This is a genomic window from Pseudomonas sp. ADAK21 (genome assembly GCF_012935735.1).
In the GTDB taxonomy this organism is placed as follows: domain Bacteria; phylum Pseudomonadota; class Gammaproteobacteria; order Pseudomonadales; family Pseudomonadaceae; genus Aquipseudomonas; species Aquipseudomonas proteolytica.
The window spans coordinates 1,196,960-1,254,630 of record NZ_CP052857.1 but is presented as its reverse complement, the minus strand read 5'-3'; the positions used below and the strand labels follow the sequence as shown (position 1 = coordinate 1,254,630).

Sequence of the window (57,671 nt, the reverse complement as noted above, 5' to 3'; positions counted from 1 at the left end):
CGCGGTATTCCCGCCTTGCTTGCATATCAACCAAGTGGTTGATGGCTTGAAAGGCAAGTCGATCCAGGTCGGCGCGCAGAATTCCGCAGTAGAAGCCATGCAGGGTGCGTTGACTGGTGAGATTGCACCGAGTCAGCTGGTTGATGCAGGTTGTTCCTATGTGCTCGTTGGGCACTCCGAGCGCCGTCAGATGATGGGCGAGCGTGATGGGACACTCAACCGCAAGTTCGCAGCGGCACAGGCTTGTGGCCTGATTCCCGTGTTGTGCATAGGGGAGACCCTTGAGCAGCGTGAATCCGGCAAGACTCTTGAAGTTGTCTCGCGTCAGTTGGGCAGCATCATCGAGGAGCTGGGTGTTGGTGCATTTGCAAAGGCAGTGATTGCTTACGAGCCGGTCTGGGCCATTGGCACCGGGCTGACTGCTACACCGCAACAGGCGCAGGATGTGCACGCAGCCATCCGCGCGCAGTTGGCGGCAGAGAATTCTGAGGTCGCGCAAGGTGTGCGGCTTCTATACGGCGGCAGCGTGAAGGCGGCCAATGCGGTCGAACTGTTCGGCATGCCGGATATCGATGGGGGGCTCATTGGTGGAGCTTCCCTGAATGCAGATGAGTTCGGTGCGATTTGTCGCGCCGCGGGAAACTGAGAAAATGCTGGAAACAGTCGTAGTCGTTTTTCATCTGTTGGGTGCACTGGGCGTTGTTGCCTTGGTATTGCTGCAACAGGGTAAAGGTGCGGACGCTGGTGCGTCTTTCGGGGCAGGTGCTTCAAATACTGTGTTCGGAAGCCAAGGTTCCTCTACCTTTCTTAGTAAGTTTACTGCTATACTTGCCGCCGGTTTCTTCATAACCAGCCTGGGGTTAGGTTACTTTGCTAAAGAGAAAGCTCATGTGCTGACTCAAGCAGGTTTGCCAGATCCAGCAGTGTTGGAAGTTCCAAAAGCAAAACCGGCTTCTGATGATGTCCCGGTGCTTCAAGAGCAAAAGTCGGCTACTCCAGCGACTGACGTGCCTCCAGCTCAAGAGCAGAAGTAAGAAGGTTGTAAACGCTGTATTGCCGAGGTGGTGGAATTGGTAGACACGCAACCTTGAGGTGGTTGTGCCCATAGGGTGTAGGGGTTCGAGTCCCCTTCTCGGTACCAATTATCAGGAGAGCCCGCTGTTGCGGGCTTTCTTGTAGGTGGAAGGTTACATTGACCCTGTAAGGGATCGGTCGTATACTTCCGCCCCAGCTTTGTCGCGGGGTGGAGCAGTCTGGTAGCTCGTCGGGCTCATAACCCGAAGGTCGTCGGTTCAAATCCGGCCCCCGCAACCAGTTTTAGCGGAGCCCCTTTTAAGGGGCTTTTTGTTAGCTGGACACTTTCAACGCCGCTGTTCGACGGCGTTTCAAGGATGGGCGTTTCGCCCATTTTTTTATTTTGCACAGCATGCACATACATGCACGAGGGGGTTCAGGTGTCGAGCAAGCTAGAAGAGTTGCAGGCCTTGCTGGCCCCGGTGGTCGTGGCCCTAGGCTATGAATGCTGGGGTATTGAGTTTTCGGCTCAAGGTCGCCACTCAATGTTGCGCGTTTATATCGATAAAGAGGGCGGCGTGCTGGTGGACGATTGTGCCATCGTCAGCCGTCAGATCAGTGGTGTCCTGGATGTTGAAGATCCGATCGCCGTTGAATACACCCTCGAAGTTTCCTCGCCAGGCATGGAACGCCCACTGTTCACTATTGAGCAGTTTGCTAAATATGCCGGTGAACAAGTGAAGATCAAGCTGCGATCTCCTTTCGAAGGGCGACGCAACTTTCAGGGCCTTCTGCGCGGTGTAGAAGAACAGGATGTAGTGGTGCAGGTAGAAGACCACGAGTTCCTGTTGCCGATCGATATGATCGACAAGGCCAACATTATTCCCAGTTTTGACTGAGACGTGCCAGAAACTGCGGATCCCGCGGATCCAATGGCTTGCGAAAGGCGAGGCGTACGATGAGCAAAGAAGTACTGCTGGTTGTTGAGTCGGTATCCAATGAAAAGGGCGTACCGGCAAACGTGATTTTTGAAGCGCTGGAGCTGGCCCTGGCCACTGCTACCAAAAAGCGTTTTGAAGACGAAGTTGATCTGCGTGTGGAAATCAATCGCCACACCGGAGCCTATGAGACTTTCCGTCGCTGGACGGTCGTCGAAGAAGCCGATCTTGATGATCCGGCCATCGAAACCTGGCCGAGCAAGGTTGCGTTAACGCATCCTGGTGCCCAGGTTGGTGACGTCGTCGAGGAAAAGATCGAGTCCATCGAGTTCGGCCGCATCGCTGCACAGACTGCCAAGCAGGTCATCGTGCAAAAGGTTCGCGAAGCCGAGCGCGCCCAAGTTGTTGATGCCTATCGCGAGCGCCTGGGGGAAATCATCTCCGGCACCGTGAAGAAAGTAACTCGCGACAACGTGATCGTCGACCTGGGTAACAACGCAGAAGCGTTGTTGGCCCGTGAAGACATCATTTCCCGCGAAACCTTCCGTGTTGGCGTGCGTTTGCGCGCGCTACTCAAGGAAATCCGCACTGAGAACCGCGGCCCTCAACTGATCCTGTCGCGTACTGCGCCGGAAATGTTGATCGAGCTGTTCCGTATCGAAGTGCCGGAAATTGCCGAAGGCCTGATCGAAGTCATGGCTGCGTCCCGCGACCCGGGTTCGCGTGCCAAGATCGCGGTCCGCTCCAAGGACAAACGCATCGACCCGCAAGGCGCTTGCATTGGTATGCGCGGTTCGCGCGTCCAGGCAGTGTCGGGCGAATTGGGCGGTGAGCGCGTGGATATCGTGCTGTGGGACGATAACCCAGCGCAGTTCGTGATCAACGCCATGTCCCCGGCCGAAGTTGCGGCAATTATTGTTGACGAAGATGCCCATGCAATGGACATCGCCGTTGGCGCAGACAATCTGGCCCAGGCCATCGGTCGCGGTGGTCAGAACGTGCGTCTGGCCAGCCAGTTGACTGGTTGGACCCTGAACGTCATGACCGAATCGGACATCCAGGCTAAGCAGCAAGCAGAAACCGGCGATATCCTGCGCAACTTCATCGACGAGCTGGAAGTCGACGAAGATCTGGCACAGGTGCTGGTAGATGAAGGCTTCACCAGCCTGGAAGAGATTGCCTACGTACCGGTGGAGGAAATGCTCAACATCGACGGCTTTGACGAAGACACCGTCAACGAGCTTCGCGCTCGGGCCAAGGATCGCTTGTTGACTAAAGCCATCGCTACTGAGGAAAAGCTGGCAGACGCCCATCCGGCCGAAGACCTGCTCTCGCTTGAGGGTATGGACAAGGATTTGGCGATGGAACTGGCGGTGCGCGGCGTAATTACCCGCGAAGACCTGGCCGAGCAGTCTATTGACGACCTGCTCGACATCGACGGCATTGACGATGATCGTGCCGGCAAGTTGATCATGGCCGCCCGAGCCCATTGGTTCGAGTAATTAGGCGCGGCCTGAGGAGAGAAGTGCATGACGCAAGTCACGGTGAAACAACTGGCCGATGAGGTCAAAACACCGGTAGAGCGCCTGTTGCAGCAGATGCGTGAGGCAGGTCTGCCGCACACCGCCGCCGAGGAACATGTGAGCGACAGTGAGAAGCAATCGTTGCTGACTCACTTGAAAAGCAGCCACAAGGCGAAAGTGGAAGAACCGCGCAAGATTACATTGCAGCGCAAAACAACCAGCACCCTGCGGGTGGCTGGTAGCAAGAGCATCAGCGTTGAAGTACGTAAGAAGAAAGTCTTCGTACAGCGCAGCCCGGAAGAAATCGAAGCCGAGCGCAAACGCGAGATGGACGAACGTCGCGCAGTAGAAAATGCTGCACGTCAGAAGGCTGAAGAAGAAGCCAAGCGTCGCGCCGAAGAAGAAGCGCGTCGCCAGCCTGCTGCTGCGCAATCCGCTACTGATGCAGTCGCCGCTCCTGCAGCGCCTGTTGAAGCTGTGCGTGAGGCTGCTCCGGTTGCCGCTGCGCCAGCACCTGCTGCTGACGCTCGCAAGCGCGACGAACCTCGTCGTCCGGACAAGCCACGTGCCGACGATAACAATCGTCGCAGTGGTGGTGGCGATGGCGAGCGTAAAAACGCTCCGCATCGTGCCTCGGTCAAAGAGAAAGCGCCTGCTCCACGCGTTGCGCCACGTACTACCGACGAAGAAAGCGATGGCTTCCGTCGTGGTGGTCGCGGCAAGGCCAAGCTGAAGAAACGCAACGCCCACGGTTTCCAGAGCCCAACCGGCCCTGTCGTGCGTGATGTGCAGATCGGCGAGACCATCACTGTTGGCGATTTGGCCAATCAGATGTCGGTCAAGGCTGCTGAAATCATCAAGTTCATGTTCAAACTGGGTACTCCAGCGACCATCAACCAGGTGCTTGACCAGGAAACTGCTCAACTGGTAGCCGAAGAACTGGGCCACAAAGTGACCCTGGTCAGCGACACCGCCCTGGAAGACTCCCTGGCCGAGTCCCTTAAGTTTGAAGGCGAGACCTTCTCCCGTGCGCCAGTCGTGACCGTAATGGGCCACGTTGACCATGGTAAGACCTCGCTGCTCGACTACATCCGTCGTGCCAAGGTAGCTGCCGGCGAAGCCGGTGGTATCACCCAGCACATCGGTGCATACCACGTTGAAACCGAGCGCGGTATGGTCACCTTCCTTGACACCCCAGGTCACGCCGCGTTTACCGCAATGCGTGCCCGTGGTGCCAAGGCGACCGACATCGTGATCCTGGTAGTTGCAGCGGACGACGGCGTAATGCCGCAGACCATTGAAGCTGTCCAGCACGCCAAGGCCGCTGGTGTTCCACTGGTTGTTGCCGTGAACAAAATCGACAAGCCGGGCGCTGATCTTGATCGCATCCGTAGCGAACTGTCGGTTCACGGTGTGACTTCCGAAGAGTGGGGCGGTGATACGCCGTTCGTTTCGGTTTCGGCGAAGGTCGGTACTGGCGTAGACGAACTGCTCGAAGCTGTTCTGCTGCAAGCCGAAGTCCTGGAACTCAAGGCAACCCCATCGGCCCCGGGTCGTGGTGTTGTGGTTGAATCGCGTCTCGACAAAGGTCGTGGCCCGGTTGCTACCGTTCTGGTTCAAGACGGTACCCTGCGCCAAGGCGACATGGTGCTGGTCGGTTCGAACTATGGCCGTGTACGTGCCATGCTCGACGAGAACGGCAAGCCAATCAAGGAAGCGGGTCCATCCATCCCTGTCGAGATCCTCGGCCTGGACGGTACCCCGGACGCTGGCGACGAGATGAGCGTACTGTCGGACGAGAAGAAAGCCCGTGAAGTGGCTCTGTTCCGTCAAGGCAAGTTCCGCGAAGTCAAACTGGCCCGTGCTCACGCCGGCAAGCTGGAAAACATCTTCGAGAACATGGGCCAGGCAGAGAAGAAGACGCTCAACATCGTCCTCAAATCTGACGTCCGTGGTTCCCTCGAAGCGTTGAACGGCGCCTTGAACGGCCTGGGTAACGACGAAGTGCAAGTGCGTGTTGTCGGTGGCGGTGTCGGTGGTATCACCGAGTCCGACGCCAACCTGGCACTGGCTTCCAACGCTGTACTGTTCGGCTTCAACGTGCGTGCCGATGCTGGCGCACGGAAGATCGTCGAGCAGGAAGGCCTGGACATGCGTTACTACAACGTCATCTACGACATCATCGAAGACGTCAAGAAGGCCCTCACCGGCATGCTTGGCAGTGACGTCCGGGAAAATATCCTGGGTATCGCCGAAGTTCGTGACGTGTTCCGTTCGCCGAAGTTCGGCGCGATTGCCGGTTGCATGGTTATCGAAGGTACTGTGTACCGCAACCGTCCAATCCGTGTACTGCGTGAAGACATCGTTATCTTCGAAGGCGAGCTGGAATCCCTGCGCCGCTTCAAAGATGACGCTTCCGAAGTACGTGCCGGCATGGAATGTGGTATCGGCGTCAAGAGCTACAACGACGTCAAGCCTGGCGACAAGATCGAAGTTTACGAGAAGGTCCAGGTTGCTCGCAGCCTCTAACTCGCGCACTTCAGGAGCCACGCCGCGTGTGGGCATGCAAATGCCCCGCGCAGTGTCCGGACTCTAAACGCAACGCCCGGTCTGGCTTTTGTCAGGCCGGGCGTTTGCCGCTTTCAGACCCCACGGGTTTCACCGTGTGGCAGTAACAGGTAACAAGACATGGCAAAAGAATACAGCCGTACCCAACGTATCGGCGATCAGATGCAGCGCGAGCTGGCCCAACTGATCCGTCGCGAAGTCAAAGACCCGCGCGTTGGCCTGGTCACCATCACCGCTGTTGAAGTGAGCCGTGACGTTGGTCACGCGAAGATCTTCATCACCGTGATGGGCCAGGACAACAGTGAAGAGATCGCGCAAAGCATCAAGGTGCTCAACTCCGCCGCAGGTTTTTTGCGGATGCAGTTGGCCCGCGAGATGAAGCTGCGCAGCGTGCCGCAGTTGCACTTCCACTACGACGAAAGCGTCGTGCGTGGTGCGCATCTGTCGGCCCTGATCGAGCGTGCAGTGGCTGAAGACAATCAGCATCCGTCCACACCTGAAGACGCCAAGGAGTAAGCGGTGGCTCAGGTCAAACGTATCCGTCGTAACGTCAGCGGTATCATCCTGCTCGACAAGCCCATTGGCTTTACCTCCAATGCCGCTTTGCAGAAGGTCCGCTGGCTGCTCAATGCCGAGAAGGCGGGGCACACCGGTAGCCTTGATCCCCTGGCGACTGGCGTATTGCCATTGTGTTTCGGCGAGGCTACCAAGTTCTCCCAGTACCTGCTCGATTCGGACAAGGGTTACGAAACCCTGATGCAACTGGGCAAGACCACCACCACGGCCGATGCCGAAGGTGATGTTCTGCAGGTTCGCGACGTGACCGTTGGTCGTGCAGATATTGAGGCTGCCTTACCCGCTTTTCGTGGGCAAATCAGTCAGATACCGCCCATGTACTCGGCTCTCAAGCGTGATGGCCAGCCTCTTTACAAGCTGGCACGTGCGGGCGAAGTAGTGGAGCGTGAACCGCGTTCTGTTACTATTGCGCGCTTGGAATTGCTCGCCTGTGAAGGCGACACCGCCCGTTTGGCCGTGGACTGCAGCAAAGGCACCTATATCCGTACCCTGGTGGAAGATATTGGTGAACAACTCGGTTGCGGCGCGTACGTTGCAGAACTGCGACGCACACAGGCAGGCCCTTTCACCCTGGCCCAGACGGTCACGCTGGAAGAGTTGGAAGCCGTGCATGCCGAAGGCGGCAACGAAGCAGTTGATCGCTTCCTGATGCCATCGGACAGCGGTTTGCTGGATTGGCCATTGCTGCATTTCTCGGAGCACAGCGCGTTCTACTGGCTTAACGGCCAACCGGTACGCGCTCCGGATGCGCCGAAGTTCGGCATGGTGCGGGTACAAGATCACAACGGTCGCTTTATCGGTATCGGTGAAGTGAGCGAAGACGGGCGCATCGCGCCGCGTCGACTGATTCGGTCAGAATGACCGGACGAGGGTGGCTGTTAACAGGCACGGTCACTACTCATTTTTAGATACAGGGATTTGTCCCTGGCCTGTTGAAACTGCCCTTTGGGTGGTTTCCTGAAAAAAGGATTGCCTCATGGCTCTCGACGTTCAAGAAAAAGCACAAATCGTAGCTGACTATCAGCAAGCTGTTGGTGACACTGGTTCGCCAGAAGTGCAAGTTGCACTGCTGACCCACAACATCAACAAGCTGCAAGGTCACTTCAAGGCCAACGGTAAAGATCACCACTCCCGTCGTGGTCTGATCCGCATGGTAAACCAGCGCCGTAAGCTGCTGGACTACCTGAAAGGCAAGGATCTGGGTCGTTATCAGACTCTGATCGGTCGCCTGGGTCTGCGTCGCTAATCAGCGATTGCGCTAGAGGTTGGTTGTTTGCCGTGTGTCAGTGGGATTCCCGCTGGCCCATGGCAGGCTCCCAGCCTCAAGTTTTATCTGGATACACGTTTTACCCTGGACAAGGGTTGGGCCGATTCCCGACATTGCCCAAGAATTTCGCAAGAAGACAAGTTCCCCAAGAGCCACAAAGAAGGTAGGACACCGTGAACCCGGTAATCAAAAAATTCCAGTTCGGTCAGTCGACCGTTACCCTCGAGACAGGCCGTATCGCCCGTCAGGCCTCCGGCGCAGTGCTGGTCACCGTTGACGACGACGTCACCGTATTGGTGACCGTTGTTGGCGCCAAGACCGCTGACCCGAGCAAAGGCTTCTTCCCTCTGTCCGTTCACTACCAGGAAAAGACTTACGCTGCCGGTAAGATCCCTGGCGGTTTCTTCAAGCGCGAAGGCCGTCCTTCCGAGAAAGAAACCCTGACTTCCCGACTGATCGACCGTCCGATCCGTCCGCTGTTCCCAGAAGGCTTCATGAACGAAGTGCAGGTTGTCTGCACCGTCGTTTCCACCAGCAAGAAGACCGATCCGGACGTCGCTGCGATGATCGGTACTTCGGCGGCCCTGGCCATCTCCGGCATTCCGTTCGATGGCCCGATCGGCGCCGCTCGCGTTGCTTTCCACGAAAGCACCGGCTACCTGCTGAACCCGACTTACGAGCAGCAGAAAGCCTCGAGCCTGGACATGGTCGTTGCCGGTACTTCGGAAGCCGTGTTGATGGTTGAATCGGAAGCCAAAGAGCTGACCGAAGACCAGATGCTGGGCGCCGTACTGTTTGCTCACGACGAGTTCCAGGTGGTGATCAACGCCGTTAAAGAACTGGCTGCCGAAGCTGCCAAGCCAACCTGGACCTGGGCTCCTCAGCCAGAAGCCACCGCACTGCTGGGCGCTATCCGCTCCGAGTTCGGCGCTGCTATCTCCGACGCCTACACCATCACTGTCAAGGCCGACCGTTACGCACGCCTGGGTGAGCTGAAGGACCAAGTCGTTGCCAAGCTGTCCGGCGAAGAAGGCCAGCCTTCTTCCAGCGAAGTCAAAGCAGCCTTCGGTGAAATCGAATACCGCACCGTTCGCGAAAACATCGTTAACGGCAAGCCACGTATCGACGGCCGTGACACCCGCACCGTGCGCCCGCTGAACATCGAAGTTGGCGTTCTGCCGAAGACTCACGGTTCGGCCCTGTTCACCCGTGGTGAAACCCAGGCCCTGGTTGTTGCGACCCTGGGTACTGCCCGTGACGCACAGCTGCTGGACACCCTGGAAGGCGAGAAAAAAGACCCGTTCATGCTGCACTACAACTTCCCTCCGTTCTCGGTGGGCGAGTGTGGTCGCATGGGCGGTGCTGGTCGTCGCGAAATCGGCCACGGCCGCCTGGCCCGTCGTTCGATTTCGGCCATGCTGCCGGCCGCCGACGTGTTCCCGTACACCATCCGTGTGGTATCGGAAATCACCGAGTCGAACGGTTCCAGCTCCATGGCTTCCGTTTGCGGTGCTTCCCTGGCACTGATGGACGCCGGTGTGCCGATGAAGGCGCCGGTTGCCGGTATCGCCATGGGCCTGGTTAAAGAAGGCGAGAAGTTCGCCATCCTGACCGACATCCTGGGTGACGAAGACCACCTGGGCGACATGGACTTCAAAGTAGCCGGTACCGCCAAAGGTGTTACCGCGCTGCAGATGGACATCAAGATCAAGGGCATCACCGAAGAGATCATGGAGATCGCCCTGGGCCAAGCCCTGGAAGCGCGCCTGAACATCCTCGGTCAGATGAACCAGATCATTGGTCAGTCCCGCACCGAGCTGTCGGAAAATGCTCCGACCATGATCGCGATGAAAATCGACACCGACAAAATCCGTGACGTTATCGGTAAAGGCGGCGCGACCATCCGTGCGATCTGTGAAGAAACCAAGGCCTCGATCGATATCGAAGACGACGGTTCGATCAAGATCTTCGGCGAAACCAAGGAAGCGGCTGAAGCAGCACGTCAGCGCGTACTGGGTATCACCGCTGAAGCCGAGATCGGCAAGATCTACGTCGGTAAGGTTGAGCGCATCGTCGACTTCGGCGCATTCGTCAACATCCTGCCTGGCAAGGATGGCCTGGTTCACATCTCCATGCTGAGCGACGCTCGCGTTGAGAAAGTGACCGACATTCTGAAAGAAGGCCAGGAAGTGGAAGTGCTGGTACTGGACGTGGACAACCGCGGCCGTATCAAGCTTTCCATCAAGGACGTAGCAGCAGCCAAGGCTTCGGGCGTTTAATCACTCCCAGGCTTCACGCTGAAAAAGAGGACTCTTCGGAGTCCTTTTTTTATGGCTTTGGGAAAGTGACGGTAAATCAGCCGTTTAGCCTAGGGCAAAAGCCGCAACTTGCATGCAGGCATGAAGGCCTTCATGCAAGTTGCACGATTTCGAAAAAGTCCTATTTTGTTAACTTGTTGTTTTATATGGATTTATTTTAGTGTTTGGACTTGGCACACTGCCTGCAATATTCCTGTTAACGCTGCAGCATCAAGGTTCACACACTGCAGACTTTTAATAAAACAGGAGTTACTCGTATGAAGAAGTTCGCTCTCGCTACTGCTACCGCTCTGACCCTGGCCATGGGTGCTAACGTGGCCTTTGCCCAGACTTCCCAAGCTCCAATGACCCTGGCGGCCGGTGAAGCCACCAAGGCAAAAGAAAGCGTTTCGGATACTTGGATCACCACTAAAGTTAAGTCTGATCTGCTGACCGAAAAAGGCATTCCTGGTTCGGACATCAAGGTTGAAACCAACAAAGGTGTGGTTTCCCTGTCGTCGACTGTAGCCATTTCGGATTCGCAGAAAGCAACCGCTGTAGCGATCACCAAGAAAATCAAAGGTGTAACCGCGGTTTCTGCTGACGGCCTGCTGGCTGGCGGCGCTACCAAGGCAGACAACATCGACAAAACCAAAAGCGCAGCTGCAGGCGCCAAAGAGTCCACTTCCGATACCTGGATCACTACCAAAGTGAAAGCTGACCTGGTAACCGAGAAAGGCATTCCTGGTACCGATATCAAAGTCGAAACCAACAAGGGCGTAGTTTCCCTGTCCTCTTCGGTCGCTGTGACTGAAGCGCAGAAAACTACTGCGGTGAATATCACCAAGAAAATCAAAGGCGTTAAAGCTGTATCGGCCGACGGCCTGAAAGCAGAGTAACGCTTAACAACTCGACTGAACCCAGGCGGTCTAGAGCGAGGCAGATATCCGCTCAATGCACCTTACAGGTTCATGCGACCGACCACAGGGATGTGGTCACTACGGGCCCCGGCACTTGTGTCGGGGCCCGTTTTATTGTGGGTTGGAATTTATCTTTGCAGATTATGCAGAGCAAATGTAGGAGCTGGCTTGCCTGCGATGGCGGTGTATCAGCGGCAAATAGGCTGGCTGACCCACCGCCATCGCAGGCAAGCCAGCTCCCACACTTCAGATTTCTGGTGCCGGTAGTTACTCGGCATCCAGGTGCATTGGCGTGACAACCCGGCCATCTTTCTCGGCCTGCCCCAGGTTGGCATCGATGAAGTACACCCGGTCATCTTCCAACTGGCCCTTGTCGACCAGATAGTCCTTGATCGTACTGGCACGGTCCTGGCCCAGTTGGCGTAGAAGCACGTCGCTGCCGCTCCAGAATTTGATCACGCCGTCGCGCAGTTTCGCCGAGCGTTCATCGCTGCCCAGGTCTTTCCACTCAGCCGGTGGCTGTTGCTTCAAGCGGGTGCGATAGATGCCTTCGAGCAGCGGGGCTTTTTCCTTTTCAGGTACTACAAGCAACGACGCCTGGGCCGGGACTTTATCGCCGCGACGCTGGAGAATCTTGTAGTAGTTGTACTGATACTCGCGCTCAAGCCGCTCGGCCGCCAGGAACGGACCGTCGCTGCTGGCTGCCGCGGTGCCTTCGATCTCCAGGCGCAGCGCAGGGCGCTCCTTGAGGGCCTTGGCGAGGCTGTCCAGGGCCGACTCGGCGTCCTTGCTCAGTGCGCTGGAACCTGCGGCGAACGACACGTTGCCCAGATCCTGCGCGCCACCACCGGTTACCAGCCCGCCAATGAACTTGAACGGCGCCGTCGCCGCCCGTACCACCAGGTTGCGCAGGGTTTGCCAGACAATCGGCATCACGCTGAATTGCGGGTTGTTCAAGTCGCCAGTCACCGGCAATTCGATGGAGATCTTGCCGTCCGTGTCCTTGAGCAGGGCGATCGCCAGGCGAATCGGCAGGTCCACCGCATCTGCGCTATCGACTTTCTCGCCCAGTTGCAGTTGCTCCACTACCACCTTGTTCTCGGCCTTCAACTGGCCTTTGGTGATCACGTAGTGCAGATCGAGGTTGAGCCGGCCCTTACGGATACGGAACCCGGCAAATTTGCCGGAATACGGGGTCAGGGTAGTCAGCTCGACGCGTTTGAAGCTGGTGGCGATATCCAGGGCGGCCATCGGGTCAAACGGGTTCACGCTGCCCTTGATGGTCACTGGCGCATAGCGGTCGACCTTACCCTTGATATCGACGCTGGCAGGCTTGGCCTGGCGGCTGTCGATGGTACCGATCTGGCCATTGAGCTGCTGGATCGCTGTGGCGAAGTTCGGCGTGAGGCTGAAGTCGGCAAAGTTGGCCGAACCATCGTTGATCGCGATCTGGCCGATGCGGATACCCAAAGGCTTTTCGTTGCTCGCGCTGGATTTGGCGGTAGATTTGGCACCGCTGTCAGCCGGTTGCGGGATCAGCAGATCATCGACGTTGGTGGTGCGGTCGTCGTTGATCATAAAGCGTGCATAGGGTTGCAGCAGGTTGATCTTGTCGATCGACAGGCTGTTGCCGTGCTGGTAGTTCAAGCCTTCGACCACCAGGCGCTGCCACTTGAGGAAGTCGCGGGTCTTGAGGGTATCGAGGGTGTGCAACTGATCCACTTGCGCCCGGCCGGTGATCTGCAGTGCGAGGGGCTCGGTACTCTTGAGGTTCACGTCCAGGTTGCTGCCGAGCATGCCGCTACGCAGTTCCAGGCGGATAAACGGACTGATATAGGATTGGGCAACCCGCAGGTCGATGTCCTTGGTGTCGACTTTCAGCTTGGCGCTGACCGGGTTCAGGTTGACCTGGCCGCTCGCCTGGAGCTTGCCCTGCTTGCCCAGGCCGCTGTCGATCTTCAAGGTGAAGGGGCTTTGATTGAGGCTGTCGAAGTCTTGTACATCGACATTCAGCGGGCCCAGTTCCAGTGCCACAGCAGGTTTTACCTGGCGATCAGCCAAGTGCACCTGGTAGTTGCGCAGTTGCACGTCCTTGAGCAGTACTTGCCAAGGCTTGCTCGGTGCTGTGGGTGCGGGTTCCGGCGAATCGGCTGTAGCGGGCGCCGTGGCTGGCTCGGGCTTGGTGGCCGGCTTGCTCGGCTGGCTGGCGAACAGTTTCTGCCAGTCCAGTTGGCCGTCGGCTTCGCGGGCGGCCCAGGTTTCGAGCTTGTTACTGCGGATCTTGCCAACGATCACTTGCTGCTTGGCCAGGTCGATCGAGGTTTCGCTGACATCCAGGCGTTCCAGGCGCGCCAGGGGCCGCCCATCCGGGGCCTTGATCGCGAACGGCGCGATGCTCGCGGAGACGTTGGTCAGGTTCAGCTCGGTTTCTTTGGCCAGGTTCAGCTTGTAGTCGGTGCTGAAGTTGAGGATGCCGTCTTCCAGGACCAGCGGCAGGGCGTCCCGTACGTAGGGCCACCAGACCTTCATTTTGCCATCGGTGACCTTGAGCTTACCTTCGGAGGTGATCGGTACCAGGCTGAAATTGCCGGTCCAGTCGATCTGACCGCCTTCGGGGCCGGCGGCGACCAGGGTCATGTCGGCATTGTCTTCGGGCAGGGTGCTGAGGTTTTTCAGCTCAAAGTCGAGTTTGTCGTAGAGGAACTCGATAGGCTCGCTGGGGCGCACGTCTTCAAAGTGCACGTAGCCGTCGGCCAGCTTGATGCGTTCGATACGCAGCGGGAACGGTTTGCTGTCGGGGTCATCGGGGGTTGGTTCGCTCGGCGGTACTTTGAACAGTTGCGCCAGGTTGAGCGTGCCGGCTTTGTCGAAGAGGATTTCGGTCCTGGGCTTGTCCAACTGCACATCGGCCAGGTGCAGGGCGCGTGTCCAGAGGCTGTCGATCTGCAGGTTGGCGTAGAGACGCTCAAAGCCCACTTGTTCCTTGCCGGGCTCGCCGATCTTCAGGCCCCAGAGGGTCAGCTCCAGGCTGAACGGGTTGAGTTCGATACGCTCGATACGGGCCGGTACGGTGGCGTAGTTGGCCAACTGTTGGTTGGCTACGCGAAGCGCAATACCGGGCAGAATCAGGAAGCCCAGCAAGCTGTAGAGTGCAAGGGCGGTCAGCAAGGCGCCTGCGGCGCGAATCAATCCTTTGGACATGGGTGACGCCATCTATATCAATCAGGAGTGCCTTGGAGTATGGCACGGGTTTGCGGTTCCGAAGAACCGCGCCTTTATTACGCCAGGCCAAGCCTTTCAGGACAATCCTACAGTTGCAGGATCAAGGTCTTCAGTGGGGGCTGTTGGTCTTGTGAGGGAAAGTCAGCGCCGGGTGTCATCACTTTCCAGTCGCGTACAGGTCGGCCGGCCTTTTCAGCGCAGCGCAAGACCTGTTCGCGCCAGTCGTCCATGCTGACTTTTGCCAGGTTGTTGCAGCAGATCAGCACGCCATCTTGTGCGGTGGCCAGCAATGCCGGCTTGAGCAGGCTCTGGTAGTCACGCAGCAAGTCCACGGTCCCAAAGGCGCTCTTGGCCCAGGCCGGCGGGTCGAGCAGCACTAGGTCATATTGACGTGGTTCCAGGCGCGGGTAGCTCGGCAGTTTTTGCCCGCGACGCTGGGTGATCGGCAGCCCGGCCAGTTGGCGGATGGCCGGAAAGTAATCGGACTGTACAAACGTCATGGGCGGCAATTGTGGGTTCAGGTCGCCGTTTTCGCGGCCGACTGCCAGGTTGCCCTCGGCAAAATCCAGGTTGCACACCTCACTGGCCCCACCAGCCGCTGCGCTGAGGCCGACGCCGCAGGTGTACGCAAACAGGTTGAGTACGCTTTTGCCGGCACTGTGGGCCTTGACCCAGCCGCGGGTGTTGCGCAGGTCCAGGAACAGCAGCGGGTCCTGCCCGGAGTGGCGGCCGCGCACCCGATAGTTCAGGCCCCATTCATGGCCGACCAGGTCTTCCAGGGCGGCGGGCTCGGCGCGGTATACGGTGTCTTCGCGGTCGATACGCGAGTTGCCTCGGGAGCGGTCGTTATAGACCAGCAACAATTCAAGCCCCAGGTACTGGTTGATCATCAGGTGCAATTGCAGCAGTGCATCGCTGTCCAGCGCCTGGTGAAAGCTCTGCACCATCAATTGCGGGCCGTAGCGGTCGATGGTCAAGCCGCCGGCGCCTTCCTGGCTGCCATGGAATAACCGATAGCAATCGGTGCCTTGGGCATGCAGCTCGGCGAGCAGGTCTTGGCGGTGATCGAGGGCGGCGCGCAGCGCCTGATTCAGGGACGACATGGAGCGCGCCTTGCTGGGGAATTTAAGCGCGCAAGTTTAACAGCTCCTGTGGGTCGCGGCTTTTACAGGAGCGGGCTTGCCCGCGAAAAACTCGACATCCCCGCGTTTCTTCAGGCGTGTTGCGTCAGCGTTGACGATTTTCGCTGGCAAACCCGCTCCTACAAAGCTGCGTTACAGCAGGCCCATGCGCCTGTGGGCGCGCTGCACCGAGCCGTTGCGCATCGCCCAGCGCAGCAGTGGCGCGCTGCGCCTGACCCCAGTGCGGATCAGTTGGCGTTGCAGTGGGCTTTGTTGTTGGCCAAGCATGTCGTTGGCCCAGTCCGGAAGCAGATCAATACCCGCTTGCATCATCAGCGCGCCGAACGGCTTGGCCAGGGTGCTGGGTGCCGGGGCGTTGAGCAGCAGGCGCAGCACTTCACGGCTGCGTTCGTCACACAGCAGTTGTGGGCGAATCCGCTGCAGATAATCCGAAATTTCCTGCCGTGAGCGCGGCACATGCCGAGCTCCCAGCTGTTCGGCGATCAGGGCTATTTCGCTGTAGTAGCGGTCTTGATCCCTGGGCGATAAATCCGGGTTTTTGTAGCGCAGGTGCGCCGCGAGAAAGCTGCTGACTTCGGCGACGTGGACCCAGGTGAGCAATTCGGGATCGCTAGCCGCATAAGGACGCCCGTCAGGCGCATGCCCGACCACTTGCAGGTGGATGGTGCGCACCTTTTCGATCAGCCATGACGCGTCGCGGCGCGAGCCAAAGGTGGTACCGGAAATAAACTGCGAAGTGCGGCGCAAACGCCCGAGCATGTCCTGGCGAAAATTCGAATGGTCCCACACGCCGGCCAACGCCAGGGGATGCAGCGCCTGCAACATCAAGGCGCTGATGCCACCGATCAGCATGCTGCTGAAGTCACCATGGACCTTCCAGCTTACCGAGTCCGGCCCGAACAGCCCTGGGTCGCCTTTGGGGCTCTCCAGGTCCAGATTGCCGAGGGACAGGCCCGTCAGGCTCATCAACTGGGATTCGATACGGTTGCGCAGAAATTCCATGGTGGCTTGGGGGGTCCTATCGGTTCAGGCGTTTGTCGATCAGGCCGTCGACCACGCTCGGATCGGCCAGGGTCGAGGTATCGCCCAGGCTGTCCAGCTCATTGCAAGCGATCTTGCGCAGGATACGTCGCATGATCTTGCCTGAACGTGTTTTGGGCAAGGCCGGCGCCCATTGGATCAGCTCGGGCTTGGCGAAACTACCGATTTCCTTGCTGACCAGTTCCAAGAGGTGCTTTTTCAGCTCGTCGCTGGGCTCGACGCCATTCATCGGCGTGACAAACGCATAGATGCCCTGGCCCTTGAGGTCATGGGGATAGCCGACGACGGCGGCCTCGGCCACCTTGTCATGCAGCACCAGCGCGCTTTCCACCTCGGCGGTGCCGATGCGATGGCCGGACACGTTGATCACATCATCGATACGCCCGGTGATCCAGTAGTCGCCATCCTCGTCGCGCCGCGCGCCGTCGCCGGTAAAGTAGTAGCCGGGGTAGGGCTTGAAGTAGGTATCGATCATCCGCTGTGGGTCGCCATACACGCTGCGGATCTGCCCCGGCCAGCTGGACTTGATCGCCAGGACGCCACTGCCGGCGCCGTTGATTTCCTTACCCTGTTCGTCGAGCAATACCGGCTGCACCCCAAACATCGGTTGGGTGGCGCAGCCAGGCTTGATGCGCTGGGCGCTGACCAGCGGGCTGAGCATGATGCCGCCGGTTTCGGTCTGCCACCAGGTATCGACAATCGGGCAGCGCTGTTCGCCGACGGCATTGAAATACCACTCCCAGGCTTCCGGGTTGATCGGCTCGCCGACACTGCCGAGCAACCTCAGGCTGGCCCGGGATGTGTTCTCCAGCGGACCATGGCCCTCACGCATCAGGGCCCGCAAGGCGGTGGGCGCGGTGTAGAAGATATTCACCTGATGCTTGTCGATCACCTGCCAGAAGCGCGAGCTGTCCGGATAACTCGGCACGCCCTCGAACATCAGGGAGGTGGCGCCATTGGCCAGTGGCCCGTACACGATATAGCTATGGCCAGTGACCCAGCCGACGTCGGCGGTGCACCAGAACACCTCGCCCTCGCGGTAGTCGAGCACGTACTTGAAGGTCATTGCCGCTTGCAGCAGGTAGCCACCGGTGGTGTGCAACACGCCTTTGGGCTTGCCGGTGCTGCCGGAGGTATAGAGGATAAACAGCGGGTCTTCGGCATCCATCGCCTCGGGCGGGCATTCGCCGCTGACCGCGTCAACAGCCTGTTGATACTTGAGGTCGCGCCCCTCGGTCCAGGCCACCGCAGCGCCCGTGCGTTCCACCACCAGTACCGTCGTGACATTTGGGCAACTGGCCAAGGCCTTGTCGACATTCTGTTTCAGTGCCACGGGCCTGCCGCCGCGCACGCCTTCATCGGCAGTGATCACCGTGCGGCAGTCGGCATCCAGAATGCGGTCGCGCAAGGCATCCGGTGAGAACCCGCCAAACACCACCGAGTGCACCGCGCCAATCCGCGTACAGGCCAGCATCGCGTAGGCGGCCTCGGGAATCATCGGCATGTAGATACACACCCGATCGCCTTTCTTCACCCCACGGCTTTTCAGCACATTGGCCAGGCGGCTGACGTTTTGATGAAGTTGGCGGTAGGTGATTTTGGAAGATTTTGCAGGATCGTCGCCTTCCCAGATAAAGGCCGGCTGATCGGCACGTTGCGCCAGGTGCCGGTCAATGCAGTTGTAGCTGACGTTCAGCTGGCCGCCGGCAAACCACTGGGCGGCGCCGGTGTGGATATCGCAGTGCTGGACGGTCTGCCAGGGCGTGATCCAGTCAAGCAAGGCTTTGGCCTGTTCGGCCCAGAAGATATCGGGGTGATCGATGGATTGACGATAGAGGCGCTGATAGTCCTCTTGGCCCAGTTGTGCGGCACGGCGCACGGCATCGGCATGGGGAAACTGGCTGATATCGAACATAAGGGATCCCTCTTCTTGTTATAGATACAAGAGCTCAAGGCTGACCCTTGTGCAGGAGCTGGCAAGCCAGTTCCTACACAAGGGCGCTTGTGCAGGTTCAATCCCTGATTGTAGTGCCGATCACTTCAACCGCGGTGACGACCACGGAAGTAGTTGATCAGGCCCTGGGTCGAGGCATCTTCGGCCGAGGTTTCCTCAGCGCCTGTCAGGCGGTTGTAGACGCCTTTGCCCAGCTCCTTGCCCAGCTCAACGCCCCATTGGTCAAAAGCGTTGATGCCCCAGATAACGCTCTGCACGAACACCTTGTGCTCATACATCGCCACCAGTGCGCCGAGGCGGCGCGGGCTGATCCGTTCGACCACCAGGGTGTTGCTCGGGCGGTTGCCAGGGATGACTTTGTGTGGCGCCAGCTTCTGTACTTCTTCCTCGGCCATGCCTTTGTCACGCAGCTCGGCTTCGGCTTCGCTGCGGGTCTTGCCGAGCATCAGCGCCTGGCTCTGGGACAGGCAGTTGGCATACAGCCACTGGTGATGGTCGGAGACCGGGTTGAAGCTGACGATCGGCACAATGAAGTCGGCCGGGATCAGTTGGGTGCCCTGGTGCAGCAACTGGTGGTAAGCGTGCTGGCCGTTGCAGCCCACGCCGCCCCAGATCACCGGGCCCGTGTCGACCGCAACCGGCTTGCCGTCCTGGCGCACGCTTTTGCCGTTGGATTCCATGTCCAGTTGTTGCAGGTGCTTGGTGATGTTGCGCAGGTAGTGGTCGTACGGCAGGATCGCATGGCTCTGAGCGCCCCAGAAGTTGCCGTACCACACACCCAGCAGGCCCAGCAGCACAGGCATATTCTGCTCGAATGGGGTGTTCTGGAAGTGCTGGTCCATGGAGTAGGCGCCAGACAGCAGTTCCTTGAAGTTGGACATGCCAATCGCCAGGGCGATAGGCAAGCCGATGGCCGACCACAACGAGTAACGGCCGCCGACCCAGTCCCACATCGGGAAGATATTCTCTTCACGGATACCGAAGGCCACGGCCGCCGCGTTGTTGCTCGACACGGCGATGAAGTGGCGATACAGCTCGGCTTCCGAGCCACCCTGGGCCAGGTACCAGGCGCGGGCGGCCTGGGCGTTTTTCAGGGTTTCGAGGGTGTTGAAGGATTTCGACGAGACAATAAACAGCGTGGTCTCGGCGCGCAGCTTCTGGGTGAGTTCGTGGAACTCACTGCCATCGATATTCGCCAGGTAATGGCAGCGCACACCTTTGTGGGCGTAGGACAACAGCGCTTCAGAGACCAGCTCCGGGCCGAGGAACGAGCCACCGATGCCGATGTTGACCACGTCGGTGATCGGCTTTTCGGTGTAGCCGCGCCACAGGCCATCATGGATGCGGCCCACCAGATCGGTGATCTGGTTCAGCACCTTGTGCACGTCGGGCATGATGTTGGTGCCGTTGACCGACAGCTTGTCGCCCACCGGGCGGCGCAGTGCAGTGTGCAGCGCCGGACGACCTTCCGAAGAGTTGACCGGCTCGCCGTCGAACAGCGCCTTGATCGCGCCTTTGAGATCGACTTCGTTGGCCAAGCCCACCAGCAGGTCGCGTGTTTCAGGGGTAATCAGGTTTTTCGAGTAATCGAGGAACAGCCCGCAGCTGCTCAAAGTGAACTGGGTAAAGCGCTGGGGATCGGCATTGAACGCTTCGCGCATGCTGAAATCCTGCATGGCCTGGCGATGTTGATTGAGCGCTTGCCAAGCGGGCAGAGCGGTAACGTCATGGGGAGTGCGGTAGTACGCCATCGCTGCGGGTTTCCTTTTTATTGCTGGGACTGCCTTTAGGACACTTCTAAACCCGGAACGTCCAGTCTTGTATCAAGGATTGGGTTCCAGACAGCGCTAACTATAACGCCGGGCGATTACATTAAACCTAGCGTGTCGATATGTCTTGGCTTTGTCTGTGCAGAGGCCGGTACTTTTTTATACCGGGGCCTGAGGGGCGCTACAAAACCACTGTGGGAGCCGCTTTGTGTGGGAGCGGGCTTGCCCGCGATTGCAGACTGTCAGTCGATGCATTTGTCGCTGACCCACCGCCTTCGCGGGCAAGCCCGATCCCACACAAGCCTTTCCTACAGTGGAGTATCGCCAGGATCAGGCGGGTAGCGTGAGGTGCAGGTTGTCGATCAGCCGGGTCGCGCCCAGGTAAGCGGCAACGAGGATCACCACATCACGATCCTCGACAGTTGCAGGGCGCAGGTGCTGGCCCTGGCGAACTTCCAGGTAGTCCATCCGCAGGCCGGCGGCCTCGATGTGCTGGATCTGTTCGGCGCGCAGTTTGGCAAAGTCGCGGTCGCCGGCTTGGATCGCGGTGGCGATCTGGCAGAGGCTGCGGTACAGCACCGGGGCGATGGCGCGCTGTTCTTCGCTCAGGTAGCCGTTGCGCGAGGACAGCGCGAGGCCGTCCTCGGCGCGCACGGTGGGCTCGCCGATGATCTGGATCGGCATGTTCAGGTCGCGCACCATGGCGCGGATCACCGCCAGTTGCTGATAGTCCTTTTGCCCGAATACCGCCAGGTCAGGCTGGACCATGTTGAACAACTTGCTCACCACGGTCGCCACACCCTCGAAGTGGCCCGGACGGCTGGCGCCGCACAGGCCTTCGGACAATTGCGGCACGCTGACTCGGGTCTGCACGGTCATGCCGCCGGGGTACATCTCGTCAACCGTAGGGGCAAATAGCAGGTTGCAGCCTGCCACCAGCAGCTTTTCCTGGTCGGCGGCGAGGGTGCGTGGGTACTTGTCCAGGTCTTCGCCGGCGCCAAACTGCAGTGGGTTGACGAAAATGCTCGCCACCACGAAGTCGGCTTGCTCGGCGGCGCGGGTCACCAGCGTAGCGTGGCCGGCATGCAGGTTGCCCATGGTGGGCACGAAGCCGATGCGCTTGCCGGCGCTACGCGCGTGAGTGACGGCGGCTCGCAGTTCGCGCAGGGTTTTGACGGTGTTCATGCAGAGAATCCGTGTTCGATGCCTGGGAAGGTAATGGCTTTGACTTCGGCGACATAGGCGCTCAATGCAGCCTGGATGTTGTCCTGGCCGGCCATGAAGTTCTTCACGAATTTTGGTGCGCGACCAGTGAGGTTCAGGCCCAGCATATCGTGCAGTACCAGGACCTGGCCGTCAGTCGCGCTGCCCGCACCAATGCCGATCACCGGGATTTTCACCGCCTGGGTGATTTCTTGCGCCAGTTCGCTTGGCACGCATTCGAGTACGATCATCGCGGCGCCAGCCTGCTCCAGGGCGATGGCATCGGCACGCATCTGCCGCGCCTGGGCTTCATTGCGGCCCTGGACCTTGTAACCACCGAGGATGTTCACCGACTGTGGGGTGAGGCCCATATGCGCGCATACCGGCACGCCGCGTTCAGCCAACAGGCGGATCGACTCGGCGAGCCACACGGCACCTTCCACTTTGATCATATGTGCCCCGGCCTGCATCAGCTTGCCGGCGTTCTGGAACGTCTGCTCCAGCGTTGCGTAACCCATGAACGGCAGGTCGGCGATGATGAACGCGCCCTCGTTACCGCGCTTGACGCTGGCGGTGTGGTAGGCGAGCTCATCGGTGGTGACGGGGAGGGTGCTGTCATTCCCTTGAAGAACCATGCCCAGGGAGTCGCCTACCAGTAACACCTCGACGCCGGCCTGGCAGCAGGCCTGGGCGAACGTGGCGTCATAGCAGGTCAGCATGGCGATTTTTTCACCTTTGAGTTTGAGGCTCTGCAAGGTGGTCAGGGTAATGTCTGGCATGAAAAGGGTCCTCGTTCAGGCGCTTGGAAACAGCGAGTAACGCGCGTGAGTCTTCGTTTATACAGGCGCACTTTCTTCAGAGCAGTGCTTATAAGGCCTGGATTGCGCCCTTCAGCGCCGGGTTGGCGGCAGCGGGACGCCTATAGTCGTGAGGAGGACTCGGGAAGTCAATTGGATGTGTTACCGCATTGTTACGAGCGGGGTGTTACCGCTGTTACTGATGCGATTCAGCAGGCTGGAGCGCCTTTTGGCTGGCGCTGAAGATCAATGTAGGAGCTGGCTTGCCTGCGATGGCATCACCGCGGTGTGTCAGGCATACCGCGGTGATGCCATCGCAGGCAAGCCAGCTCCTACAGGGATTGAGGCAGGCGTTCGAGGCCGACGAACGGGCATTCGGCGAGCACGTCGCTGAGTAGGCGGCCGTCAGGCAGTTTTAAAGTGGACGGCGCCAATTCGGCAAGTGGATAGAGCACAAAAGCCCTTAGATGCATTTGGTAATGAGGCACCTTGAGGCGCGGCTCGTCGATCAGGCGATCACCAAACAGCAGGATATCCAGGTCCAGGGTGCGTGGCCCCCAGCGCTCAAGGCGTTCGCGGCCCTGATCGTTTTCGATGGCCTGCAGCGCATCCAGCAGTGCCAGCGGCGCAAGCGTGCTGTCCAGCGCCGCCACGGCATTGGTGTAGCGCGGTTGTCCGCTAAGCAGGGAATCACTTTGATAGAAGGCAGAAACACCCGCGAATGTGGTGTTCGGCAATTGCGCCAACGCCTTGAGGGCGTCGCGCAACTGCTGCTGCGGGGCAGCAAGGTTGCTGCCCATACCGATGTAGATACGCTCCACCGTGCTTATTCGCCAGAGGTGTCGGCGGCACTGCGCTTGCGTTTGCTGCCACTGCTGCGGCGGCGTTTCTTCGGCCCGTCGCCAGTGGCTTCGCCTTTGCTGCTGAGCTCACGGATCATCTCGCGACGTTCGCTGTCATTGGCGTCCTGGTAGTCGGTCCACCATTCGCCCAGGCCATCGGTCTGCTCGCCGGCACTTTCGCGCAGCAGCAGGAAGTCATAGCCGGCACGGAAGCGCGGGTTGTCCAGCAGCAGGTCGGCACGTTTGCCACTGCGGCGTGGCAGGCGCTCCTGCATGTCCCAGATCTCGCGGATCGGCATGGTGAAACGCTTGGGGATCGCGATGCGCTGGCACTGTTCAGCGATCAGTTCGTGGGCGGCTTCCTGCATCGCTGGAATTGGCGGCATGCCACGGTTCTGCAGGCGCAGCACTCGGGCTGGCAACGCAGGCCAGAGCAGGGCGGCAAACAGGAAGGCCGGGGTCACCGGTTTGTTCTGTTTGATCCTAAGGTCAGTGTTGATCAAGGCTTCACTGATCAGGGTGTGGGTGTACGTCGGGTTGTGCTCCAGTGCATCGGCGCTGGCCGGGAACAGTGGGTCGAACAACTGCAGGTCCACCAGCATTTCGAACGTGTCGGCGGCATGCCCGGACAGGAACAGCTTGAGCACTTCTTCGAACAGGCGCGCCGAGGGGATTTCCCGCAGCATCGGAGCCAGTTCGCGAATCGGCGCGGCTGTGTGTTTCTCGATACCGAAGTTCAGCTTGGCGGCAAACCGCACGGCCCGCAGCATGCGCACCGGGTCTTCCTGGTAGCGCTGCGTGGGGTCGCCGATCAGGCGGATCAGGTGATTGCGGATATCGTGCACGCCGTTGGCGTAATCGAGGATGCGCTCGCTGACCGGATCGTAATAGAGGGCATTGATGGTGAAGTCGCGACGTTGCGCGTCTTCTTCCAGGGTGCCGTAAACATTGTCCCGCAGGATGCGTCCGCTTTCGTTGCGGGAAGATTGGTTGCTGTCTTCCTCTTCATCGTTTTGCGGGTGGCCCGCGCGGAAGGTCGCGACCTCGATGATCTCGCGACCAAAGTGGATATGCACCAATTTGAAGCGCCGGCCGATGATCCGCGCGTTGCGAAACTCGGCACGCACTTGTTCAGGCGTGGCGCTGGTGGCGACGTCAAAATCCTTTGGGGTGATGTTGAGCAACATGTCGCGCACGCAACCGCCGACCAGGTAGGCCTGGTAGCCAGCGTTCTGCAGGCGTTCGACGATGTTCACCGCATAACGGCTGAACTGGGCGCGCTGCAGCGAATGTTGATTGCTGTTGAGCACTTCAGGCGTGCTGCGAATGTGTTGCGTACGACGCAAGGGGGAACGGAATGACTGGAACAACTTCTTCAGCATGGGATGCACTGTTTGAAGGAATGTTCGGCCATAACGAAGAATGACCGCATGATGGGCCGGGATTCTAGCATTTAGTCAGGGGATGGTGTAGGAACTAGCTGCAAGCCGTGAGCCAGATGCTTAAATGAGGCCGGTTGACGCTCAAATCGCAGAAACTACAAGGGGAGCCGAAGCTCCCCCAGAAAGTAGTTGCGTGCTCTATTTTTATTATTGATTTCGGGCTTCTTGTTTTTGTTGATCGCCCTCGTCATGAGATTTGACCTTCATGACACTCCCAATCGGGAGTCAAGAGCAAACGGATTGCTTTGGTCGCTGTGTTGCGATGATCAATGATCCAACCAGTTCAGGCTCTGCCTTAGGGCAGTTTTTGTTGTTCTCGGCCTGGTTGCGGGGCAAGCCCCAAATGCAACGCCTCTCCAAAAGAATCAGTTAGCTGCGCCTCCGCCGTGTTGTTTTTATTGTGCGTGAGTCGATTCGTCTTATTTTTATTGTGTGTGTACGGTGCTTTTTATTGTTCTTGTACTAAGCATATAGCAGGGTGCGTGCCAACTTTTGCAAACCCCAGCAAAACAAGGGGTTTGGTCGGATCTGGTGGGTTTGGCGGGCATAAAAAAGCCGGGGCTTCGTTACCGTAAGCCCCGGCTTTTTGTTACGTGAATATCTGAGGTAACAGTTTTTTCACGTTTGGGGTGTTACCCCATGTGAGTTGGCCTCAGCTTTCGCTGGCAACCCCGGTCTTGCGCCTTGGAATGCCCAGGCGCTGGCGCCGCTCCCACAGGCATTTGCGGCTGACGCCCAGTTTGCGCGCCAGTTCGGTCTCGGTCATGTGGTCCTGGTGTTCCAGGACGAAGTGCTGGAAGTAGTCTTCCAGGGACAAGTCTTCCGTGGGCTCGTGGCTGGTGTTACTGCCGCCCTGTTGGGGGGCCAGGCCAATGAAGTCGTCATCGTCCAGGTCGCTCAGTTCGATGTCGATGCCCAACAGCTCTGCGGAGATCTGCGGGCTTTCCGAAAGGATTACCGCGCGCTCCACGGCGTTTTCCAGCTCGCGCACGTTGCCTGGCCACGAATAGTGGCGGATGGCCTGTTCGGCGTCGGCCGCAAACGTCAGGTCGGTACGGTTGACCCGTGCGCTCTGGCGCAACAGGAACGCATTGGCAATCTCGTTGACGTCGGCGCCGCGTTCACGCAAGGCCGGCAGTTTGAGGGCGATCACGTGCAGGCGGTAGTACAGGTCTTCGCGGAACTGGCCGATCTTGGCCAGGCTTTTCAGGTCGCGGTGAGTCGCGGCGATCAGGCGCACATCGACTTTTTGCGACTGGACCGAGCCCACCCGACGAATCTCGCCTTCCTGCAACACTCGCAGCAGGCGCGCCTGGGCTTCCAGGGGCAGTTCACCGATTTCGTCGAGGAACAGCGTGCCGCCGTCCGCCGCTTCTACCAGGCCTGCGCGTCCGGCGCTGGCACCGGTAAAGGCACCTTTCTCATGGCCGAACAGTTCGGACTCGATCAGGGATTCAGGGATTGCCGCGCAGTTCACCGAAATCATCGGCGCCTTGGCACGCTTGGACAGGTTGTGCAGGGCACGGGCCACCAACTCCTTGCCGGTACCGGACTCGCCCTGGATCAATACATTGGAGTCCGTGGGCGCAACCTTGCGGATCTTGACGTACAGGTCCTGCATGGGCGGGCAGGAGCCGATGATGCCGATTTCGCCATTGCTGTTGTCGACACCGGGCTTGTCGCTGGCGGCCTTGCCGGCCGGCCGTTCCGCCGGGGCACTGCTGGCCGATTGACGATCACGCAGGATGCGAGCCACCGCCTGGAGCATTTCGTCGTGATCGAAAGGCTTGGCGATGTAGTCCACCGCGCCCATCTTCATCGAGTCGACGGCGGAGCGAAGGCTGGCGTAGCTGGTCATGATCAGCACCGGCGTGCCCTGGCCCAGCTTGATCAGTTCGGTGCCGGGTGCGCCAGGCAGGCGCAGGTCACTGACGATCAGGTCAAAGGTGGGAATGCTGAAACGCTCCTGGGCTTCCTGCACCGAGCCGGCTTCGCTGACCTGGTACTGATTACGTTCAAGCAGGCGACGCAAGGCAGAGCGGATAATGGTTTCGTCTTCGACGATCAAAATGTGCGGCATTGATTCAATTCTCTCGACGGTCTCAGTTCACAGCGGACGTCGCTTCGACATGACGCGGCAAGGTCACCCGAATACGGGTGCCGCGTTGGCTTTCGGTGTCAGCCGGGCTGTCGATGGTGATTTGTCCATAATGCTCTTCAACGATGGAATAGACCAGTGCAAGGCCCAGACCGGTACCTTCACCAGGGTCCTTGGTGGTGAAGAAGGGTTCGAACAATCGGTCCATGATGTTCTGTGGAATACCGCTGCCTTCGTCCTCCACGATCAGGTCGACCGTGTGCTCGAAAGCCTCGCTCTTGACCCTTACCGCACTGCCGGCGGGTGTCGCGTCGCGGGCATTGGACAGCAGGTTGATTAGCACCTGGGCCAGGCGTTGTGAGTCGCCGACCACCCAGTGTTCCGGATCGCACAAGTTATAGAACTGTACTTCGAAATTGCGCCGGTTCAAGGCCAGCAGCCCAATGGCATCCTGGGCGACTTCGGCCAGGCACACAGCTTCATCGTGATTCTGGTGGCCGCCGGCATGGGCAAAGCTCATCAGCGATTGCACGATGCGCGAGACGCGTTTGGTCTGTTCGAGGATCTGCCCGCTGATTTCGGTGATTTCGTCGTCCTCTTCGCGCTCTTCGCGCAGGTTCTGCGCCAGGCACGCGATACCGGTGATCGGATTGCCAATCTCGTGGGCCACCCCGGCCGCCAGGCGCCCGATACTGGCCAGGCGCTCGGAGTGCACCAGTTTGTCTTCGAGCATTTGGGTTTCGGTCAGGTCTTCGACCAGCAATACCAGGCCACTGTTACCGGGGGCCAGGGGCTCGTCGATCGCTGCTTTGTGCAGGTTCAGCCAGCGCGTCTGGCCGTCGAGGGCCAGATGCTGTTTGTGCAAGTGTTCGTCCGGCAGGTTGATAAAGCCCTGCAGCAGTTCCTTCCACGGATCGGCGATGGTGGTCAGGCGCGAGCCCACCACGCGTTGGGCGGCGATGCCGGTCAGCTCTTCCATGGCCTTGTTCCACATCAGGATTTCCTGGTCCTTGGCCAGGGAGCAGACGCCCATGGGCAGTTCCTGCAGGGTCTGGCGGTGGTAGCGGCGCAGGGCGTCGAGTTCGGCGGCAAGGCCGGTGAGGCGCGAGTGGTAGTCCTCCAGCCGGCTCTCGATGAAGTGGATATCTTCGGTGACATAGTTTTCGCCGCCGGCCTTGTAGGGCAGGAAAGTCTCCACCATGTCCTGGGACACGCTGGGACCCATCAACCCCGACAGGTTGGCCTCGATGCGGTCGCGCAGGCGGCGCAGGGCATAAGGGCGGCGCTCATCGAAGGGCAGGTACAGATCGCGCAGTGCCTGCTCCACTTCCTTTTGTGCGGCCTTGGCGCCCAGGGGCTTGGCCAGTTGGGTGGCGAACTCCTGGGGCGATGCCGCATGCAGTTCACGGCGTTGCGGCCGGCGCACGTTATCCACTGCGCAGGCTTCGGCAGCGCTGGTTTCTTCGGGGCTGGCGTTGGTGAACAGGGAAATCAGGGTGAACATCAGCACGTTGGCCGCTAGCGAGGCGATGGCAGCCATGTGCCAACTGGTGTCATCCAGCACGTAGATCATGTTCAGCAGCGGGATATAGAAGCCCTGCAGATTACCGACCAGCGGCAGCAGCATAGTCACCAGCCACACCAGGATCCCCGCCAGCAGCCCGGCGATGAACCCGCGTCGATTGGCGGTCGGCCAGTACAGCACCGACAGAACCCCCGGCAAGAACTGCAAGGTGGCGACGAAGGCCACGATTCCGAGGTTGGCCAGGTCCTGCTCGGCCGCCATCAGCAGGTAGAAGCCATAGCCGGCCATGATGATGGCTACGATCAGCGCGCGGCGTGTCCATTTCAGCCAGCGGTAGATGTTGCCTTCGGCAGGCGGCTGGTACAGCGGCAGCACCAGGTGGTTGAGGGCCATGCCCGACAGCGCCAGGGTGGTGACAATGATCAAGCCACTGGCCGCCGATAAGCCGCCGACGTAGGCCAGCAATGCCAGGGACTTACTGTTGGCCGCGATGCCGATACCGAGGGTGAAATATTCCGGGTTGGTGGTGGCCCCCAGTTTCAGGCCGGCCCAGAGGATCAGCGGTACTGCCAGGCTCATCAGCAGCAGGAACAGCGGCAAGCCCCAACTGGCGCTGACCAGCGAGCGCGGGTTGAGGTTCTCGGTAAAGGTCATGTGGTACATGTGCGGCATGACGATGGCGGAGGCAAAGAACACCAGCAACAGCGTGCGCCATGGGCCTTCTTGCAGGGGGGTGTGCAGGGCGGCGAGGGCGGTCTGGTTTTGCAGCAGCCACAGCTCGAGTTGTTGCGGGCCGTCGAACACCCCGTACAGCGCGTACAGGCCCACGCCACCGATGGCGATCAGCTTGATCACCGACTCGAAGGCAATCGCAAACACCAAGCCTTCGTGTTTTTCCCGGGTGGCGATATGCCGCGAGCCAAAAAAAATCGTGAACAGGGTAATCAGCGCACAAAAGCTCAGGGCCACCCGATGTTGCACCGGTTCATGGGTGAGGATGCTGATGGAGTCAGCCACGGCCTGGATTTGCAGGGCCAGCAGCGGCAGTACGCCGATCAGCATGAAAATGGTGGTCAGCGCCCCGGCCCAGGTGCTGCGAAAGCGGAACGCAAACAGGTCGGCCAACGACGACAACTGGTAGGTGCGGGTGATCTTCAGGATCGGGTACAGCAATACCGGCGCCAGCAGGAAGGCCCCGGATACCCCGAGGTAGCTGGAAAGAAACCCATAACCGTACTGGTAGGCCAGGCCCACCGTGCCATAGAACGCCCAGGCGCTGGCATACACGCCCAGCGACAAGGTGTAGGTCAGCGGGTGGCGAATGATCGCCCGTGGGATCATTCCACGCTCACTGATCCAGGCCACCCCGAACAGCGCCGCCAGGTAGGCGGCGCTAATCAGCAGCATCTGGGTCAGGCTAAAGCTCATCGGCATCTTTTTGGCTCTGCAGGATAAAGGTCACGACGATCAGGATCAGCCACAGCAGATAGGGGCGATACCAGGCGCCCGTGGCGTCGATCCACCAGTCCATGATGGCGGGAGAAAACAGGTAGATCCCGACGACCAACAGCAGGACCAAGCGATAGATGTACATGTTGGCCTCTGATTGAAAAACTGCGGCGATGTTAACGGATGGCTGGCAGGCTGCAAGCGCCTTCAGTGTAATTGCGCCTCGGCCAATGTGAGTGTGCGCGGGATCCGGGTGGCATCCCAGTGCGCAATGCCCCAATCCAGCAATTCTCGTGGGCTGGCATGGTGCAGTTCATCCCCCGGTTGTTGGCCGAGCGCGCGCAACGCCCTCAGTAGCAACGGCGTGGCCTGGTCGGGCGTCAACGGCGGGGAGCGGTAGGATTTGCCCAGCTTGTTACCGTCCGGCTGGGTGATCAGGGGCACATGCAGGTAGCGCGGCTGGCGCAGGCCCAGCAGCTCCTGCAGGTACAACTGGCGCGGTGTGGAGTCCAGCAGGTCGGCGCCGCGCACGATATCGGTGACGCCTTGCCAGGCATCGTCGAGCACCACGGCCAGTTGATAGGCGTACAGGCCGTCGCGGCGGCGGATGATGAAATCGCCGACATCGCGCCCCAGGTGTTGTCGGAATTGGCCTTGAACACGGTCGGTGAAGTGGTATTCCAGCTCGGGAACACGTAGACGAATGGCGGCATCCTGCTGGTCGTGACCGGCATTGCGGCACAGGCCGGGGTAAATGCCGTTATACACTTCCAGTTGCTTGCGTGAGCAGGTGCAGGCGTAGGCCAGGCCATGGTTGAACATATCGTTCAGTACTTTGGCGTAGGCGTCATGCCGCTCGCTTTGGCGGACCAGTTCGCCGTCCCATTCAAAACCGTAGCTTTCCAGGGCATGCAGGATCGCCGCCTGGGCGCCGGGTTCTTCACGGGGTGGGTCGAGGTCTTCCATGCGCATCAGCCAGCGGCCGTGATTGGCGCGGGCGTCGAGGTAGGAGGCGAGTGCTGCAACCAGGGAGCCAAAGTGCAAATGGCCGCTGGGCGTGGGGGCGAAGCGCCCGATATAAGGAGAGGCTGTCATGGCCTGGATATTACTGGAAAACCGCCAAACTCCAGAAACAAAAATGGGGCGTTTGCACGCCCCATTCGTTCAGCCCGGCAGGGATTACTTGCCGACCTGTTTTTCCTTGATTTCGGCCAAGGTCTTGCAGTCTACGCACATGTCAGCAGTAGGACGGGCTTCCAGGCGACGAATGCCGATCTCGACGCCGCAGGATTCGCACCAGCCGTACTCTTCGTCTTCGATCAGTTGCAGCGTCTTGTCGATCTTCTTGATCAGCTTGCGCTCGCGATCACGGGCGCGCAGTTCAAGGCTGAACTCTTCTTCCTGGCTGGCACGGTCGGCCGGGTCAGGGAAGTTGGCTGCTTCGTCCTTCATATGGTCAACCGTACGGTCGACCTCCTGCATCAAGTCCTGCTTCCATTTCTGCAGGATCTTGGTGAAGTGCTTGCGCATGGGCTCGCCCATGTACTCCTCGCCCTTCGTCTCGATGTAGGGTTCGAAGCCGCTGATGCTCTGTTGCTTTGCTTGGGTGGACATGAATAGACCGCCTCTCACTCTTCTAATCCATTGCGCAGGATTGCAACATCACCGACACCTGCCGGCCCTGCGGCTGCAAGCGGGCGAACTTACCAGATAGATTCGGGGTGCGCCACTCCCGGTTGTCTGGGCCCGTCACGCGGGGGTTGCAAACTGTTGCGACCCGCCATGGAGGGCATCCACCGTCTCGAATGATGATTTTAGTCTTTTTGCAGGCGCTTGCCCGGCTCATCATCCCGGTCGGGCAGGCAATAGAACATGTTTTACCTCACGGGTTCGGTAGAATCCCGATTTTGTCCTCATTGTTAAGGAAAGCTAATGGCTCAGCCCTACAGTGCTCGCAGTCGTGCTATCGAACCATTTCATGTCATGGCGTTGCTGGCGCGGGCCAATGAGTTGCAAGCTGCGGGCCATGATGTGATTCACCTGGAAATCGGCGAGCCGGACTTCACCACCGCCGAGCCGATCATCCAGGCCGGCCAGGCCGCGCTGGCCAATGGCAAGACCCGTTACACCGCCGCCCGTGGCCTGCCGGAGTTGCGCGAGGCCATCAGTGGTTTCTACCAGCAGCGCTACGGCTTGAATATCGACCCCGGGCGCATCCTGATCACCCCGGGCGGCTCCGGGGCCTTGCTCCTGGCCAGCAGCCTATTGGTGGATCCCGGCAAGCATTGGCTGCTGGCTGATCCCGGCTACCCCTGCAACCGGCACTTCCTGCGCCTCGTGGAAGGCGCGGCGCAATTGGTGCCGGTCGGTCCCGAGGTGCGCTACCAACTGACCGCCGACCTGGTGGAGCGCTATTGGGACCAGGACAGTGTGGGGGCCTTGGTCGCCTCGCCAGCCAACCCGACCGGAACCATCCTGACCCGCGATGAGCTGGCCGGCCTGTCCAGTGCGATCAAAGCGCGCAATGGCCATCTGGTGGTGGATGAGATCTATCATGGCCTGACCTATGGCACTGATGCGGCCAGCGTGCTGGAAGTGGATGACGAGGCGTTTGTCCTAAACAGTTTTTCAAAGTATTTCGGCATGACCGGTTGGCGCCTGGGTTGGCTGGTGGCACCGCCCGCAGCCGTGGGCGAACTGGAGAAGCTGGCGCAGAACCTGTACATCAGTGCACCCAGCATGGCCCAGCATGCGGCATTGGCCTGTTTTACCCCGCAAACCCTGGCGATTCTCGAAGAACGCCGGGCCGAGTTCGGGCGCCGGCGTGACTTTTTGTTGCCGGCCTTGCGTGAGTTGGGTTTCGGTATTGCGGTCGAGCCCGAGGGCGCGTTTTACCTGTATGCCGATATCAGCGCCTTTGGCGGTGATGCTTTCGCATTTTGCCGGCACTTTCTTGAAACCGAGCATGTGGCATTCACGCCGGGGTTGGATTTCGGTCGCTTCCAGGCGGGTCATCATGTGCGTTTTGCCTACACGCAAAACCTCGACCGTCTCCAGGAAGCCGTGGAGCGGATTGCCCGTGGCTTGCGGAGTTGGCAAGGCTGATGCTTTTTAATCCTCCCCTCGAAGAAGGCCGGCTGATTCGCCGTTACAAGCGTTTTCTGGCCGATATCGAAACCGCTACTGGCGAACTGCTTACCATCCACTGCCCGAACACTGGCTCGATGTTCAACTGCATGGTTGAGGGCGGTCCGGTCTGGTTCAGTCGCTCCAACGATCCCAAGCGCAAACTGCCGGGCACTTGGGAGATTGCGCAAACCCCCCAGGGCCGCCTGGCGTGCGTCAACACCGCGCGGGCCAACCCGTTGGTTGAAGAGGCGCTGAATGCCGGGGTGATCACGGAGCTCAACGGCTTTACCGCGTTAAAGCGTGAAGTACCCTACGGCCAGGAGAAGAGCCGTATCGACTTTCGCCTGGACTACCCTGGCGGCGCAGCCTATGTCGAAGTCAAAAGTGTCACCCTGGGCTTTGACGGCACATCTATCGCGGCGTTTCCTGATGCGGTGACTCAGCGTGGCGCCAAGCACTTGCGGGAGTTGGCGCACCTGGCCCGAAGCGGTGTACGAGCCGTGCAGTTGTATTGCGTGAATCTGTCCGGCATTGATGGCGTAAGGCCCGCTGTGGAAATAGATGCGGGGTACGCCGTTGCGCTGCGCGAGGCCAAGGCTGCCGGGGTGGAAGTCCTGGCTTACGGCGTGCAGGTGAGTGCCCAGCAAATCTGCATCGACCGCCCATTGTTGGTGTTGCTCAACGATTAGAGTTGCACCCATAACCCCTGTGCGTCTTCGCGGCCGGGCAGGGGCGTCAGGCTCTGGCCCGCGCAGGGGCCGGCGACGCATTCGCCGTTTTCGATCAGAAACAACGCGCCATGGGTGGCACATTGGATCATGCTCGCGCTGGGGTCGAGAAACCGGTCAGGTTGCCACTCCAGCGGTACGCCGCGATGAGGGCAGCGGTTGATATAGAAATACACGCGGCCTTCGCGGCGTACGGCAAACAGCTTGCGGCCATCGAGATCGAAGCCGCGACTGCTGCCAGGGGCCAGTTCGTGGGAGGGGCACAGAAACTTCATAAGTGTTCTCAGGTGGCGCGGCTCAAGGGCTGTAGAGTGATCCGGGGTTTGCGGGCGAGCCCGGTGCTTGACGTGCAAATGCAAACAATTATCAAATGCCGGCTTCGCCCGTTGGCTGACTGCGTGCTCAGTACGATGCCAGGCGGTCATATGACTGACCCCACCCTTGGAAGGAAACCCTTTTATGCGCCTGAGTACCAGCGCTATTGCGCTTGTTGTTGGACTGCTGGTCAACCACGTGGCGCAAGCCGCTGAGCTGCCTCAACGCTGGGTCAGCGCCGGCGGTGCGTTGTCGGAGTGGGTGGCGGCCCTTGGCGGGGAGTCGAAGCTGGTGGGTGTCGATACTACCAGCCAGCATCCGCAGTCGCTCAAGGCGCTGCCGAGTATCGGTTACCAGCGCCAGCTCTCCGCCGAAGGGATCCTGAGCCTGCGCCCGCAGATCCTGGTGGGCACCGAGGAAATGGGGCCACCACCGGTGCTGGCGCAGATTCGTAACGCGGGGGTGCAAGTGGAACTGTTCTCCGCGCAACCGGACCTGCCGACCCTGCAAGGCAACCTGCAACACCTGGGCAAGTTGTTGGGTGCAGAAGACAAGGCCACGGCACTGTTCAGTACTTATCAACAGCAACTGAACCTGCAAAAAACGGCCGTGACCCAGGCGCAAGCCCGGCAAAAGGCCCCCGGCGTGCTGCTGGTGCTCGGGCATGCTGGTGGCAAGCCGCTGATCGCTGGCACGGACACGGCCGCCGATTGGGTGTTGCAACAAGCGGGTGGGCGCAACCTGGCGACGCACAGCGGCTATAAGCCGTTTTCGGTTGAGTCGCTGGCGGGGTTGAGCCCTGAAGTGCTGGTGTTCTCCGACCGCGCCCTGAGTGGCGAGGCGGCCCGCGCGGCCTTGTTCAAAGAGAACCCGATTCTGGCGAAAACCTCGGCGGCCCAGTCAGGCCGGGTGTTTGAGTTGGACCCCACGCTGCTGGTCGGTGGCCTGGGCCCGCGATTGCCGGCTAGCCTGCAAGCTTTGTCCGCCGGGTTCTACCCCGCTAAAGCCCAAGCCGCCCCATGACCACTCTGGTTAAACCGCGTGCGCTGTTTATCGGCTTGAGCCTGTTGTGTGTATTGGCGATCTGGCTGTCCCTGGCCCTGGGGCCGGTCAGCCTGCCGTTGCTCGACACATTGCGCGCCGCTCTGCGTTTATTGGGCGTGCCCATCGAGGCCCAGGGCCTGGAGCAGGCTGAACTGATTCTTGGCCAGATCCGCCTGCCGCGCACGTTGCTGGGGCTGGCGGTTGGCGGGGTGCTGGCGCTGTCGGGGGTGGCCATGCAGGGGTTGTTCCGTAACCCGTTGGCCGACCCGGGGCTGGTCGGGGTGTCCAGTGGGGCTGCGCTGGGGGCCGCGGTGGCCATCGTCGGCGGCGCGGCTTTCGGTGGCCTGCCGGACGCGGTGGGGCCGTATCTGCTGTCGCTGTGTGCATTTCTTGGTGGCTTGGGTGTGACTGCACTGGTGTATCGCCTGGGGCGTCGCGACGGCCAGACCAATGTTGCAACCATGCTCTTGGCCGGCATCGCCTTGACCGCCCTGGCGGCTTCGGCGGTGGGCCTGTTCACCTACCTCGCGGATGACGCCACTTTGCGCACCCTGACGTTCTGGAACCTGGGCAGCCTCAATGGCGCCAGCTACTCGCGGTTGTGGCCGTTGCTGCTGGTAAGTGCGGGCGTGGCGCTATGGCTGCCGCGCCGGGCCAAGGCGCTCAATGCCTTGCTACTGGGCGAATCGGAGGCCAGCCATCTGGGGATCAATGTCGAGGGGCTCAAGCGCGAACTGGTGTTTTGCACGGCCCTTGGGGTGGGCGCAGCGGTCGCTGCTGCAGGGCTGATCGGTTTTGTCGGGCTGGTGGTGCCGCACCTGGTGCGGCTATTGGCGGGGCCGGATCATCGCGTGCTCCTGCCGGCCTCGGTACTGGCGGGTGCGAGTCTGTTGCTGTTCGCCGATCTGGTGGCCCGCCTGGCGCTGGCACCGGCTGAGTTGCCCATCGGCATTGTTACCGCCTTTATCGGTGCTCCGTTTTTTCTCTACCTGCTGTTGCGAGGACGCGCCTGATGCTGCGAGTGGAAAACCTGCAGATACGCCGCGGTCGCAAAACCGTACTGGCCGATGTGACCCTTGACCTTCGGCCGGGTGAAGTATTGGGTGTGTTGGGCCCCAATGGAGCGGGTAAAAGTACCTTGCTGGGCGCGTTGTGCGCGCAATTGCATCCGGATGAAGGGCGGGTCTGGCTGGACGAACGCGAGCTCAAGGATTGGCAGGGCGCGCAACGGGCACAGCGGCTGGCGGTGCTGCCCCAGGTATCGACCCTGGATTTTGCTTTTCGCGTCGAGGAAGTGGTGGGCATGGGGCGCTTGCCCCACCAAAGCGGGCGGGTACGCGACGATGAAATCATCGAAGCCGCCTTACGCGCTGCCGATGTAGGCCATTTGAGTGGGCGTAGCTACCTGGCCCTGTCCGGCGGTGAGCGCCAGCGCGTGCACCTGGCGCGGGTGCTGGCGCAATTATGGCCGGGCGAGGCGGGGCAGACGTTATTGCTCGATGAGCCGACCTCGATGCTTGACCCCTTGCACCAGCACACCACCTTGCAGGCCATCCGCAGCTTCGCCGACCGTGGTGCCGCCGTGCTGGTGATCCTCCACGACTTGAACCTGGCGGCGCGCTACTGCGACCGCATCCTGCTGCTGGAGAATGGCCGCCCCCATGCCCTGGATACGCCGACGCAAGTGTTGCGTCCTGAGCTGCTCAAGGCAGTGTTTGGCCTGGATGTGCTAGTGCAGCCCCATCCTGAACTAGGCCATCCACTGATCATCGCCCGCTAAAAACGGTAGGAGCCGGCTTGCCAGCTCCCACAAGGAATGCATTCATGTGCCTGGGCCATAAAACGCAGGCAAAAAAAGACCCGGCAAGAGCCGGGTCAAATAACCGTGATTAGCCTGATGAGGAGATAATCTGAGAGTCCGAACCAATGGTCTTTCAGTTATCGGCTGATCTCGCGACCAGTTGTGATAATCATAACGATTCTCATTTGAGAGTCAACATTTGTTTTTGCACCCTGGAAGGTTTTCCTCAAACGCTTGTTTGGAATCCCCGCAAACACTGGGCTTTGGCTCTTCTCAGTTCTTATTGCGTGCCGACAACGCTTCCAATTGGCGATTCAAGGCTTCCTTGCGCTCGGTAGGAATATCGTTCCAATGCACGTCCATCAATGCGCCCTCGATGGCATACAGCAGGACCTTTGAAGCCCGGAAGCCGCGGGTACGTACCGCCCGGTAGGCGTCTACCGCGCCCAGGCGACGCAGGTCCGAAGCGCTATGAATGCCCACCGCATGCAGCCATTGCGCCGAGGTCTTGCCAAGGTTTTTCAGGTGTTGCAGCTCATCATTCATCAAGCCTCCTTGCGACGGCCGAATGGTTCGGTGGGTATCGTGACCAGGCAAGCCTGAAAGGAGTGTAGCGCTCAGTAGGAAAAGCGTAGTTGTTTGCTCAGAAACGACGTAAACGCTTCTAAGGCTGACGCTGGAATCTTGACGGTGGCAGGTGCCGGCCCCCAGCCCGCATTGCGCGCAGCTGGGTATCAAGGTGTACGGTCAGCGGGTGCGGTAACGCAGGCGAGTGCCGAAATTGACCGACATGAGGATCTCGTCAGCGCTCAGTTCTGGGGGGAAGTAAGTGCCCGAGATCTGCGCATGGGCCAAGCTCGCGCCTTCCAGCGCGCAGTCGCGCAAGTCCAGGCCACGCAGGTCGGCAGAACGGAAATAGGCGTCGGTAAAATCCACGCCCTCGGCGTCCAGGTGACGCAGGTCGAGCCCACGGAAGTCGCCGCCGCGCATATCTATGACGCCTTCCTTGGGGCGCTCCTGATTGAAGCCACGGATGTCATCTTTATGCAGCAGCGCGTAGAGCGGGGTATCAAGCAGCTTCGGCTGGCCCATGGCGGCATCTCCTGTTGGACTTATAATGCCATTATAGTGCCACTATTTCAGGCCGTGAGCTGTTAACGGCATCACGGCCAGGAAATATTTCTTACAACCCTGGCAGGTGCTGGCGAACATGAGCAACCAGCGCGTCCAGCGTCCCGCTCTCATTGGTCTCGACCCGCTTGCTCAGCAGCAACTCTTCGGCGCCCAGGGCATCACGGCTGGCTTGCTGCTGTTCAATGACCGCCAGGGTGGCGTCGGACGGATCGTTTTTATCTGCCTGACGTTTTGCCAGCCAGCTAGCGATAACCGCCTGCGGTGCATTGCAATCCAGGATCAGGAATGGCGCGCCGGTGGCTTCTGCGACTTTGGCGGCAGCGTCTCGTTGCTCGCGTTTGAGGTAGGTTGCGTCCAGGACCACCGGGAAGCCTGCGCGCAGCACGGTTTCGGCGAGGGTATTCAGGCGGGCGTAGGTCGCGGCACTGGCGTCCGAGGCATAGATCCCGGCTTGCGGAGTGTTCTCCACCTGCTGCTCGCCGAACAGGCGTTTACGCTCGACATCCGAGCGCAGGCGAATGGCGCCCAGCGCGTCCACCAGGCGCATCGCCACATGGCTCTTGCCGGTCGCCGACACGCCATGGGTAATTGCCAGGAAGCGCGAGGGGATGGTGCTGTAGCTTTCGGCCAGGTTGGCGTAGTTGCGGTATTGACGCAGGGTGGTTGCACGTTCGACCGGAGTTGCCTCGGACGGCATGCTGAACAGCGCGACCTTGGCGCGGACCAGTGCGCGGTAGGCTTTGTAGAAGTTCAGCAGCTCCAGGCTCTGGTAGTCGCCGGTCAGCTCCAGGTATTGGCTGATAAAACGCCGGGCCAGGGACTTGAGGCCACGGTCTTCCAGATCCATGGCCAGGAAGCCGGTGTCGGCGCACACGTCGGTGAAGCGGAACGGTTCGTTGAACTCGATGCAATCGAAGATCACCACGTGCCCGTCGATCATGGTCGCGTTGCCCAGGTGGATATCACCGTGGCACTCGCGGATAAAACCATTGAGCTTGCGCTGCTCCAGCAGGGGCTTGAGGCGTTCAAAGCTGCTCTCGGCCCAGGCTTGCAGTGCTTCCAGTTGGGCCAGGTCGGCCTTGTCGCTGAGGAACGGAAGAATCTGCTCGAAGTTCTGCCGCACCGGCGCCATCACTTCGTTCGGGGTGCCGGCCGGATGTGCCTCGGGAACCTTGGGCGCGTTCAGGTGAAATTGCGCAATCTGGCTAGCCATCTCATCAATGTGGCCACTGGTCAGCTCGCCGTTGGCCTGCAAGGTACTCAGCAGTTGGCTTTGCGGGAACTGGCGCATTTTCAGCACATGTTCGATGGCGGGGCCTTCGCCGCCCAGTTGCGGTGCTTCAACGCTGCCGGTGATCGGCAACACTTCAAGATACAAATCTTGCGTCAGGCGTTGGTTCAGGCGCAGCTCTTCGTTGCAGAAGTGGGCGCGGGCATCCAGTTGGGTGAAGTCGAGGAAGCCGAAGTTCACCGGCTTCTTGATTTTATAGGCAAAGGGACCGGTGAGCAGGACCCAGGAAATATGGGTTTCGATGACTTGAAACGTTTCGACCGGATGAGGAAACAGGGCCGGGTTTTGCAGGGCGGCAATCAGGGGCTGGCTCACGGGCGATCCTTCGGAGTCTGGGAAAATAATGGAGCGCATTATGGCCGCTCAAGCCGGTCATGCAAACCGCCGTCCGGTTCATGTTGATCATCAATAAAGTGCGTATAATCCGCCGCCATGACTCGTACTCGATCTCCCCGTTCCCGTAAAAAACCTCCTTCCCGCAGCCTGCGCCCCTGGTTGGGCTGGGCGCTCAAGCTCGGCCTGGTGGGCCTGGTGGTGATCGCCGGCATCGCGGTCTACCTCGATGCGGTGGTGCAGGAGAAGTTCTCTGGCAAGCGCTGGACCATCCCGGCGAAGGTCTACGCTCGCCCGCTGGAACTGTTTACCGGCCAGAAGCTGAGCAAGGCCGACTTCCTCACCGAACTCGATGCGTTGGGCTACCGGCGCGAAGCCGTGGCCAATGGTCCGGGGGCGGCGGCGGTCAGCGGCAATACCGTGGATCTGAACACCCGCGGCTTCCAGTTCTACGAGGGCCTCGAAAAGGCGCAGCCGGTGCGCGTGCGCTTCTCCGGGGACTACGTGGCTGAGCTTTCTGCACTCAATGGCGGCAAGCTGCCGGTGGTGCGCCTTGAGCCATTGTTGATCGGCGGGATTTACCCGAAGAACCTTGAAGATCGCATCCTGATCAAGATCGATCAGGTGCCGCCGTATCTGCTGGAAACCCTGGTTGCGGTCGAAGACCGGGATTTCTATAGCCACTGGGGCGTATCGCCCAAGTCCATCGCCCGCGCCATCTGGGTCAACACATCGGGTGGGCGGATGACCCAGGGCGGCAGTACCCTGACGCAACAATTGGTCAAGAACTTCTACCTGACCAGCGAACGCAGCCTGACCCGTAAACTCACCGAAGCCATGATGGCGATGCTGCTGGAGTTGCATTACAGCAAGCAGGAGATTCTGGAGGCCTACCTCAACGAGGTGTTCGTCGGCCAGGATGGTCAGCGCGCGGTGCACGGTTTTGGCCTGGCCAGCCAGTTCTTCTTCGGCCAGCCATTGTCCGAGCTCAAGTTGCACCAAGTGGCGCTGCTGGTGGGCATGGTCAAGGGACCGTCCTATTACAACCCGCGCCGCAACCCGGAACGGGCCCTGGAGCGCCGCAACCTGGTGCTCGATGTGCTGGAGCAGCAGGGCGTTGCGACCGCTGAACAGGTTGCTGCTGCGAAGAAGATGCCCCTGGGTGTCACCACCCGTGGCAAGTTGGCCGACAGCTCCTTCCCCGGCTTTATCGACCTGGTCAAACGCCAGTTGCGCGAAGACTATCGCGACGAAGACTTGACCGAAGAAGGCCTGCGGATCTTTACCAGTTTCGACCCGATTCTGCAGATGAAGGCCGAAGCCTCGGTCAGCGATACCTTCAAGCGCCTGGCCGGGCGTAAAGGCTCGGACGAAGTCGAAGCCGCCATGGTGGTGACCAATCCGGAAACCGGTGAGGTCCAGGCCATGATCGGCAGCCGCCAGGCCAGCTTCGCCGGTTTCAATCGGGCGCTGGATGCCGTGCGGCCGATTGGCTCGCTGATCAAGCCGGCGGTGTACCTCACCGCGCTGGAAAAACCGAGCAAATACACCCTGACCAGTTGGCTGTCCGACGAAGCGTTTTCGGTCAAGGGCGCCGACGGCCAGGTGTGGAAGCCGCAGAACTATGATCGTCGCTCCCACGGCACCGTATTCCTGTACCAGGGGCTGGCGCATTCCTACAACCTGTCCACGGCACGGCTTGGCCTGGAACTGGGTGTGCCGAATGTGCTCAAGACGCTGGCGCGGCTGGGCGTCAGCCGCGAGTTCCCGGCGTTCCCGTCGATGTTGCTGGGCGCGGGGGGCTTGAGCCCGATGGAAGTGGCAACCATGTACCAGACCCTCGCCAACGGTGGTTTCAATACGCCGATGCGCGGGATCCGTAGTGTGCTCACAGCGGAAGGCGAACCGCTCAAGCGCTACCCGTTCCAGATCGAGCAGCGCTTTGATCCGGCCTCCATCTACCTGATCCAGAACGCCATGCAGCGCGTCATGCGCGAAGGTACCGGGCGGTCGGTGTATAGCTCACTGCCGGGCAACCTGACGCTGGCTGGCAAAACCGGTACCAGTAACGATTCCCGTGACAGTTGGTTCGCCGGTTTCAGCCAGGACCTGCTTGCGGTGGTATGGCTGGGGCGCGATGACAACGGCAAGACACCCTTTACCGGCGCGACCGGCGCGTTGCAGGTCTGGACCAGCTTTATGCGCAAGGCCGACCCGCTGCCACTGAACATGCCACAACCTGACAATATCGTTCAGGCCTGGATCGACCCCCATACCGGCCAGGGCTCCGATGCCAACTGTCCGGGCGCGGTGCAGATGCCGTATATTCGCGGCAGCGAACCGCCAGCCGGCGCTCCGTGTGGCACAGGTGTGCCCACAGACGCGGATTCGGTGATGGATTGGGTCAAGGGCTGGATGAATTAAGCAAAGAGGATTTCAAGTGAACAAGTGGTTGATTCCGGCTATTACAACGTTAGCTTTGCTCAGTGGTTGCTCCAGCGTGCAGCGCGGCTCCATCCCTGTGGTGGATTCCGGCACGGCTGTGTCCAACAATGATCGGATTTCGGCCAATGGCGGCTTTCGCCAGACCGTGACCACCCGTCCCAACCCTGCCACGACCCAGGCCGTGCCGCAGGATTCTGGCGTGGTAGTGATGGTCCCTGGCGGAGGCGCCACCACGTCAGCGCCGATCAGCTCCGCGCCTTGGACGCCGGGCCCGATTACACCAGGGCCGTCGAATTCCGCGCCGATTGATACGGCGCCGATCAACCAGGGTTCCTACAACATGCCGTCGACACCGAGCGGGATTCCTTCGGCCAATGCTGGCGGCTTGTCTGCCGACGAGCAGTTGGACGGCCCGGTCCTGGCCTTGCTCACCACCGCGCAGCAACAGCAGGCCGGTGGCGACTTGAACGGCGCATCGTCCAGCCTCGAACGCGCCCAGCGTGTCGCACCACGTGAGCCGCAGGTGCTCTACCGTCTGGCGCAAGTGCGCATGGCCCAGGGTGACGCGCCACAAGCTGAACAGTTCGCCCGTCGTGGCTTGACCATGGCCAACGGTCGTCCTGATCTGCAGGCCAGCCTGTGGGCCTTGATTGGTGATGCACGTGCCGCGCAAGGTGATGCTGCCGGCGCCGCCCAGGCCCGGCAAAAAGCCAAGGTCAGCCTCTGATGGATTCGCGTTTTCCGGCGATTGCCGAACAGTTGTTGTTGATTGAGCGTGAACTGCGTGTGCAGGGCTGGTGGGATGATGTGTCTCCCAGTGTCGAGGCGCTGAGCAGCGTCGAGCCGTTTTCTGTCGATACCCTGGATTTTCACCAGTGGTTGCAGTGGATTTTCCTGGCCCGGATGAAACAGATCTTGGAACAGGACTTGCCGCTGCCCAATGCGTCGGGAATCCTGGAGATGGCCGAGATGGTCTATGCCGATCGTCCGCGCGAGAGCCTCGGCTTGCGCAATGCGCTGAAAAAGTTCGACCAACTGATCCTCGACGCTCGTTAATTGCCTGACTGCCGGGTTTTCCGGCAGTCTTGCGCACATTTCTACCGCTTGACGACATTCAGGCGAGTTTTATCCCTCCTCAAACCCCTTTCTTCTTCGTTCTCATGCGCTTACTTGGAAAAAAGCGCAATTATTGCTTGACTTGAAGGGGCTGAAACAGAAGAATCCAAAGTCCGCTGTATCGGGACTGCCAGAAGCAGGCCCGCTCAGCAGATCATGAGGCGCACATCCGCGCCGACCTGTTACACCCGCAACGCGTTACCTCGCGCTGGGTGGGAAAAGCCCGCAACACTTGGGACGATCCCAATACTTGCTCAGTCAGTGCTGACGTAGTCGGCGACCACCGTCGCTCATGCTCTGTTGAGAAGTAAACCTATTAAGACCCGTCGGTTTTCAACGGACGGTATTCTGGCGTTTTAGAGGTGAACAACGTGGAGCTTTTATCTGGTGGTGAGATGCTCGTCCGCTTTTTGCGTGACGAAGGCGTCGACTATATCTACGGGTACCCAGGTGGTGCTCTGCTGCATGTCTACGACGCACTGTTCAAGGAACCTGGTGTTACCCACATCCTGGTTCGCCACGAACAGGCCGCGACCCATATGGCTGACGGTTACGCCCGTGCCACCGGTAAAGCCGGCGTGGTGCTGGTAACGTCCGGCCCAGGCGCAACCAATGCCATTACCGGCATCGCGACTGCTTATATGGACTCCATTCCGATGGTGATCATTTCCGGCCAGGTGCCTAGCACCATGGTTGGTACCGATGCATTCCAGGAAACCGATATGATCGGTATCTCCCGGCCGATCGTGAAACACAGCTTCATGATCAAGCATCCGTCGGAGATCCCGGACGTCATGAAAAAGGCCTTCTACCTCGCACAGTCCGGTCGCCCGGGGCCTGTGGTGGTCGATATCCCGAAAGACATGACCAACCCGGCGGAAAAATTCGAATACGTCTTCCCCAAGAAAGCCAAGCTGCGTTCCTACAGCCCGGCCGTTCGTGGGCACTCGGGGCAGATCCGCAAGGCCGCAGAAATGCTCCTGGCGGCCAAGCGTCCGGTGCTGTACTCGGGTGGTGGCGTGATCCTGGGCGGTGGTTCCGCACCTTTGACCGAACTTGCCAAGATGCTCAACCTGCCGGTGACCAACACCTTGATGGGCCTCGGTGCCTTCCCGGGTTCGGATCGTCAGTTCGTCGGCATGCTCGGCATGCACGGCAGCTACACGGCCAACCTGACCATGCACCATGCCGACGTGATTTTGGCCGTGGGTGCGCGGTTCGATGACCGGGTGATCAACGGCGCGAGCAAGTTCTGCCCGAATGCCAAAATCATCCACATCGACATCGACCCGGCGTCCATCTCCAAGACCATCAAGGCCGACGTGCCGATCGTAGGTCCAGTGGAAAGCGTATTGACCGAAATGGTCGCCGCGCTCAAGGACATTGGCGAGACGCCGAACAAGGAGTCCGTTGCCAGTTGGTGGAAGCAGATCGACGAATGGCGTGGTGACCGCGGCCTGTTCCCTTACGACAAGGGCGACGGCAGCATCATCAAGCCACAGACCGTGATCGAAACCCTGTGCGAAGTGACCAAGGGCGACGCCTTTGTGACCTCCGACGTGGGCCAGCACCAGATGTTCGCCGCGCAGTACTACAAGTTCGACAAGCCTAACCGCTGGATCAACTCCGGTGGCCTGGGCACGATGGGCTTTGGTTTTCCTGCGGCCATGGGTGTGAAGCTGAGCTTCCCCGACACCGACGTTGCGTGCGTGACCGGTGAGGGCAGTATCCAGATGAACATCCAGGAGCTGTCGACCTGCCTGCAGTATGGCTTGCCGGTGAAGATCGTCTGCCTGAACAACGGTGTACTGGGCATGGTTCGCCAGTGGCAGGACATGAGCTACAACAGCCGTCACTCCCATTCCTACATGGAATCGCTGCCTGATTTCGTCAAGCTGGTTGAAGCCTATGGCCATGTCGGCATGCGCATCACTGATTTGAAGGATCTGAAGCCGAAGATGGAAGAGGCGTTCGCCATGAAGGATCGCCTGGTGTTCATCGACATCCAGGTCGACACCAGCGAGCACGTCTACCCGATGCAGATCAAAGACGGCTCTATGCGCGACATGTGGCTGAACAAGACGGAGCGAACCTAATCATGCGGCACATTATCTCCCTGCTTCTGGAGAACGAACCCGGCGCTCTGTCTCGTGTGGTCGGCCTGTTTTCGCAACGCAACTACAACATCGAAAGCCTGACCGTGGCCCCGACCGAAGACCCGACCCTGTCGCGCCTGACGTTGACTACCGTAGGTCACGATGAGGTGATCGAGCAGATCACCAAGAACCTCAACAAGCTGATCGAAGTGGTCAAGCTGGTCGATCTGTCGGAAAGTGCCCACATCGAGCGCGAGCTGATGCTGGTCAAGGTCAAGGCCACGGGTGCTCAACGTGCCGAGATCAAGCGCACTACCGATATTTATCGTGGGCAGATCGTCGATGTGAGCGCCAGCGTTTATACCGTGCAACTGACCGGTACAAGCGACAAGCTGGACAGCTTCATCCAGTCGATCGGGACGGCCTCGATTCTGGAAACCGTACGCAGTGGTGTCACCGGGATTGCCCGTGGCGACAAAGTACTCAGCATCTAACCCAAATTAGTGAATGGCCTTACGGCCTGGATATATAGAGGAACCTCATGAAAGTTTATTACGAAAAAGATTGTGACCTGTCGATCATCCAGGGCAAAAAAGTCGCCATCATCGGCTACGGTTCCCAGGGCCACGCTCAAGCGTGCAACCTGAAAGACTCCGGCGTTGACGTGACTGTTGGCCTGCGCAAAGGCTCGGCGACCGTTGCCAAGGCCGAAGCTCATGGCCTGAAAGTGACTGACGTTGCTTCTGCTGTTGCTGCTGCCGACCTGGTCATGATCCTGACCCCGGACGAGTTCCAGTCCGCGCTGTACAAGAACGAAATCGAACCGAACATCAAGAAGGGCGCTACCCTGGCCTTCTCCCACGGCTTCGCGATCCACTACAACCAGGTTGTACCGCGCGCTGACCTCGACGTGATCATGATCGCGCCGAAAGCACCGGGCCACACCGTGCGTTCCGAGTTCGTCAAGGGCGGCGGTATCCCTGACCTGATCGCGATCTACCAGGACGCCTCGGGCAACGCCAAGAACGTTGCACTGTCCTACGCTGCTGGCGTTGGTGGTGGTCGTACCGGCATCATCGAAACCACCTTCAAGGACGAGACCGAAACCGACCTGTTCGGCGAGCAGGCTGTTCTGTGCGGTGGTACCGTCGAGCTGGTAAAAGCCGGTTTCGAAACCCTGGTTGAAGCTGGCTACGCGCCGGAAATGGCCTACTTCGAGTGCCTGCACGAACTGAAGTTGATCGTTGACCTCATGTACGAAGGCGGTATCGCCAACATGAACTACTCGATCTCCAACAACGCTGAATACGGCGAGTACGTGACCGGCCCGGAAGTGATCAACGCCGAATCCCGTCAGGCCATGCGCAACGCCCTGAAACGTATTCAGGACGGCGAGTACGCCAAAATGTTCATCAGCGAAGGTGCAACCGGCTACCCTTCGATGACCGCCAAGCGTCGTAACAACGCCGCTCACGGTATCGAAATCATCGGCGAGCAACTGCGCTCCATGATGCCGTGGATCGGTGCCAACAAGATCGTCGACAAAGCCAAGAACTAAGTCGTACGTATCAAGTGAAAACGCGGCCTAGGCCGCGTTTTTTCGTTTGAGGGCTGGTTCTGGTATAAAGCTGCATCGTTTGCGGGCGAACACTCGCCGCAAGTGTCTGTCGAATTTTTTCACACCGTTGCAAGGTAAAGTCCATGAGCGAACGTCCCGAAGAGCCAAACCAGGCCTCTGACGCCGAAAGCCTGCTACCGATCGATGAGCATGTCGAAGAAGGGCATGACGCGGAAGGCCGCAAGGTCCGGCATCGTGGCATCTATCTTCTGCCCAACCTGTTCACCACGGCGAACCTGTTTGCCGGTTTCTACTCCATCATCAATTCCATGAGTGCCCAGAGCGCATTGGCGGCAGGTGATGCGGCGAGTGCCAGCAAATATTTCGGTTTTGCCGCCATCGCGATCTTCGTGGCCATGGTGCTCGACGGCCTTGATGGGCGCGTGGCGCGGATGACCAATACCCAAAGCGCCTTCGGTGCCGAGTACGACTCGCTGTCGGACATGGTTGCCTTTGGTGTCGCACCTGCGTTGTTGGCGTTTGCCTGGGCGCTGGGGGATATGGGCAAGGTTGGCTGGATGGTTGCCTTCATCTATGTGGCGGGAGCTGCGTTGCGTCTGGCGCGCTTCAATACCCAGGTAGGCACTGCCGACAAGCGCTACTTCATTGGCCTGGCCAGCCCTGCTGCGGCAGGTGTGGTGGCGGGTATTGTCTGGGCGTTCAGTGACTATGGTATCCAGGGGTCGAAGATGTCGTTCCTGGTAGCCTTGATGGTCGCGGCGGCTGGCATGCTGATGGTCAGCAACATCAAGTACAACAGCTTCAAGGAGTTCGACCTGAAGGGGCGGGTGCCTTTCGTGGCAATTCTGGTGGTGGTGCTGGTTTTCGCGGTCGTCTTCAGCGATCCGCCGCGGATTCTGCTGCTGGCGTTCCTGGTATATGCCGCTTCGGGTCCGGTTCAGTACCTGTTGCATCTTCGCCGGGACAAAACATTGCCTTAATGTAATTTCCCACATACTCCGCAGTCTATTGGTGCATCAGTTCTCCAATGCTGCGGAGTTGCCATGTTAATCAAATTGCCCAAAGCGTCCGACTGCCACGAATCGGATGTCACCCCAGAATCCCTCTATTTCTCCCGTCGCAGTTTGCTCGGTGGCGCGCTTGCCGGTATTGCGGCCAGTAGCCTGCCGCGTTGGGCGAGTGCGGCTGACACTGCGCGTTATGCTGATGTCGAGCCCGGCAAGGCGCCTGGCTGGTTCGCCGAAAAGCTTCCAGGTACGCAATGGCAGGCAGTGACGGTAAAAGACGAAGCCATCACCCCGTTCAAAGATGCGACCCACTACAACAACTTCTATGAGTTCGGTACCGACAAGGGCGACCCTGCGGCAAATGCCGGGTCGCTCAAGACCGAGCCATGGAGTGTCGTAATTGATGGCGAGGTTGCGAAACCGGGGCGTTACGCCTTGGAAGACTTCATGAAACCTTACCAGTTAGAAGAGCGGATCTATCGTCTGCGCTGTGTCGAGGCTTGGTCGATGGTCATTCCCTGGATGGGGTTCCCCATATCAGCCCTGCTGAAGCAGGTTGAACCGACCTCCAAGGCCAAGTACATCCGCTTTGAAACCCTCCAAGACCCCAAGAGCATGCCGGGCCAGCGTTCGAGCTTCGGCCTGATCGACTGGCCTTATGTAGAAGGGTTGCGTCTGGATGAAGCGATGAACCCTCTGGCGATCCTGGCAGTGGGCATGTATGGGCGTGAGTTGCCCAACCAGAACGGTGCGCCGCTGCGTTTGGTGGTGCCATGGAAGTATGGTTTCAAGAGTGTGAAGTCCATCGTGCGGATCAGCCTGGTAAGTGAGCAGCCGAAAACTACCTGGCAAAGCATTGCGGCGGATGAGTATGGGTTTTATGCGAATGTGAATCCCACGGTCGACCATCCGCGCTGGACCCAGGCGCGAGAACGACGCCTGCCCAGTGGTTTATTCAGCCCGAATGTGCGCGAGACGCAGATGTTCAACGGTTACTCGGAAGAGGTCGCCTCTCTTTATACGGGTCTTGATCTGCGGAAGAACTATTGATGCGTTACCCCATCTGGCGCGTTGGCGTCTTTATGGCAGCGGCGGTGTGGCCGTTGTATTGGTTGTACGAGGCCTGGAGTTTGGCCTTGGGGCCTGATCCCGGCAAAGTGCTGGTTGATCGCCTGGGGTTGGGGACGCTGATCCTGTTGCTGGTCACCCTGGGGATGACGCCTCTGCAAAAGCTCAGCGGTTGGGCAGGGTGGATCGCTGTGCGCCGACAGCTGGGGTTGTGGTGTTTTGCCTATGTGGTATTGCACCTCGCGGCTTACTGCGTATTTATCCTGGGGTTGGATTGGTCGCAATTGGGCGTGGAGTTACGCAAGCGGCCCTACATTATTGTGGGGGCGTTGGGTTTCCTGTGTTTGCTGGCGTTGGCGGTGACCTCCAATCGCTACAGCCAGCGTCGGCTGGGTAGCCGTTGGAAGAAGCTGCATCGCTTGGTGTACGTGATTGTGGGGCTTGGTTTATTGCATATGCTTTGGATCGTACGGGCTGATCTGAAGGAGTGGGCTATCTATGCTTCTATAGGCGCGTTGCTCTTGCTCCTGCGGATCCCGCCTGTGATGCGTCGAATCCCCCGTCTTGTGGCTAAAAAAGCACCATCTGCAACAAAAGTGTAATTAGCCCTTGACCGCAGAATCAGGAAGTCTATAATTCGCCCCACTTCCGGCGCAGTCGAAACGTAAAACTCCTTGATAAACAATGAGTTATGCGAGATTCGACAGCAAGTTGCTTCAGTTCATCGAAGCCAAAAGGGAGTTGAAAAAGAGGTGTTGACAGCAGCGTGTAACGCTGTAGAATTCGCCTCCCGCTGACGAGAGATCGGAAGCGCAAGTGGTTGAAGTTGTTGAGGAAAACCTCGAAAGCTTCTGAAAATAACCACTTGACAGCAAATGAGGCTGCTGTAGAATGCGCGCCTCGGTTGAGACGAAAGATCTTAACCAACCGCTCTTTAACAACTGAATCAAGCAATTCGTGTGGGTGCTTGTGGAGTCAGACTGATAGTCAGCAAGATTATCAGCATCACAAGTTACTCCGCGAGAAATCAAAGATGTAACCAACGATTGCTGAGCCAAGTTTAGGGTTTCTTAAAAACCCAAAGATGTTTGAACTGAAGAGTTTGATCATGGCTCAGATTGAACGCTGGCGGCAGGCCTAACACATGCAAGTCGAGCGGTAGAGAGAAGCTTGCTTCTCTTGAGAGCGGCGGACGGGTGAGTAATGCCTAGGAATCTGCCTGGTAGTGGGGGATAACGTTCGGAAACGGACGCTAATACCGCATACGTCCTACGGGAGAAAGCAGGGGACCTTCGGGCCTTGCGCTATCAGATGAGCCTAGGTCGGATTAGCTAGTTGGTGGGGTAATGGCTCACCAAGGCGACGATCCGTAACTGGTCTGAGAGGATGATCAGTCACACTGGAACTGAGACACGGTCCAGACTCCTACGGGAGGCAGCAGTGGGGAATATTGGACAATGGGCGAAAGCCTGATCCAGCCATGCCGCGTGTGTGAAGAAGGTCTTCGGATTGTAAAGCACTTTAAGTTGGGAGGAAGGGCAGTAAATTAATACTTTGCTGTTTTGACGTTACCGACAGAATAAGCACCGGCTAACTCTGTGCCAGCAGCCGCGGTAATACAGAGGGTGCAAGCGTTAATCGGAATTACTGGGCGTAAAGCGCGCGTAGGTGGTTAGTTAAGTTGGATGTGAAATCCCCGGGCTCAACCTGGGAACTGCATTCAAAACTGACTGACTAGAGTATGGTAGAGGGTGGTGGAATTTCCTGTGTAGCGGTGAAATGCGTAGATATAGGAAGGAACACCAGTGGCGAAGGCGACCACCTGGACTGATACTGACACTGAGGTGCGAAAGCGTGGGGAGCAAACAGGATTAGATACCCTGGTAGTCCACGCCGTAAACGATGTCAACTAGCCGTTGGGAGCCTTGAGCTCTTAGTGGCGCAGCTAACGCATTAAGTTGACCGCCTGGGGAGTACGGCCGCAAGGTTAAAACTCAAATGAATTGACGGGGGCCCGCACAAGCGGTGGAGCATGTGGTTTAATTCGAAGCAACGCGAAGAACCTTACCAGGCCTTGACATCCAATGAACTTTCTAGAGATAGATTGGTGCCTTCGGGAACATTGAGACAGGTGCTGCATGGCTGTCGTCAGCTCGTGTCGTGAGATGTTGGGTTAAGTCCCGTAACGAGCGCAACCCTTGTCCTTAGTTACCAGCACGTCATGGTGGGCACTCTAAGGAGACTGCCGGTGACAAACCGGAGGAAGGTGGGGATGACGTCAAGTCATCATGGCCCTTACGGCCTGGGCTACACACGTGCTACAATGGTCGGTACAGAGGGTTGCCAAGCCGCGAGGTGGAGCTAATCCCACAAAACCGATCGTAGTCCGGATCGCAGTCTGCAACTCGACTGCGTGAAGTCGGAATCGCTAGTAATCGCGAATCAGAATGTCGCGGTGAATACGTTCCCGGGCCTTGTACACACCGCCCGTCACACCATGGGAGTGGGTTGCACCAGAAGTAGCTAGTCTAACCTTCGGGAGGACGGTTACCACGGTGTGATTCATGACTGGGGTGAAGTCGTAACAAGGTAGCCGTAGGGGAACCTGCGGCTGGATCACCTCCTTAATCGACGACATCAGCTGCTCCATAAGTTCCCACACGAATTGCTTGATTCATTGAAGAAGACGAAAAGAAGCAGCCCGAAATTGGGTCTGTAGCTCAGTTGGTTAGAGCGCACCCCTGATAAGGGTGAGGTCGGCAGTTCGAATCTGCCCAGACCCACCAATTTTGTGTGGGAAACGCCTGTAGAAATACGGGGCCATAGCTCAGCTGGGAGAGCGCCTGCCTTGCACGCAGGAGGTCAACGGTTCGATCCCGTTTGGCTCCACCACTACTGCTTCTGTTTGTATAAAGCTTAGAAATGAGCATTCCATCGTTGTGATGGTGAATGTTGATTTCTAGTCTTTGACTAGTTCGTTCTTTAAAAATTTGGGTATGTGATAGAAAGATAGACTGAACGTTACTTTCACTGGTAACGGATCAGGCTAAGGTAAAATTTGTGAGTTCTCTTAGTTGAGAAATTCGAATTTTCGGCGAATGTCGTCTTCACAGTATAACCAGATTGCTTGGGGTTATATGGTCAAGTGAAGAAGCGCATACGGTGGATGCCTTGGCAGTCAGAGGCGATGAAAGACGTGGTAGCCTGCGAAAAGCTTCGGGGAGTCGGCAAACAGACTTTGATCCGGAGATGTCTGAATGGGGGAACCCAGCCATCATAAGATGGTTATCTTACGCTGAATACATAGGCGTAAGAGGCGAACCATGGGAACTGAAACATCTAAGTACCCTGAGGAAAAGAAATCAACCGAGATTCCCTTAGTAGTGGCGAGCGAACGGGGACTAGCCCTTAAGTGGCTTTGAGATTAGCGGAACGCTCTGGAAAGTGCGGCCATAGTGGGTGATAGCCCTGTACGCGAAAATCTCTTAGTCATGAAATCGAGTAGGACGGAGCACGAGAAACTTTGTCTGAATATGGGGGGACCATCCTCCAAGGCTAAATACTACTGACTGACCGATAGTGAACTAGTACCGTGAGGGAAAGGCGAAAAGAACCCCGGAGAGGGGAGTGAAATAGATCCTGAAACCGTATGCGTACAAGCAGTGGGAGCCCACTTTGTTGGGTGACTGCGTACCTTTTGTATAATGGGTCAGCGACTTATTTTCAGTGGCGAGCTTAACCGAATAGGGAGGCGTAGCGAAAGCGAGTCTTAATAGGGCGTCTAGTCGCTGGGAATAGACCCGAAACCGGGCGATCTATCCATGGGCAGGTTGAAGGTTGGGTAACACTAACTGGAGGACCGAACCGACTACCGTTGAAAAGTTAGCGGATGACCTGTGGATCGGAGTGAAAGGCTAATCAAGCTCGGAGATAGCTGGTTCTCCTCGAAAGCTATTTAGGTAGCGCCTCATGTATCACTGTAGGGGGTAGAGCACTGTTTCGGCTAGGGGTCATCCCGACTTACCAAACCGATGCAAACTCCGAATACCTACAAGTGCCGAGCATGGGAGACACACGGCGGGTGCTAACGTCCGTCGTGAAAAGGGAAACAACCCAGACCGTCAGCTAAGGTCCCAAAGTTATGGTTAAGTGGGAAACGATGTGGGAAGGCTTAGACAGCTAGGAGGTTGGCTTAGAAGCAGCCACCCTTTAAAGAAAGCGTAATAGCTCACTAGTCGAGTCGGCCTGCGCGGAAGATGTAACGGGGCTCAAACCATACACCGAAGCTACGGGTATCACCTTCGGGTGATGCGGTAGAGGAGCGTTCTGTAAGCCTGTGAAGGTGAGTTGAGAAGCTTGCTGGAGGTATCAGAAGTGCGAATGCTGACATGAGTAACGACAATGGGTGTGAAAAACACCCACGCCGAAAGACCAAGGTTTCCTGCGCAACGTTAATCGACGCAGGGTTAGTCGGTCCCTAAGGCGAGGCTGAAAAGCGTAGTCGATGGAAAACAGGTTAATATTCCTGTACTTCTGGTTATTGCGATGGAGGGACGGAGAAGGCTAGGCCAGCTTGGCGTTGGTTGTCCAAGTTTAAGGTGGTAGGCTGGAATCTTAGGTAAATCCGGGATTCTAAGGCCGAGAGCTGATGACGAGTTACTCTTTGAGTGACGAAGTGGTTGATGCCATGCTTCCAAGAAAAGCTTCTAAGCTTCAGGTAACTAGGAACCGTACCCCAAACCGACACAGGTGGTTGGGTAGAGAATACCAAGGCGCTTGAGAGAACTCGGGTGAAGGAACTAGGCAAAATGGCACCGTAACTTCGGGAGAAGGTGCGCCGGTGAGGGTGAAGGACTTGCTCCGTAAGCTCATGCCGGTCGAAGATACCAGGCCGCTGCGACTGTTTATTAAAAACACAGCACTCTGCAAACACGAAAGTGGACGTATAGGGTGTGACGCCTGCCCGGTGCCGGAAGGTTAATTGATGGGGTTAGCTAACGCGAAGCTCTTGATCGAAGCCCCGGTAAACGGCGGCCGTAACTATAACGGTCCTAAGGTAGCGAAATTCCTTGTCGGGTAAGTTCCGACCTGCACGAATGGCGTAACGATGGCGGCGCTGTCTCCACCCGAGACTCAGTGAAATTGAAATCGCTGTGAAGATGCAGTGTATCCGCGGCTAGACGGAAAGACCCCGTGAACCTTTACTATAGCTTTGCACTGGACTTTGAATTTGCTTGTGTAGGATAGGTGGGAGGCTTTGAAGCGTGGACGCCAGTCTGCGTGGAGCCAACCTTGAAATACCACCCTGGCAACTTTGAGGTTCTAACTCAGGTCCGTTATCCGGATCGAGGACAGTGTATGGTGGGTAGTTTGACTGGGGCGGTCTCCTCCTAAAGAGTAACGGAGGAGTACGAAGGTGCGCTCAGACCGGTCGGAAATCGGTCGTAGAGTATAAAGGCAAAAGCGCGCTTGACTGCGAGACAGACACGTCGAGCAGGTACGAAAGTAGGTCTTAGTGATCCGGTGGTTCTGTATGGAAGGGCCATCGCTCAACGGATAAAAGGTACTCCGGGGATAACAGGCTGATACCGCCCAAGAGTTCATATCGACGGCGGTGTTTGGCACCTCGATGTCGGCTCATCACATCCTGGGGCTGAAGCCGGTCCCAAGGGTATGGCTGTTCGCCATTTAAAGTGGTACGCGAGCTGGGTTTAGAACGTCGTGAGACAGTTCGGTCCCTATCTGCCGTGGACGTTTGAGATTTGAGAGGGGCTGCTCCTAGTACGAGAGGACCGGAGTGGACGAACCTCTGGTGTTCCGGTTGTCACGCCAGTGGCATTGCCGGGTAGCTATGTTCGGAATAGATAACCGCTGAAAGCATCTAAGCGGGAAACTAGCCTCAAGATGAGATCTCACTGGAACCTTGAGTTCCCTGAAGGGCCGTCGAAGACTACGACGTTGATAGGTTGGGTGTGTAAGCGCTGTGAGGCGTTGAGCTAACCAATACTAATTGCCCGTGAGGCTTGACCATATAACACCCAAGCAATTTGACTACTCGAAAGAGCATCAGATTGCGGTGTGTGAAGACGAAACGAACCGAAAGTTCGATTCTTGCAAACACCGACTTCTATTACATACCCAATTTGCTGAAGCGAGGCCAACTGGTCACGACTCAGTACCCGAATTTCTTGACGACCATAGAGCATTGGAACCACCTGATCCCATCCCGAACTCAGTAGTGAAACGATGCATCGCCGATGGTAGTGTGGGGTTTCCCCATGTGAGAGTAGGTCATCGTCAAGATTAAATTCCGAAACCCCAATTGCGAAAGCAGTTGGGGTTTTGTTTTGGGCGGTCGAAAAGGCTCTGGCATATCGCCACTGTTCACCCCGACAAATTTGCACAGTTATTTCTGAGCCAGAACACTAGAATAGACGCCTGATCATTTTAGACTTAGAGCCCTATATGTCCGACCCGGTTGATACCCCTCAGGTGTCCGACCTACCTCTGGAGGACCTGGTTGCCTGTCATGAGTGCGACTTGCTGATGCGCAAGCCAGAACTTGCGCACGGTGAAAAGGCCCTGTGCCCGCGCTGTGGTTATGAGATGTACGCCCACCGCTACAATGTCGTCGAGCGCAGCCTGGCCTTGGTGATCGCGGCGCTGTTGCTGTACATCCCGGCGAACTTTCTACCCATCATGCAGCTCAATCTACTCGGGCAGTCTTCTGAAGACACAGTCTGGAGCGGCGTAGTCGCCCTGTTTAATACCGGGATGCAAGGCGTGGCCGTGGTGGTGTTCCTGTGCAGCATGGGCATTCCATTGCTTAAGTTGCTGTGCCAACTGGCGGTCTTGCTCAGCATTCGTTGGAACGTAGGCCGCAACTACGGCCTGTTGCTGTATCGCATTTATCACCATCTGCGCGATTGGGGGATGCTTGAGGTCTACCTGATGGGCGTGCTGGTGGCGATCGTAAAGTTGGCCGACATGGCCGCCCTCAGCGTAGGCCTGGGACTGGCCTGTTTTGTCAGCCTGTTGATGGTCCAGGTGCTGCTGGAGGTAGTCATGTCACCTCATCAGATCTGGCAAGCGTTGTCCGGGGAGGACGAACATGCGGGCGATTGATGCTGGCATTCTGATCTGTACTGAATGTCACGAATTGAACAGGCAAGACCCGGACACCGACGAGCAAACCTGCACCCGTTGCGGCGCGCTGGTCCACGCTCGCCGTCCGAACAGCCTGATGCGCACCTGGGCATTGCTGATTACTGCGGCAATTCTGTACATCCCGGCTAACCTGTTGCCTATCATGACGGTCAACTCCCTGGGGCAGGGCGCGCCGAGCACGATCATGGCCGGCGTGATCGAACTGGTTCAGCACGGTATGTTCCCGATTGCCGCCGTGGTGTTTATTGCCAGTATCCTGGTACCAACCTTCAAGCTGGTAGGCATCGCGCTGTTGCTGTTCTCGGTGCAGCGTCACCAGCCGCTTTCTGCCCGACAACGCATTATCATGTACCGCTTTATCGAATTCATCGGCCGCTGGTCCATGCTGGATATTTTCGTGATCGCTATTCTGGTTGCGGTCGTAAACTTTGGGCGACTTGCCAGTATCGAGGCCAATCTCGGTGCCGTGGCATTCGCCAGTGTGGTGATTTTGACGATGCTTGCTGCAGTAACTTTCGATCCCCGACTGATTTGGGATAACACGGAGTCGGACGACGACCATGACTGATTTGCCAAAGGCTAAAACCCGCCCCGCTTCGAACTGGTCGGCCATATGGGTACTGCCCTTGATCGCCCTGGTGATCGGCGGCTGGCTCGGATGGCGTGCCTACAGCCAGACGGGCATCGAGATCCAGGTTCGCTTTGAGAGCGGCGAAGGCATCCAGGTCAACAAGACAGAAGTGGTCTACAAAGGCATGCCTGTGGGCAAGGTCAAGACCCTGGCCCTGGATGATGAGGGCAGTAATCGCGGGGTGATTGCCACCATCGAGATGAACAAGGATGTCGAGCAGTACCTCAAGGCCAATACGCGCTTCTGGCTGGTCAAGCCAAGCGTCAGCCTGGCTGGCATTACAGGCCTGGAAACCCTGGTCTCGGGCAACTATATCGCTGCCAGCCCTGGCGACGGCGAGCCTACGCGCAAGTTCAAGGCGCTCTCCGAAGAGCCACCTTTATCCGACGCCAAGCCCGGCCTGCACCTGACCGTCAAGGCTGAGCGGCTCGGCTCGCTCGACCGTGGCAGCCCGGTGTTCTACAAACAGATCCAGGTCGGCCAGGTCAAAAGCTACCTGCTGTCCGCCGATCAGAACACCGTCGAGGTGAAGATCTACATCGAGCCGACCTACGCCAGCCTGGTGCGCAAACATACGCGCTTCTGGAATGCCAGCGGCATCAGCATCGACGCCAACCTGTCCGGGGTCAAAGTGCGCAGCGAGTCCCTGGCCAGCATTGTCTCCGGTGGTATCGCCTTCGCCACGCCGGAGAATCGCAAGGACAGCCCGCCCACCGATCCGAGCCTGCCGTTCCGCCTCTACGAAGACTTCGATGCCGCCGCCGCGGGTATCCGCGTCAAGGTCAAGCTCAGTGACTTCGAGGGCCTGCAGGCAGGTCGCACACCGGTGATGTACAAAGGTATCCAGGTCGGCAGCCTCAAGGCTCTGAAGGTGGACTCTGATCTGTCCAGCGCCAGCGCCGACCTGACCCTCGACCCATTGGCCGAGGACTACCTGGTGGAAGGCACCCAGTTCTGGGTGGTCAAACCGTCCATTTCCCTGGCGGGCATCACTGGCCTGGAAGCGTTGGTCAAGGGTAACTACATTGCCATCCGTCCCGGCGACAAAGGCGCCAGCCCGCAACGCGAGTTTGTCGCGCGGCCCAAGGCGCCACCGCTGGACCTGCGCTCCCCAGGCTTGCACCTGGTCCTGCTCACCGAGAGCCTCGGCTCCCTGGAGGTCGGCAGCCCGATCCTCTACAAGCAGGTCAAGGTCGGTTC

45 protein-coding genes, 4 tRNA genes and 3 rRNA genes (2 of these 52 running past the window's edge) are annotated in these 57,671 nt (G+C 58.7%); 34 read left to right on the top strand and 18 right to left on the bottom strand.

Going from position 1 to position 57,671, the window contains the following annotated elements; all coding sequences use genetic code 11:
* The 12 genes from tpiA to HKK57_RS05775 form a co-directional block, all read left to right on the top strand.
* Positions 1–646 carry the 3' portion of a triose-phosphate isomerase gene (tpiA, locus tag HKK57_RS05830; RefSeq protein WP_070994377.1) on the top strand. Its footprint begins 110 nt before the window's first position, so 646 of the gene's 756 nt are visible here — the last part of the coding sequence; its start codon lies beyond the left edge, outside the window; the stop codon is at positions 644–646.
* A gap of 4 nt (positions 647–650) precedes the next feature.
* Positions 651–1,034: a preprotein translocase subunit SecG gene (secG, locus tag HKK57_RS05825; protein ID WP_029298979.1), complete on the top strand. Its 384-nt coding sequence runs from the start codon at positions 651–653 to the stop codon at positions 1,032–1,034.
* Between the two features lie 21 nt (positions 1,035–1,055).
* Positions 1,056–1,141 (top strand) — tRNA-Leu (locus HKK57_RS05820).
* A gap of 96 nt (positions 1,142–1,237) precedes the next feature.
* Positions 1,238–1,314 (top strand) — tRNA-Met (locus tag HKK57_RS05815).
* A 140-nt stretch (positions 1,315–1,454) separates the two neighbouring features.
* Positions 1,455–1,913: a ribosome maturation factor RimP gene (gene rimP, locus HKK57_RS05810; protein ID WP_032867412.1), complete on the top strand. Its 459-nt coding sequence runs from the start codon at positions 1,455–1,457 to the stop codon at positions 1,911–1,913.
* Between the two features lie 59 nt (positions 1,914–1,972).
* The gene (gene nusA, locus HKK57_RS05805; RefSeq protein WP_029298976.1) at positions 1,973–3,454 is read left to right on the top strand and encodes a transcription termination factor NusA; all 1,482 of its coding nucleotides are present in this window, start codon (positions 1,973–1,975) and stop codon (positions 3,452–3,454) included.
* A gap of 27 nt (positions 3,455–3,481) precedes the next feature.
* A complete protein-coding gene (gene infB / locus HKK57_RS05800; RefSeq protein WP_029298975.1) occupies positions 3,482–6,004 on the top strand; it encodes a translation initiation factor IF-2 in 2,523 nt (840 codons plus the stop codon).
* A 159-nt stretch (positions 6,005–6,163) separates the two neighbouring features.
* Positions 6,164–6,559 carry a 30S ribosome-binding factor RbfA gene (rbfA, locus tag HKK57_RS05795; protein ID WP_029298974.1) on the top strand — a complete coding sequence of 132 codons (396 nt, stop codon included), beginning with the start codon at positions 6,164–6,166 and terminating at the stop codon, positions 6,557–6,559.
* A 3-nt stretch (positions 6,560–6,562) separates the two neighbouring features.
* Positions 6,563–7,480: a tRNA pseudouridine(55) synthase TruB gene (gene truB / locus HKK57_RS05790; RefSeq protein WP_003176136.1), complete on the top strand. Its 918-nt coding sequence runs from the start codon at positions 6,563–6,565 to the stop codon at positions 7,478–7,480.
* Between the two features lie 115 nt (positions 7,481–7,595).
* Positions 7,596–7,865 carry a 30S ribosomal protein S15 gene (gene rpsO, locus HKK57_RS05785; protein ID WP_003177875.1) on the top strand — a complete coding sequence of 90 codons (270 nt, stop codon included), beginning with the start codon at positions 7,596–7,598 and terminating at the stop codon, positions 7,863–7,865.
* Between the two features lie 194 nt (positions 7,866–8,059).
* A complete protein-coding gene (gene pnp / locus HKK57_RS05780; protein ID WP_029298969.1) occupies positions 8,060–10,165 on the top strand; it encodes a polyribonucleotide nucleotidyltransferase in 2,106 nt (701 codons plus the stop codon).
* Positions 10,166–10,461: 296 nt separating this feature from the next.
* Positions 10,462–11,082, top strand: coding sequence for a BON domain-containing protein (locus HKK57_RS05775; protein WP_029298967.1), 621 nt, complete (start codon positions 10,462–10,464; stop codon positions 11,080–11,082).
* Positions 11,083–11,370: 288 nt separating this feature from the next.
* On the opposite strand, the gene HKK57_RS05770 is transcribed toward HKK57_RS05775, so the two are convergent.
* The 14 genes from HKK57_RS05770 to dksA all read right to left on the bottom strand — a co-directional run bounded on the left by HKK57_RS05770 (position 11,371) and on the right by dksA (position 31,201).
* Positions 11,371–14,304 (bottom strand): DUF748 domain-containing protein, encoded by a 2,934-nt coding sequence (locus HKK57_RS05770; protein ID WP_070994375.1) that lies wholly within the window; start codon positions 14,302–14,304, stop codon positions 11,371–11,373.
* A gap of 107 nt (positions 14,305–14,411) precedes the next feature.
* Positions 14,412–15,428 (bottom strand): class I SAM-dependent rRNA methyltransferase, encoded by a 1,017-nt coding sequence (locus tag HKK57_RS05765; RefSeq protein WP_169389904.1) that lies wholly within the window; start codon positions 15,426–15,428, stop codon positions 14,412–14,414.
* 171 nt (positions 15,429–15,599) lie between these two features.
* A complete protein-coding gene (locus HKK57_RS05760; RefSeq protein WP_029298961.1) occupies positions 15,600–16,469 on the bottom strand; it encodes an oxygenase MpaB family protein in 870 nt (289 codons plus the stop codon).
* A 16-nt stretch (positions 16,470–16,485) separates the two neighbouring features.
* The gene (acs, locus tag HKK57_RS05755; protein ID WP_092233376.1) at positions 16,486–18,423 is read right to left on the bottom strand and encodes an acetate--CoA ligase; all 1,938 of its coding nucleotides are present in this window, start codon (positions 18,421–18,423) and stop codon (positions 16,486–16,488) included.
* A 125-nt stretch (positions 18,424–18,548) separates the two neighbouring features.
* Positions 18,549–20,213, bottom strand: coding sequence for a glucose-6-phosphate isomerase (gene pgi / locus HKK57_RS05750; protein WP_029298957.1), 1,665 nt, complete (start codon positions 20,211–20,213; stop codon positions 18,549–18,551).
* Between the two features lie 348 nt (positions 20,214–20,561).
* Positions 20,562–21,416 (bottom strand): pantoate--beta-alanine ligase, encoded by an 855-nt coding sequence (gene panC, locus HKK57_RS05745; RefSeq protein ID WP_029298955.1) that lies wholly within the window; start codon positions 21,414–21,416, stop codon positions 20,562–20,564.
* On the bottom strand, positions 21,413–22,213 hold the full coding sequence (gene panB, locus HKK57_RS05740; protein WP_169389903.1) for a 3-methyl-2-oxobutanoate hydroxymethyltransferase: 801 nt from the start codon (positions 22,211–22,213) through the stop codon (positions 21,413–21,415). The genes panC and panB overlap by 4 nt, the downstream gene beginning before the upstream one ends.
* 350 nt (positions 22,214–22,563) lie before the next feature.
* On the bottom strand, positions 22,564–23,052 hold the full coding sequence (folK, locus tag HKK57_RS05735) for a 2-amino-4-hydroxy-6-hydroxymethyldihydropteridine diphosphokinase (protein ID WP_154907891.1): 489 nt from the start codon (positions 23,050–23,052) through the stop codon (positions 22,564–22,566).
* Between the two features lie 5 nt (positions 23,053–23,057).
* The gene (locus tag HKK57_RS05730; protein WP_029298948.1) at positions 23,058–24,455 is read right to left on the bottom strand and encodes a polynucleotide adenylyltransferase PcnB; all 1,398 of its coding nucleotides are present in this window, start codon (positions 24,453–24,455) and stop codon (positions 23,058–23,060) included.
* A gap of 712 nt (positions 24,456–25,167) precedes the next feature.
* Complete coding sequence (locus tag HKK57_RS05725) at positions 25,168–26,595, bottom strand: sigma-54-dependent transcriptional regulator (RefSeq protein ID WP_029298946.1); 1,428 nt, start codon at positions 26,593–26,595, stop codon at positions 25,168–25,170.
* 22 nt (positions 26,596–26,617) lie between these two features.
* Positions 26,618–29,572 (bottom strand): sensor histidine kinase, encoded by a 2,955-nt coding sequence (locus tag HKK57_RS05720; RefSeq protein ID WP_029298944.1) that lies wholly within the window; start codon positions 29,570–29,572, stop codon positions 26,618–26,620.
* Positions 29,556–29,732: a hypothetical protein gene (locus HKK57_RS05715; protein WP_003176118.1), complete on the bottom strand. Its 177-nt coding sequence runs from the start codon at positions 29,730–29,732 to the stop codon at positions 29,556–29,558. The genes HKK57_RS05720 and HKK57_RS05715 overlap by 17 nt, the downstream gene beginning before the upstream one ends.
* Positions 29,733–29,794: 62 nt before the next feature.
* Positions 29,795–30,682 (bottom strand): tRNA glutamyl-Q(34) synthetase GluQRS, encoded by an 888-nt coding sequence (gluQRS, locus tag HKK57_RS05710; RefSeq protein WP_104911568.1) that lies wholly within the window; start codon positions 30,680–30,682, stop codon positions 29,795–29,797.
* Between the two features lie 84 nt (positions 30,683–30,766).
* Entirely contained in the window at positions 30,767–31,201 is a 435-nt protein-coding gene (dksA, locus tag HKK57_RS05705) for an RNA polymerase-binding protein DksA (RefSeq protein WP_029298940.1), read from the bottom strand.
* A 318-nt stretch (positions 31,202–31,519) separates the two neighbouring features.
* Between dksA and HKK57_RS05700 the strand changes: the two genes are divergently transcribed.
* Positions 31,520–32,692, top strand: coding sequence for a pyridoxal phosphate-dependent aminotransferase (locus tag HKK57_RS05700; RefSeq protein ID WP_169389902.1), 1,173 nt, complete (start codon positions 31,520–31,522; stop codon positions 32,690–32,692).
* Positions 32,692–33,405, top strand: coding sequence for a DNA/RNA nuclease SfsA (sfsA, locus tag HKK57_RS05695; protein WP_029298936.1), 714 nt, complete (start codon positions 32,692–32,694; stop codon positions 33,403–33,405). The genes HKK57_RS05700 and sfsA overlap by 1 nt, the downstream gene beginning before the upstream one ends.
* On the opposite strand, the gene HKK57_RS05690 is transcribed toward sfsA, so the two are convergent.
* Positions 33,402–33,719, bottom strand: a complete 318-nt coding sequence (locus HKK57_RS05690; protein WP_029298934.1) for a Rieske (2Fe-2S) protein — start codon at positions 33,717–33,719, stop codon at positions 33,402–33,404. The genes sfsA and HKK57_RS05690 overlap by 4 nt on opposite strands.
* Before the next feature lie 184 nt (positions 33,720–33,903).
* On the opposite strand from HKK57_RS05690, the gene HKK57_RS05685 reads away from it, so the two are divergent.
* Genes HKK57_RS05685 through HKK57_RS05675 form a run of 3 tightly spaced genes read left to right on the top strand, consistent with a single transcriptional unit; the run spans position 33,904 to position 36,583 of the window.
* On the top strand, positions 33,904–34,782 hold the full coding sequence (locus HKK57_RS05685; protein WP_154907894.1) for a heme/hemin ABC transporter substrate-binding protein: 879 nt from the start codon (positions 33,904–33,906) through the stop codon (positions 34,780–34,782).
* A complete protein-coding gene (locus HKK57_RS05680; protein WP_032862939.1) occupies positions 34,779–35,816 on the top strand; it encodes a FecCD family ABC transporter permease in 1,038 nt (345 codons plus the stop codon). Before HKK57_RS05685 ends, HKK57_RS05680 begins: the two co-directional genes overlap by 4 nt.
* Positions 35,816–36,583 carry a heme ABC transporter ATP-binding protein gene (locus tag HKK57_RS05675; RefSeq protein WP_029298928.1) on the top strand — a complete coding sequence of 256 codons (768 nt, stop codon included), beginning with the start codon at positions 35,816–35,818 and terminating at the stop codon, positions 36,581–36,583. The genes HKK57_RS05680 and HKK57_RS05675 overlap by 1 nt, the downstream gene beginning before the upstream one ends.
* Before the next feature lie 294 nt (positions 36,584–36,877).
* On the opposite strand, the gene HKK57_RS05670 is transcribed toward HKK57_RS05675, so the two are convergent.
* The 3 genes from HKK57_RS05670 to HKK57_RS05660 all read right to left on the bottom strand — a co-directional run bounded on the left by HKK57_RS05670 (position 36,878) and on the right by HKK57_RS05660 (position 39,344).
* Positions 36,878–37,150 (bottom strand): TfoX/Sxy family protein, encoded by a 273-nt coding sequence (locus HKK57_RS05670; protein WP_029298926.1) that lies wholly within the window; start codon positions 37,148–37,150, stop codon positions 36,878–36,880.
* A gap of 201 nt (positions 37,151–37,351) precedes the next feature.
* Positions 37,352–37,696, bottom strand: a complete 345-nt coding sequence (locus HKK57_RS05665) for a pentapeptide repeat-containing protein (protein ID WP_169389901.1) — start codon at positions 37,694–37,696, stop codon at positions 37,352–37,354.
* Between the two features lie 91 nt (positions 37,697–37,787).
* The gene (locus tag HKK57_RS05660; RefSeq protein ID WP_029298922.1) at positions 37,788–39,344 is read right to left on the bottom strand and encodes a bifunctional aminoglycoside phosphotransferase/ATP-binding protein; all 1,557 of its coding nucleotides are present in this window, start codon (positions 39,342–39,344) and stop codon (positions 37,788–37,790) included.
* A gap of 117 nt (positions 39,345–39,461) precedes the next feature.
* On the opposite strand from HKK57_RS05660, the gene mrcB reads away from it, so the two are divergent.
* From mrcB to HKK57_RS05575, 17 genes are all read left to right on the top strand, one after another.
* Entirely contained in the window at positions 39,462–41,786 is a 2,325-nt protein-coding gene (mrcB, locus tag HKK57_RS05655; protein WP_029298920.1) for a penicillin-binding protein 1B, read from the top strand.
* Between the two features lie 16 nt (positions 41,787–41,802).
* Positions 41,803–42,534 carry a tetratricopeptide repeat protein gene (locus HKK57_RS05650; RefSeq protein WP_029298918.1) on the top strand — a complete coding sequence of 244 codons (732 nt, stop codon included), beginning with the start codon at positions 41,803–41,805 and terminating at the stop codon, positions 42,532–42,534.
* On the top strand, positions 42,534–42,863 hold the full coding sequence (locus tag HKK57_RS05645; protein ID WP_169389900.1) for a YqcC family protein: 330 nt from the start codon (positions 42,534–42,536) through the stop codon (positions 42,861–42,863). Before HKK57_RS05650 ends, HKK57_RS05645 begins: the two co-directional genes overlap by 1 nt.
* A gap of 431 nt (positions 42,864–43,294) precedes the next feature.
* Positions 43,295–45,019: an acetolactate synthase 3 large subunit gene (locus HKK57_RS05640; RefSeq protein ID WP_029298914.1), complete on the top strand. Its 1,725-nt coding sequence runs from the start codon at positions 43,295–43,297 to the stop codon at positions 45,017–45,019.
* A 2-nt stretch (positions 45,020–45,021) separates the two neighbouring features.
* A complete protein-coding gene (gene ilvN / locus HKK57_RS05635; protein ID WP_003176102.1) occupies positions 45,022–45,513 on the top strand; it encodes an acetolactate synthase small subunit in 492 nt (163 codons plus the stop codon).
* A 47-nt stretch (positions 45,514–45,560) separates the two neighbouring features.
* Positions 45,561–46,577 carry a ketol-acid reductoisomerase gene (ilvC, locus tag HKK57_RS05630; protein ID WP_007948647.1) on the top strand — a complete coding sequence of 339 codons (1,017 nt, stop codon included), beginning with the start codon at positions 45,561–45,563 and terminating at the stop codon, positions 46,575–46,577.
* A gap of 143 nt (positions 46,578–46,720) precedes the next feature.
* Positions 46,721–47,578, top strand: coding sequence for a CDP-diacylglycerol--serine O-phosphatidyltransferase (pssA, locus tag HKK57_RS05625; RefSeq protein ID WP_029298897.1), 858 nt, complete (start codon positions 46,721–46,723; stop codon positions 47,576–47,578).
* A gap of 63 nt (positions 47,579–47,641) precedes the next feature.
* The gene (gene msrP / locus HKK57_RS05620; protein WP_070994365.1) at positions 47,642–48,655 is read left to right on the top strand and encodes a protein-methionine-sulfoxide reductase catalytic subunit MsrP; all 1,014 of its coding nucleotides are present in this window, start codon (positions 47,642–47,644) and stop codon (positions 48,653–48,655) included.
* Positions 48,655–49,275 carry a protein-methionine-sulfoxide reductase heme-binding subunit MsrQ gene (msrQ, locus tag HKK57_RS05615; protein WP_169389899.1) on the top strand — a complete coding sequence of 207 codons (621 nt, stop codon included), beginning with the start codon at positions 48,655–48,657 and terminating at the stop codon, positions 49,273–49,275. The genes msrP and msrQ overlap by 1 nt, the downstream gene beginning before the upstream one ends.
* A 488-nt stretch (positions 49,276–49,763) precedes the next feature.
* Positions 49,764–51,300, top strand: a 16S ribosomal RNA gene (locus HKK57_RS05610).
* 82 nt (positions 51,301–51,382) lie between these two features.
* Positions 51,383–51,459: transfer RNA gene (locus HKK57_RS05605), tRNA-Ile, on the top strand.
* Between the two features lie 30 nt (positions 51,460–51,489).
* Positions 51,490–51,565, top strand: a tRNA-Ala gene (locus HKK57_RS05600).
* 247 nt (positions 51,566–51,812) lie between these two features.
* Positions 51,813–54,704 (top strand): 23S ribosomal RNA (locus HKK57_RS05595).
* Between the two features lie 156 nt (positions 54,705–54,860).
* Positions 54,861–54,976 (top strand): 5S ribosomal RNA (gene rrf / locus HKK57_RS05590).
* Together the 16S, 23S and 5S rRNA genes with 2 tRNA genes alongside form the textbook arrangement of a ribosomal RNA operon.
* Before the next feature lie 162 nt (positions 54,977–55,138).
* On the top strand, positions 55,139–55,798 hold the full coding sequence (locus tag HKK57_RS05585) for a paraquat-inducible protein A (protein WP_029295839.1): 660 nt from the start codon (positions 55,139–55,141) through the stop codon (positions 55,796–55,798).
* The gene (locus HKK57_RS05580; protein WP_029295837.1) at positions 55,785–56,408 is read left to right on the top strand and encodes a paraquat-inducible protein A; all 624 of its coding nucleotides are present in this window, start codon (positions 55,785–55,787) and stop codon (positions 56,406–56,408) included. The genes HKK57_RS05585 and HKK57_RS05580 overlap by 14 nt, the downstream gene beginning before the upstream one ends.
* A protein-coding gene (locus HKK57_RS05575; RefSeq protein WP_070996415.1) for a PqiB family protein crosses the window boundary here: on the top strand, positions 56,401–57,671 show its 5' portion. 1,033 nt of this gene lie beyond the right edge of the window; the window shows 1,271 of its 2,304 coding nt (coding positions 1–1,271); it begins with the start codon at positions 56,401–56,403; its stop codon lies off the right edge, out of view. Before HKK57_RS05580 ends, HKK57_RS05575 begins: the two co-directional genes overlap by 8 nt.

Coding starts and splice junctions, on each gene's coding strand:
- secG (WP_029298979.1), top strand. CDS start 651: ATGCTGGAAACAGTCGTAGTCGTTTTTCATCTGTTGGGTGCACTGGGC.
- nusA (WP_029298976.1), top strand. CDS start 1,973: ATGAGCAAAGAAGTACTGCTGGTTGTTGAGTCGGTATCCAATGAAAAG.
- infB (WP_029298975.1), top strand. CDS start 3,482: ATGACGCAAGTCACGGTGAAACAACTGGCCGATGAGGTCAAAACACCG.
- rbfA (WP_029298974.1), top strand. CDS start 6,164: ATGGCAAAAGAATACAGCCGTACCCAACGTATCGGCGATCAGATGCAG.
- rpsO (WP_003177875.1), top strand. CDS start 7,596: ATGGCTCTCGACGTTCAAGAAAAAGCACAAATCGTAGCTGACTATCAG.
- HKK57_RS05775 (WP_029298967.1), top strand. CDS start 10,462: ATGAAGAAGTTCGCTCTCGCTACTGCTACCGCTCTGACCCTGGCCATG.
- HKK57_RS05770 (WP_070994375.1), bottom strand. CDS start 14,304: ATGTCCAAAGGATTGATTCGCGCCGCAGGCGCCTTGCTGACCGCCCTT.
- HKK57_RS05765 (WP_169389904.1), bottom strand. CDS start 15,428: ATGTCGTCCCTGAATCAGGCGCTGCGCGCCGCCCTCGATCACCGCCAA.
- HKK57_RS05760 (WP_029298961.1), bottom strand. CDS start 16,469: ATGGAATTTCTGCGCAACCGTATCGAATCCCAGTTGATGAGCCTGACG.
- acs (WP_092233376.1), bottom strand. CDS start 18,423: ATGTTCGATATCAGCCAGTTTCCCCATGCCGATGCCGTGCGCCGTGCC.
- pgi (WP_029298957.1), bottom strand. CDS start 20,213: ATGGCGTACTACCGCACTCCCCATGACGTTACCGCTCTGCCCGCTTGG.
- panC (WP_029298955.1), bottom strand. CDS start 21,416: ATGAACACCGTCAAAACCCTGCGCGAACTGCGAGCCGCCGTCACTCAC.
- panB (WP_169389903.1), bottom strand. CDS start 22,213: ATGCCAGACATTACCCTGACCACCTTGCAGAGCCTCAAACTCAAAGGT.
- HKK57_RS05730 (WP_029298948.1), bottom strand. CDS start 24,455: ATGCTGAAGAAGTTGTTCCAGTCATTCCGTTCCCCCTTGCGTCGTACG.
- HKK57_RS05725 (WP_029298946.1), bottom strand. CDS start 26,595: ATGCCGCACATTTTGATCGTCGAAGACGAAACCATTATCCGCTCTGCC.
- HKK57_RS05720 (WP_029298944.1), bottom strand. CDS start 29,572: ATGCCGATGAGCTTTAGCCTGACCCAGATGCTGCTGATTAGCGCCGCC.
- HKK57_RS05715 (WP_003176118.1), bottom strand. CDS start 29,732: ATGTACATCTATCGCTTGGTCCTGCTGTTGGTCGTCGGGATCTACCTG.
- gluQRS (WP_104911568.1), bottom strand. CDS start 30,682: ATGACAGCCTCTCCTTATATCGGGCGCTTCGCCCCCACGCCCAGCGGC.
- dksA (WP_029298940.1), bottom strand. CDS start 31,201: ATGTCCACCCAAGCAAAGCAACAGAGCATCAGCGGCTTCGAACCCTAC.
- HKK57_RS05700 (WP_169389902.1), top strand. CDS start 31,520: ATGGCTCAGCCCTACAGTGCTCGCAGTCGTGCTATCGAACCATTTCAT.
- sfsA (WP_029298936.1), top strand. CDS start 32,692: ATGCTTTTTAATCCTCCCCTCGAAGAAGGCCGGCTGATTCGCCGTTAC.
- HKK57_RS05690 (WP_029298934.1), bottom strand. CDS start 33,719: ATGAAGTTTCTGTGCCCCTCCCACGAACTGGCCCCTGGCAGCAGTCGC.
- HKK57_RS05685 (WP_154907894.1), top strand. CDS start 33,904: ATGCGCCTGAGTACCAGCGCTATTGCGCTTGTTGTTGGACTGCTGGTC.
- HKK57_RS05680 (WP_032862939.1), top strand. CDS start 34,779: ATGACCACTCTGGTTAAACCGCGTGCGCTGTTTATCGGCTTGAGCCTG.
- HKK57_RS05675 (WP_029298928.1), top strand. CDS start 35,816: ATGCTGCGAGTGGAAAACCTGCAGATACGCCGCGGTCGCAAAACCGTA.
- HKK57_RS05670 (WP_029298926.1), bottom strand. CDS start 37,150: ATGAATGATGAGCTGCAACACCTGAAAAACCTTGGCAAGACCTCGGCG.
- HKK57_RS05665 (WP_169389901.1), bottom strand. CDS start 37,696: ATGGGCCAGCCGAAGCTGCTTGATACCCCGCTCTACGCGCTGCTGCAT.
- mrcB (WP_029298920.1), top strand. CDS start 39,462: ATGACTCGTACTCGATCTCCCCGTTCCCGTAAAAAACCTCCTTCCCGC.
- HKK57_RS05645 (WP_169389900.1), top strand. CDS start 42,534: ATGGATTCGCGTTTTCCGGCGATTGCCGAACAGTTGTTGTTGATTGAG.
- ilvN (WP_003176102.1), top strand. CDS start 45,022: ATGCGGCACATTATCTCCCTGCTTCTGGAGAACGAACCCGGCGCTCTG.
- ilvC (WP_007948647.1), top strand. CDS start 45,561: ATGAAAGTTTATTACGAAAAAGATTGTGACCTGTCGATCATCCAGGGC.
- pssA (WP_029298897.1), top strand. CDS start 46,721: ATGAGCGAACGTCCCGAAGAGCCAAACCAGGCCTCTGACGCCGAAAGC.
- msrP (WP_070994365.1), top strand. CDS start 47,642: ATGTTAATCAAATTGCCCAAAGCGTCCGACTGCCACGAATCGGATGTC.
- msrQ (WP_169389899.1), top strand. CDS start 48,655: ATGCGTTACCCCATCTGGCGCGTTGGCGTCTTTATGGCAGCGGCGGTG.
- HKK57_RS05585 (WP_029295839.1), top strand. CDS start 55,139: ATGTCCGACCCGGTTGATACCCCTCAGGTGTCCGACCTACCTCTGGAG.
- HKK57_RS05580 (WP_029295837.1), top strand. CDS start 55,785: ATGCGGGCGATTGATGCTGGCATTCTGATCTGTACTGAATGTCACGAA.